The following is a 57,671-nucleotide window of genomic DNA, read 5'->3' on the forward strand; positions in this document are numbered from 1 at the left end:
ACTTGTCGAGTTTCAAGTTGATCCGGCAAGAGGTCGTACGGGAGATGATTCGCTATACAGGACCGTATCCTTACCTCGACGGACTTATTTTCCGCGTGACCCGTAACGTGGGCAAAGTAGCCGTTGAACACCACAAACGCGAGGGCGGCTCAAGCTACACCCTACGGAAACTCATTTCCCTGTTTCTCAATATTCTCTTCTGCTATTCACCCCGACCCATTCGGCTCGTTACAAACACGGGATTCGTCTTGATTCTTTTAAGCATTCTGGGTAGTTTAACCGAACTGGCGACTTCGTTCTTAAGCAAACATTTACCCGAAACGGACCACCTAATCTGGCTGACGGTCATTTTTCTGGGGGGCATTCAACTCGTCGGGCTGGGTTTAGTGGGCGAATACATCGGGAAAATATTCATGACGCAAAACGGACTGCCCCAGTTCGTCGTCAAAAAAACGATCCTTCCGAAAGAAATTTTTTCATGATTGGTAAACGTCAGGAATACGAACGGATGCACGCCACCGAGCAGTCGCTTTGGTGGTATCGAAGTCTACACCGACGGGTAGCTTATACCCTTACCCAACGCTTCGGGGAACGAAAAGACCTGGCTATTCTGGATGCGGGCTGTGGCACGGGCGGACTGCTCGAAAGTCTGCGTCAACAGGGCTACCAGCATCTGGAAGGCTTCGACGCTTCCGAAGATGCCGTTGCTTTTTCGCGGGATCGCGGCTTTGATGTTGCTTTCCATAACCTGCTGGCGGTTGAAAGTTATCACCCAACCCGAACGTACGATGTCATTATCTGCAACGACGTATTCTGCTATTTGAACGATACGCAGATCGTGCAGATTTTGAAGGAATTCCGGCGGCGACTGCGGCCCGGTGGTGTATTCATTACTAACAATAACGCCTTCTCCTGGCTGGGCGGCACGCACGCGGTAGCACTGAAAATATCCAAGCGATTTGTACTGTCGGAGTTAACTACATACGCTCAGCAGGCGGGTTTTCACGTCTGGAAAGGCGGCTATTGGAGTTTTCTGTTGTTTCCTCCTATTGCGGTCGTTCGGAGTTGGCAAAACTTCCAGCTGAAACGGGGCTGGGTCAATGCAGAAACGCTGTCTTCGGACGTACACTTGCCCGCTGCTCCCGTTAACCAGTTATTGAATGGGTGCATGAAACTGGAAGAAACGCTCTTACCCCTGGCTCCGCTGGGTAGTTCAGTATATACTGTAATGGAAGTGACCCATGGCTGAACCCGTGTGGATTCGAATGCTGCTGCTAGTCGGCTGGTTCCTGGTTTTGCTGTACGTCTGGGGCAATCAGAAACGGACGGAAAATGCTCCCTGGCTTTTTTATGTACTCATCGGTCTGGTACTGCTTAGTCGTAGCTCAAACATCGTAGAGTACGAACCTAATGTAGATACCAGTACTTGGCTAACGAGTACGCTCACCATCCGACGGGCTTCCGATCCAGTCTGGACCTGGTTAAATTACACGGACGGACGGCCCTTCACGGTTGCTCCCCTCTGGCTGGCAAGTCTCCTGGGCCTACCCCTCACCTACGGCGGAGCCGAATGGCTTAGCGTGATTTTATGGTGCATTACCCTAGTGGCTTTGGCGGGAATACTCAAAGCCCTCGGCTGGAAATCCGGACGGGCTTTTATTTTCGTGGCGGCACTGGCGGCCTTTGTCGGTACCACGGGCTACATCGACCACGTAGCCTACAACTCGGAAGTCGCCAGTATGTGGTTACTGGCTCTGGCTCTTTGGGGCTTTTTTTACTGGGCCGAACGCCCGGTAACCTGGGGTGCTCTGGTGGTGGGTTTGCTGCTGGGATTACTGCCTTACGCCAAATTCCAGAATGCTCCGATGGGACTGGTCATTGCCGCCTTCGCGGGCTTTACCTGGCTACGGTCCCGCCAGTGGATGGCCGTGGTTCTGTTGGGTCTTGGCGGTTTGTTACCTACGCTGGGCTTTGTGGCGTACTACGCAGGCTTAGGTCAGTTGGAAACGTTCTGGAATCACTACTTCCTGTATTATTTCTACTACAGCTATACGGACGAGTTTTCGAAACTGACCACCTGGGAACGCTTCACGCCCGTACGTTTCCTGTACCTGACCCTGGCCAGCCCGGATATGCGGTGGTACGCAGCCGGTCTCCTGCTCGCAACGGTCGGGTTATTCGTTCATTTCCTGCGAAAGACGAAGACTACGTACGACTGGCTGGCTCTGGTCCTGCTACTGACCACCTATTACGCGATGTTACAGTCAGGCAATAATTTTCACCATTATGCCTTGTACATCCCCTTTCTGGTACCTGTTGCTCTTGGCATCTGGGCCCGGGATTTACCCGTTCGCACGCAAAAAACGGTACTGAGCATCGTCTTACTGGCCGCTGGATTTCAGGCGGGTTATAATCTCAATCAACGCGGACCGGTACAGCCTACGGCGAATGAACCACTGACCCAACGTGTGGCTTCGGTCATTCGGGCGAATAGTAAACCCGAAGAACGGATGGTACTCTGGGGTTGGTTCGATCGCCTGTACGTGTACGCTCAACGGCCCATGGGTTATCGGTATCCGTATACCATTGGTATTTTCTGGCCCAGTCCGCTGCACGAGGTTCGGGTCAAAGATTTCATTCACGATTTGGAAGAAAACCAACCAGCGATTTTCGTGGACGTCTGTGGTACGGCTCTTACTTTTTACGGTACTACCGCCGAACGGCACGAAGCCACCCCCGAAGTGGCCCGGTACATTGCTTCGCATTACCGACTGATTCAGGACATCGAAGGGGTACGGCTGTACAAACGCCTGCATCCCTAGATTTCAACGGCTCTTTCATTCCGCTTCCCGAAGGTTCATTCGTTCGGGAAGTTTTGTTTTTAGACTGGTACGTTCTTTTGAAGGATCGTTTACCCTTCAACAACCCATACGTCATTCACTCTAAACACTTCTTCATGAAAGCTGCTGTGTTTCACAAAGTCGGCGATATCAGTGTCGATAACGTCGATGATCCCGTCATTGAGCATCCCCGCGATGCCATCATCAAAGTCACTTCAACGGCCATTTGTGGCTCGGATCTGCATATTTACGATGGATTTTTCCCGCAACTCAAAGATCAGATCATGGGTCACGAGTTTATGGGTATTATTGAGGAAGTAGGCTCGGGCGTTAGTAACCTGAAAAAAGGCGATCGCGTCGTAGTTCCCTTTCCCATTGCCTGCGGTCACTGCTATTTCTGTAATCACGGCCTGCAACCCCACTGCGAAAATTCCAATCCCGAACATTACGGTCCCGAAGGCGGCCTGATGGAAGGTCGCGGCGGTGCCTTATTTGGGTACACGGATTTGTATGGCGGTTATCCCGGGGGTCAGGCGGAGTACGTCCGCGTGCCTTTCGCCGATTACGGCCTGCGAAAAGTCCCCGATCTGCTGCGGGACGAGCAGGTTTTATTCCTTACGGATATTTTCCCTACGGGCTGGTCGGCCATTGACTGGGGAAATCTGAAGGGGGGCGAAACCGTAGCCATTTTCGGTTCGGGTCCGGTAGGGCTCATGGCTCAAAAAGCCGCCTGGATTCGGGGAGCGGGCCGGGTGATTGCGATCGATCCGGTGAATTACCGACTCGAACGGGCCAAGAAAGTAAACAAAGTCGAGACGCTTAATCCGCACGAAGTAGACGTTGTAGAAGCTATCCGCCAAATGACCAATGGCCGGGGAGCCGACGTTTGCGTAGATGCCGTGGGGGTTGAGGCCGAGCGTTCGTTCCTCGATAAAATGAAAGCGGTGATCAACTTCGAGAAGGGTTCCATTAAAGTTATCGAACTTTGCATCAAGGCCGTACGGCGGGGCGGCATTGTTTCGGTAGTCGGTGTATATGGTACGCCTTACGATAATTTCCCGATTCACAGTCTGGTTGATAAAGGGCTTTCCATGCGATTTGGTCAGGCTCCGGTACAAAATTACATCGATGAATTATTCCAGCTGGTGGAACAGGATCGCGTCGTACTGGACGACATTATCTCGCACGTCCTGCCGCTTTCGGAAGCCTCCCACGCGTATGACATCTTCAAAAACAAAGAAGATGATTGCGTGAAAGTGGTACTAAAGCCCTAAGCGTTTCCAGTGGCATACCTAACAAGGGCCGATAGCAGTACGCTACCGGCCCTTTCGATACATTGAAGGTTAACTTTTGGGTTACCAGCCTTCGTTCTGCACCAGATTCGGATTTCGCAGGGTTTCGTCGGTGGTAATTGGTAGCACGTACATGGCATTTCGCCAGAGACGATCTTCTACCTTAAATCGTTCGTACCGGAATCCACCCGGAGCATTAGCGTCCACGACGGGTTTCATGCCGTAAATAGTTTTCTCGGTGTTTTCCGCAATTTTCCAGCGGCGTACATCCCAGAAACGGTGATTCTCGAAAGCCAGCTCAATCCGTCGTTCATTGCGGATGCGTTGCCGCATCTGGGCCTGCGTGAGTCCGGTAGCCAATTCCTTCGCTCCCGCCCGTTTGCGGATCAGATTTACGTATTTCAAAATATCGGCGTTTCCTGGATCGTACTCATTTAGAGCCTCGGCGTAGTTCAGGTAAAATTCGGCCAGACGGAAAATAATACCGTGTACATCCCGGCCCTGCCCCTGCCCAACGGTGATGTTTTCATCAGCCAGTTTGCGGTTGCTATACCCCGTTCGGGTGCGATCGGTTGCGGTACTTTGCTCATCTTTTCCGCCCGCGTAGGTTTCAATTTTACGTCCTTTCCAGGTTGAGCCGTTGTACGTAATGTCGGAATAGAAACGAGGTTCGCGGTTCTCGTAAGGGCGAGCTGGGTCGTAGCCGGAGGTCGGATCACTGATGGGTAATCCATTCGCCATTTCGTAATCATCCACCAGGTTTTGCGTGGGCGATGCCCCCGACCAGCCATTGCTGCCGTATGGGAACAGATAGCGGTCGTAATCCTGATTGGATTCCCGCATCCGTACCCAAATTACTTCGTTACTCTGCAACGTACGGCTTTTGTACATCTCCTGCCGATCCTTTAGCGTAGGTTCCAGCGTATAATTGAGGTCAATGACGGCCTTGGCGGCATCGGCGGCTTTTTTCCACTTTTCCGGATCCGAAGCGGTTGCATTACTGCTGATATCGGGTCGGAAACCCGTCTTTCCGGCAATGGCCCACAATGGACTCGCCGAGTACAACAGCATCCGGGCTTTCAGGGCCAGACAGGTCCCTTTGGTTACCCGCCCGACCTGATTGGAAGGATACGTAGCCGCCACGCGTTTATAGGCTTCATCACAGTCGGCCAGCACCTGCTGCAAACAGGCATCGTACGAACTGCGGGGTTGGTTCAGACCTTCCATGTCCGTCTGTTCCAGTACCCGATTCACGATCAGTACGCCCCCAAACTGACGCATCAGATCCGCCAGATAGTAAGCCCGCAGGAAGTATACTTCACCGATCCGGTTTTGCAAAAAGCCGGGATTATTGGCATCATCCGGTGTTTTGTACTTTTCAATCCCCTCCAGCAATGTATTAGCCTGCCGAATGGCTACGTAGTTTTCCCGCCAGGTATTACCGATCGGGTTATTGTTACCAGACCAGGAGCCATTGTTGAAACTCATAGAGCCCATCCAGGTCGAAGCGTCCTTGGATTCGTCGGTGCCCGAAGACATCGAATACCCACCTAGGTACGTATACGGCCCGCGAATGCGACGGTAGAGGTTATTGACGACCTGATCGGTCATGACGAAGCTGGTGAAAATATCTTCGTCCTGTTGCTGGGTTACAGCGGCCCGGTCCAGAAAGTCGCTCTTACAACCCGTGGCCAGTTGCAGAGCCAGAAATAAAGCAAGAATACGCGTATGTTTCATAGAAGTAGGCTTAGAATCTTAAATCAATACCGAGGTTCCAGATTTTTTGAATGGGGTACATGGCTCCGTTACCATCACCAATTTCAGGATCCACCTGAAAATCCTTGAGTTTATCCCAGGTATACAGGTTCATCCCATTGACGTACACCCGGAAGTACGAAAGCCCAATAGGTGCCAGCCATTTTTTAGGCAGTCGGTAGCCCACTTCCAGGTTTTTGATGCGTAGATAATCCGCACTTCGGATCCAGAACGTGGAACCCCGGTGGTTGTTACCGTTGGTAGAAGCGTGTAAGCGGGGATACGTAGCCGTTGCTGCCGTTTCAGGGGTCCAGCGACCCAGGTGGAAGGGTTTTACTTTTCCACTCTGGAAGAATTCATACACGGCTTCATTGTTGAGCATAACGTCGGTGTGAGCTGCTCCCTGCAACAATACTGACACATCGAAGCCCTCGTAATCCACGCCAATGGAGCTACCGAAGATGATTTCGGGCGTGCGGGCGTAGCCAATGGCCGTTTCATCGAAGCTGGTCTGGACGCGGTCGTACTCGTCGCCCGTCAACTTACGGTACTTCAAATCACCGGGGCCATAGGTTGAAAAGTTTTGGAAGGGGCTGCTTTTCACATCTTCTTCATTCTGGAAGAAACCCTCGGCAATCAGACCGAATTTCGTACCCACGGGGCGTCCCGTGCGTCGCATCCAGGGATACGGCCGGGCCACTTCATCCTGATACACAATTTTGTTGCGGGCGAAGGTGACGTTGGGCTTAATGAAGTAATGCACCCGACCGATTTTATTGTCGTGGGTCAGCTCAAACTCAAAACCTTTGTTATCGACGATACCGATGTTCTGGGCTTTAATATCCTGACCAAACACGTCGGAAAGCGTACTCCGGCTGATGAGAATATTGCTACGCCGCTGACGGAACAAATCGAGTGTAAAACCCAGACGACCACCCCAAAAGCGGGTTTCAAGCCCTACGTCCAGTTGCCGACCGCGTTCCCAGGTTACGCCGGGGTTTCCGATGGCCTGCTGAAACCAGCCGTTGGCCCGGGCGGCATTCGTACCGAAGTAGTACGCATCGCCATCGCCACCACCACCCCAGGAGGTAAACCAGAGAAAACGCTGAGCTGCCGATGGGTATCGATCCCCGCTGGAACGATCATTCCCTACTTCGCCGTAAGAAGCCCGGATTTTCAGAAAATCATCCGCCCGCAGGTGTTCTTTGAGGAAACCTTCCTCGGAAATTACCCAGCCCCCCGAAATAGACGGGAATAAACCGTAGCGGCTCTCGCGGGGGAAGTTCTCCGAACCCTGATAGGAAGCACTCACTTCCAGCAGGTACTTCTGCTTGTAGTTGTACGTTCCCCGGAAGAGAAGCGATTGATAGGCGTACGGAATCTGCGATCGGTACTCCTGCAAGCGGCGATTCCAGAGTAACATGCCCGTCAGGTCATGATCTTTAAATTGACGGTTCCAGTTTAACGTAGCCTCGAAGTAGGTATTCCGTACGGCATCGCCGCCACCAAAGCTACCGTTTGGATCGATCCGCGTGTCCTGACCAAACTGCTTGTAGCTGGTGATCTGTCCCTGAGCATTGTAAATCGGCTCAAACAGAGCGTAACTACGCGTGAACGAAGAGTTGGGCGTATTGGTATTGTCATACGAGAACGAAGCCTTTGCACTGAGGTTTTTCGTAATAAAATCAAGTTTTCGGGTCAAAGCAAAGGTCCCTTGTACCGTGTTGTTATACCAGTGGCGGTAACCTTTCTGTGAGAGTTCTCCGTAGATATTCTGCGTAAACGTACCGTTGCCAAACATCGATCCGTCCGGATTGAAGATCGGGTAAATGGGCGGCATTCGGTTAGCCAGGTTCATGATATCTCCGGCCGAGTTGTTTCCGTCAGTACGGTCCGTGAGAATCCCCGCTAGATCCAGCCGGGCCGACAGCGTGGAGGTAATATCCACGTCTACATTGGCCCGTAGGTTGTAGCGTTTCATGATATTATTACCGTTATAGCCCTCCTGGTTTTCCTTGGTATGCCGGTAATTTCCTTCCTGAAAGTTATACCCCGCCGAGATAAAATACCGGGCTGTACTGCCTCCCCCGCTCACGTTCAGGTTAGCCTGGGCCACGCGGGAGGGCTGCATCAGAAACTTGTAGAAATCCGTGTTGGGCAAACTACCGTTGCGGTACCCTTCCAGTTGCTGGTCGGTAAAGGCGGGCTGCTGACCGTCATTTCGTAGGGCTTCGTTGTACAGCGTTGCGTAGTCGTACGAACCCAGGTACTTGGGCAAACGAGTCGCCTCCTGTACCCCGATGGACGAACGAAAACTCACCTGCGGAGCTCCGGAGCTGCCTCGCTTTGTAGTCACGAGGACAGCTCCGTTGGCACCCCGCATCCCGAGCACGGCGGTAGCTGCGGCATCCTTCAAAATAGTCAGACTTTCAATGTCGTTCGGGTCGAGGTAATCCATGCTCCGTTCGACCCCATCCACCATCACAATCGGCGTGGCGTTGTTAAGCGTATTTACGCCGCGGATGTATAGCGTACTACCATCCACGCCGGGTTCGCCGCTGCGTTGGGTCGTAATCAAGCCCGGCAAACGGCCCGCCAGAGCGTTAGTCAGGTTGGATACGGGGCTCTGTACCAGCTCTTTCGTACCGATCGAAGCGACGGCACCCGTAACGGTCGCTTTTTTCTGCTGACCGTAGGCTACGACGACCACTTCATTAAGACTGTTGCTATTCGGCTTGAGCTGTACGTTGAGTTTCGAACGACCCGTAACGGGCCATTCCTGCTTTTCGTATCCAATGTAACTAAAGACAAGCACTGCTTCGCGGTCGGGTACGTTGATGGCGTAGTTACCGCTGGCATCGGTAGTAATGCCCCGGTTCGTGTTTTTGATGGCCACGTTTACGCCCGGCATGCCGGTGTTGGTTTCGTCGGTTACGGTTCCGGTGATGGTCAGGTCCTGTACGCTATTGGCCGCCAGTAGTACACTGTTTTCTTCCGTAGTCAGGGCTTCCTCCTGGGCCATGTGCAGAATGATGGTGGACCCTTTCACCTTGTACCGAATCTGCGAAGCATTCCCGAAAAGCGTTTCCAGAATATGGAAAAGCCGCTCGTTCTGAGCCTGTAAGCTCACCTTTCGGGTGGCCTGAATAACCTGCGGACTGTACATAAATTGTACCGCCGCCTGCTTGCCGATCTGTCTAAGGGCCGTACTAACTTCTTCATTACTAATGTTCAGGGTGATTCGTTTATTTAGTAGTTCCTGTCCGTTGCCATCAAACGCGGCGGCCAATGTCGTACCCAGAATTACTAATAGAAACTGACATATAGATAAACGCATGATTCTGAGTAAAATCTTATTCGGTTTCCTATTGTTTTTCATAGATTTGTGGTTGTACTGGTTTGAAAAAAATTGGTATAGCAAGCCCCGTTTCCGGCCGGTAAGGTCGGAGTAGATCTGAGCAAAGATTTGGGACTTTTCGGGCGGAAGATGGTGGTACATCTTTCGCCCTTTTTTGTAGTTAGAGGGTAAGTTTTGTGGATGTATTACAGTGGCATAGAGTCATGGTTAAGTGAGTGAAAAAGGATGGTATACGACGGCAGCGGCCTGTACTCTTTTGGATCATTCAAATGTTACTGGCACTTCTTTCCCTGAATGAAAATCTGGCCGTCTCTAACTTCGTAATGGGCGTTTACGGTTCGGCAAATCATGTCCAGTTTTTCAAAGAGTGGTTCCTGGCCTAGCTCGGCGGTCAGCTGGCATTCGGAGAAAACGGTACGATTATACGTTATCGGTATTTGATAGGTTTTTTGTAGCTGATCAAAGACCTGAGGTAAGGGGGTACGATCAAATGAAAGCGTTTGGCCTAGGGCCTCTGGCGTCGGTTGCGGAGCCTCTACCAGGGTTCGCTTTAATTCGGGTTTCTTTTCCGTGAATACAACTTGCTGATTGGGCGTCAGAATGACCGGCTTGGCCTTTTCCTGAGTCGTTCGGGTGAATACGGCCACTTTCCCGGTTCGTACCACGACTTGTACGTTTTTTTCGAACGAACGAATGGTAAAGCTGGTACCCAATACTTTAGCCACCAGTTCGTGAGCGTACACCACGAATGGTTGCTCCGGATTACGGGTTACTTCAAAGAAGGCCTCTCCTTCCAGATAAACGTTACGTTGCTTTTCATCGAACGTTTTTGGGAACCGGACCTGACTGCCGGGTTCGAGTTTAACCCGGCTGCCATCCATCAGCGTCAGCAACTGAGGCGACGAAGTGCGATTGGTAATTGTACGCAACTCCGTCGTCTTCGTCGCTTCAACGTGGGTCGTACGAAACGAGGGCTGATAAACGTAATAAAACAGGCTTCCCATACCCACGACCAGTACGACGGCAGCGGCTACGCGAATTTTCTTCCAAAAATGAGGTTGAGTAGGTACGGTTTGGGCTTCACGGGATAGACGAGCATCAGTAATCCGGTTTATCTGTTGTTCGAAATCGCTATCGGAAAGGTTTTCCTGAGCTTCCTGTAGGGCTTCGACGAATTGCCGGGCCGCCCAGATCCGGTCAGCTCGCTGCGGATGCGATTGCAGCCAGTTCTCCCAGAAAATCGTATCCGCTACGGTCGGTTTTAGTACCCATCGACGAAAGGCCTCATCTCCGATAAAATCTTCAATTTGATAGTGTACATAATCAACCATAACGAGCAGCAGGCTAGGTAAAACCCCGTTTTATAAGGAAATAGTACAAGACTAGCCGACCTTACTCAAAATGGATTAACTTTTTTTAAGCAAACGAAGTAAAAAAAGGTAAGAGCATGATTCTCACCAACATAGGAATCTGATTTTTTAGCTGATACAAGGCCCGGTGTAGGGTATTGGCCGCCGATTGCCGCTCGATTCCCATGATCTGAGCGATCTCTTCATTATCGAGGCCTTCGTAAAATTTCAGGAAAATGACTTCCTGTAGACGCTTAGGTAATTGCTCGATGGCTTGTCGCAGGTTACGTTCATTTTCCAATGACAGCTCGTCACTGATCCATTCCCGCTCGATATTGAGTCCATCCGAGTAGTCAAGGTCTGTATCAGCCAAGTCCGTACGATCATCGAGTCGGTTTCGATTCCGCAGATCCCGCAGGAGGTTATTGCGTAAAGCTTTTAATAGATAAATTGTAACGCAGGGGGTTTCTACCAGGTACGCCCGCCGGTCCCACAACTCCAGAAATAAATCCTGAATGCAGTCCTGAATCAGCTCCCGCTCTTTCGTAAACCGGGTAGCGTAGTTGAAAAGAATCCGGTAACGTCTCTCAACCAGCAGATCAAAAGCTTCACCCTCGCCATCTTTGAAACGGACCCAAAGCTGAGCCAGTAAAGATTCATCCGGTGGTATAGCGGAAGACTTTTTCATAAAAAGAGAAACGTATGTTTTGGTTGCTACGGGCGACTCCTCGGGGCAATCAATCCTTTTTCGAAAGAAATACTCAGGCTTAGAGAATTAAAGTATTGTAAATTTCTGCGAAAAATTATTATCAAACCAATTAACCCCTTGCTTTTATTTAAAAAATTGGCAAAGCATTCGGTTAAAATACGCATACTATTTGTAAAGATAGAGAAAGTAGGTGCCCTTTAAAAACAGTTCAAACAGATCCAGAATTCGGAATTTAGGAATTTATACGAAGTTTATAGGTTTTTCAAGAGCCTTTTTTAGTGTTTGTATGGTTTTTACGGTGTATAAAAGTATAGATCAATAGCAATGCCAGCCTTTTGGGCTGGCATTGCTATTGATCAGTATTCGTAAGAAAATAACTAGAATCGATACGTAAGTATACCCGAGAAATTACGCGGCTGAATCCGGTCGATGAACGAGGTACGGTACGCATCGTAGCCAACCGTTCCGAAGAGGTTATTGGCCAGTACGCGTAAACCCCACTGCTGATTGATCTGGTAGCCCAGCTGAGCGTTTACCAGCGTATACGCTTTGTTGTACCAGGGTTCCTTGCTCGTATCGAGTCCGTGCGTGAGGTAGCCCACTTGCGTCCAGTCGTTGTAGGGACGTTCGCCGAGGTAGTATACGCCCAGACCTACGTTCAGGTTTTTCAATGAACCCCGGTTGACGGTGTAGTTTAGCCAACCGTTGAAGGTATGTTTCGGCGTGTTGTTGGGAGCTGAGCCTTCTACGTTTACGACGGTGTTGCGATACTGAGCGTCGATCATGGAGTACCCGACAATCGCTTCGAGGTTTTCCAGGATACGGCCCGTCAGCTCTACCTCTACCCCTTGACGGCGATCATCGCCACTGGCCCGGTAGACATTCCGGCCATTGACCTGAATGGGTGCATTGTTGACGTCGTAGAGCTGTTCGATCAGGTTTTTCTGCTCGATCCGATACAGCGTCAGGTTAAAGCGTAAGCGGTTATTCAGCCAGTCGGATTTGATCCCGGCTTCAATCTGGTTGACAAAGCTGTTGCCGAACGTATTGCCGTTTTCATCGACCTGGCTTACGTTTTCCGGCCGGGTACTGTTGGTGTACGAAGCAAACAGATTCAGTCCTTTTTTCACCGTTACCATGATTCCACCCAGCGGATTCCAGAAGTGCGTGCGGGTAAAGGCGGAATTCAGCGGAGATGTACTTTGATTGGTGCTATAACGAATGCCCACGAAGGCTTTCAGCCAGTCGGTTACCGAGATAACGTCCTGAGCCGTCAGACCCATGTTGGTGGTTTTACTGAGTGTTTCACCCGTTTTCGTAAAATTAGCCGTCCCGTAAGGCAGCGTATTGGAGATCGTTGCGGGATCGAAAACGTTGATGATACCGGGAATATTGATCGTATTATAGGCAGACTCGGTCAGATCGGTGAGTTTGTAATCGGCTCCGATCATGAAGGTATGACGAATCGCTCCCGTCTCGATTTGATCCCCCACCAGATCAAACTGAATCACCGTGTTTTTGTCCAGACGCGGCTGGTTGTGGCTGATCGAACGGCGATACAGGTTCACCTGTACATCGTTTGTATCTTTTTTCCTGGCCAGAGCAGTCAGTGAAGTACGGATGGCGTCGGCATCGAAAACCGAGCGGTACACGGCTCCACGAACGTATAACTTATTGTCCGTGTCCAGATACCGTTTGAAGCTGGCCGTGTAGGTGCTGTGTTTCACCGTCGAAATGTCGGAGTTGAAGCCCAGCATCCGGTTGTTGGGAATGTCGTAAATTTCGTTGGCGACGTTACCGACCGAGAGGTTCACCGTACCCGCATCGATGGTCTGATTCACGTTGTAGAAATCCATTTCCAGCGTGATCTGGGTTTTATCATCGGGACGAATCGCCAGCGAGGGATTGATATAGAAGGATTCGTACTCCATGCCCTTGCGGAATTTTCCGCCCGTCTGGTAGGCCCCATCAATCCGGAACGCTACTTTCTTTGAATCACCCAGTAAGCCCTGTACGTCGAACGTGGGGCGGAACAAGCCCCAGCTTCCGCCGCGAAGCGATATTGAACCTTCATTGACGAACTTCGGCGTTTTCGTCACCACGTTTACGATTCCACCGGGAGCCCCCAGATCCGTAGCCTGGCCAGAGGACTGACCCAGTCCCTGCGTCAGAGCCGCCGAACCTTTCATCACCTGAATGTTTTCGACGCCCTGCATATCGGTTGGATAGCCCATCCCGCGGAAATCCGTCATAACCCGAACGCCGTTTTTCAGCGTAGGAATGCCTCGGAAGCCCCGCGAAGAAATACTTTCCTTCACGCCCCCGTAGGTCGAATAGGTATAAACGCCGGGTACGTTGCGGACGCCTTCGATGACCGTCAAGGCTCCCTGCTGTTCAATGAGTTTATCGGAAATCACCGAAATACTCTGAATCTGATCGCTGGGTTTGAGCGGTAAACGTGTAATGGCTTCGAGTTTTTCGGGTTGCTTACCCCGAGCACCGAATACTTCCACTACTTCCAGCTCGCCCGTAGTGGATACCAGGGTCAGATTCAGTTTCTGGGTGTGGTTTTCGCGGATCGTGATTTTTCGGTATACCGTCTTGTAACCGATGCTGGAAACTTTTAACTGATAGGAACCCGTCGGAATTTGCAGGATTCGGAAATTCCCGGATTCGTCGCTGGACACCCCGTAGCGGGTACCTTCCAGCATGAGGTTGGCGGCGGGTAGTGGTTCACCGGTTTCGGAAGTTACTTTTCCTTCCAGACTTCCGATCTGAGCCCAAACAAGCTGAGCCATCAGCAGGAAAAAGACAAGCGAAATAAAACGTTTCATCATGGGAGATTAGGTAGGCTTGAAAGGACAAGGGAATGTTAACAACGGATAGACTACTGATCAAAAACTTGCAACAGTCCGTATTCTTATTATTTAGATTAATTAAAAATTAATGCAAATTTGTGGGCAGACTAGCGGCGGCAGTTATCGCAAACGGGATAAAAAATATCGCAAAACGGATTTTTTGATATGGAAGTGGATGTACGCATTCAGGGAACCGAACAGTGGCTTTGCCACCAGACTTTTGCAGCAGCAGACTCCGGTCAGCTTTCCGAAAAACACGTGAACGTCCATTCGCCCACCCTGGGTACGATTCAGGAAAAACAAACCCTTGCAGGAAGCTATTTCATTTGTGATATTGATTTCCAGGTTGCTACGCCGACGGTGCTGGATAAGCAGGTGCACGGCGAGGCTTTGCAGATGCATTTTTTGCTGGAAGCCAACAGTACCCTCACGATCAAAGGACTGGGAGAGTCGCGGGTATTTTCGGCCTATGAACACACACTAGGCTATTTACCCGAATCAGAGAGTCTCTATCGTCTTACGCCCGGAGCGGTACCGCTGGAGTATTTTACAGTGGTGATTCCAAGCGAAACGTATTTCCGGTTATTGCCGCCGGAGAGCCCCCTTCATCCCGATTTTTTTGGTCAGTGTCCGCATTACTACATGGCTCCCCGAAACGGTACCGTTAGCCCGGAAATGGCCCGGATCATTCGTTCCATGCAAAGCTGCCAGCGAACGGGCGACCTGAAACGGCTCTTTCTGGAAGCCCGCATTCTGGAATTGCTCATGCTACAGATCGAGCAACTGCATACACAACCCCTCGACTGGCAGCGGGCCGACGAACGCAAGCTGCTGGAAGCCCGGGAGATTCTTCAGGCCCGTTACCAGCATCCACCTACCATTCAGGAGCTTTCCCGACTGGTGGGACTGAATGAATTCAAACTCAAAAAGGGATTCAAAACCAGTTTCGACACGACGATTTATCACTACGTAAGTGAATTACGGATGCAACAGGCCCGGCAGTGGCTACTGGATCGGGAGAAAACCATTGGTGAAATTGCCCACAGCGTCGGCTACAAGAACCACGCCCATTTTACGGCCGCCTACAAGCGTCATTTCGGCGAACTGCCCAGTCAGTATTCCAGGGAAAAAGAATAGAGCTTCGTTACTTTAGAGAAAATTAAGTCCTGTTTCTGTACGCTCCTATCGCAACGCTCGCGTACCTTCGTTTCCAGTTCATACCATCATCCCCTGGTTACGCTTTTCGATACACAGGATTTAGCTTTTGGCGTACATGTCTTCGCTTTTTACGTTTAATCAGTTTCCTTTTCTCTTCTTTCTTATCGGCTACGGAATGGCCGCCGTACTGGGTCTGGTTTCATTCAAGCCCAAACCTTCGTACCCGCTGTTTTTAGGTCTGGCCCTGCTTTTACTGGCGTATATGCGGCTGCCGGTGATTTTCTATAATCGCGAACTCAACGTCGATGAAGGCCAGATGCTTACGCAAGCGATGACGCTGATGAAAGATCCGGTCTACTGGCGATCCGTGGATGGTACGACGGGTGGGCCATTAGGCAGTTACTTCCTGTTGATTCCGGCCCTGTTGACGGGTAATTTCAGCTATATGACGGGTCACCTTGGGGCGGTACTGTTACTGGGGATGACCTTTGTTTTTCTCTCCCTAGCCCTGAAAAACTGGTTCGGAACGCGGGTTTCACAACTGATTTCATACCCAGTTCTGCTATTCTACGCCTTTACGCAACTCGGCGATTTTGTGCATTATTCCAGTGAGCTGGTACCCGTCACGCTGCTTTCCAGTATTGTTTATCTGTTTTCAACGCCCGGCTTTTTAGCCCGGGGCACGTACCGCACTTCCATCCTGTTGGGCGTATTGTTTCTGGCGATGCCTTTCGGAAAAATCCAGAGTCTACCCCTACTGGCCGCGTGTCTGGGTTACTACCTCTACAGCGTTTACATCCGAAATGATTTCAGACCCTTTGTGGCCTGTGTCGTTTCGGGTTTATCGGCTCTGCTCGTGCTCGTCTTGGTGCTATGGATAAACGGCGTCCTTGACGATTTTCTTTTCTATTATATTCACGCCAACTTCAACTACGGCGAAGGCGGTAGCTGGGGTCAGAATTTACTGAATCTCCCGGCCCAGTTCAGCGTTGCTCTGGATTACACACTCATTCTTTTATCACTCATTCTCAGTGCAGTACTAGCGGTTTTCCGCTGGGGTACGCTCAAGAAAGACGTCTTCTTTTTTTCGCTGGCCTTACTGATCATGGGGATTCTGGCCGTGTCCAGAACGGGTACGGGATATACGCACTATCTGTTCTTTCTGGTCATTCCTTTTATTTTGCTGAGTGCCTCCCTGCTGGGAGCGGTTTCTTCCCTATCGTGGGTCTCCTCACTCACGCTGACGGGAGCTTCGCTGGCTTGCCTGGTAGGGCTGATGCTGGTGCATTACAAGAAAGATCATACCTTAAATTACTACGTTTCTACGCCCACGTACAATCGTACCTTTCCCATCTCACCCGTGGGTGCTGCCATTGATCAGTACAAACAGGCGGGGGATTATTTGGTGGTCTGGGGTTGGAATTGTCAGTACTATATCGAAACGCAGTTACCCCAGGGGGTGGCCGAAAACCATACCATTCGTTCCTCTTTTGAACATCCGCTACGCGAGACGTACCGGAAACGGTTTATGGAAAATATGCAGCGAAATCGTCCGGCGGTGGTGGTCGATGCCGTCGGTAAAAATAGCTACTGGATGCAGGACCCTGCCACGCAGAGTTACGAGAGCTTCCCCGAGCTGAAAGCCTATCTGGAACGCCAGTATGTATGGGTGGGAACCGTAGATGGCGTCCGCATTTTCGTACGGGCCGACCGCTCACCGAAGCGGTTGGGATAGTTTGAAGGGAGTGATCTGGGTTTTAGGTTTGAAAGGATTTGATGTTTAAACAAGTTTAAAGTTTGAGGCTAGTGGCCCGGTGAATTCATTCAAACCTTAGACATTCAAACTATTTCAAACGTTAGATCTTCCTTAAACCATCTCAAACGTTAACCCTCTTCAAACTCTATCAAACTTTAAATCCCCTCAAACCAACCTCAAACTTTCTTCAAACCTCCAACCCTGACCGAATTTCCCTATTTTTGCGGCACAAAATAGGATTGCTTTGATCCTGACTTGTTTATGCTACGTACACATACTTGCGGCGAAGGCCGCCTTACCCAGGTTGGCCAGGAAGTAACCCTGTGCGGCTGGGTGCAACGCATCCGCGATAAAGGAGGAATGATCTGGATCGACCTGCGGGATCGATACGGCATTACTCAGTTGATTTTTGAAGAAGGTTCTACCGATGCTTCCGTTACGGAAACGGCCCGTTCCCTGGGTCGTGAATACGTGGTGGCAGCTACGGGGACCATCGTCGAGCGGGTTGCTAAAAATCCAAATTTGCCTACGGGTGATATTGAAGTGAAGGTTACGAAGCTGGAAGTATTGAATCCGGCCAAATTACCTCCCTTCCTCATCGAAGACGAAACCGACGGTGGCGACGACATCCGGATGAAGTACCGCTACCTGGATCTTCGTCGGGGTATCGTACGCAAGAACCTGGAGCTTCGCCATCAGGTGGCTCGCCGGGCTCGTCAGTACCTGGATGATCTGAATTTCATTGAAGTAGAAACGCCCGTTTTGATTAAATCGACGCCCGAAGGAGCCCGCGATTTCGTCGTACCGAGCCGGATGAATCCGGGTGAATTTTACGCCCTCCCCCAATCGCCGCAAACGTTCAAGCAATTGCTGATGGTATCGGGTTTTGACCGGTACTACCAGATTGTGAAGTGTTTTCGGGATGAAGATTTGCGGGCGGACCGTCAGCCAGAATTTACGCAGATCGATTGTGAAATGTCGTTCGTTACGCAGGAAGACGTCCTGAACACCTTTGAAGGACTCGTTCGTCACCTGTTCCGTACCGTAAAAAATATTGAATTGCCTGAGACGCTCGTTCGGATGCCGTACTCCGAAGCCATGCGTCGCTTCGGTTCGGACAAACCCGATATTCGTTTCGGTATGGAGTTCGTGGAGCTGAAAGGCGAAGATGCGGACCTGACTTCGGGTAAGAACTTCGTGGTCTTTGATTCCGCTGAACTCGTGGTAGGTATCGCTGCTCCGGGTTGTGCTGAGTATACCCGCAAGCAAGTCGACGAATTAACGGAATGGGTAAAACGCCCACAGGTAGGTGCCAAAGGGCTGGTGTACGCCCGCGTGAATGCGGACGGTTCGGTCAAATCGTCGGTGGATAAGTTTTATACGGAAGAAGAACTCAAAGGCTGGGCCGAGAAATTCGGTGCCAAACCCGGTGATCTGATTCTGATTCTGGCGGGTGCCGCGGACAAAACCCGGAAGCAACTCAACGAACTGCGTCTGGAACTGGGTAACCGCCTGGGTCTGCGTAACCCCGATGTATATTCGGTTCACTGGGTGGTTGACTTTCCCCTGCTGGAATGGAGTGAAGAAGAAAACCGCTACTTCGCCATGCACCACCCCTTTACGAGTCCGAAACCCGAAGATATGGACCTCATCGCAACGGATCCCGGCAAGGTACGGGCCAATGCCTACGATATGGTCATCAACGGCGTGGAAGTGGGCGGTGGTTCCGTTCGTATTTTTCAGAAGGATATTCAATCCCGGATGTTCGACCTGTTAGGCTTTACGCCCGAAGAAGCCCAGCATCAGTTTGGCTTCCTGCTGAATGCCTTTGAATTTGGTGCCCCTCCGCACGCGGGGATTGCTTTTGGTTTCGACCGTTTGTGTTCGCTCTTCGGTGGAGCTGATACGATTCGTGATTTCATCGCGTTCCCGAAAAACAACGCGGGTCGTGACATCATGATTGATAGTCCTTCTACGATCGCTCAGAAGCAACTGGACGAACTGAAGATCAAAACGGCTCTTTAAACAAGTTTTTTATTTTTTAGTATTGATAGAAAGGGGTTTAAGTCGGGAAACTGACTTAAACCCCTTTCTATTTTTTTCACGCTCACCCAACTTTGCAGCAGCTACATCTGATCCGTCACGTACTAAATGCGGTTAACGAAACGGCCGGCAGTTGAAACGGCCAGATGGTGGGTATAGGTTTGGAAACCTGCACCAGTTGTTTAGGGATACCCGTCTGCTTTCTTCAATCAAGCTTTCAACACCAGAGGGGTTCCATATCATTAGCTCCGTATACCATGAGGACTACGGACAACCTGTGCCGCTACCTTTATTGAGCTTTACCCTAGCAAAACTGAAAACCGCAGCGGCAGCCACTGAAAACTAAAAACTCAAAACTCTTCTTAATTTCCTATTTTTGATCAGAGCAAAGCTAACGACCTCTTTATCCTATGATTTTCAAATACCTGGCCCTTGGATCAGTCCTATTTCTGACGGGACTTAACTTCTCGAATGTACCCGGCAATACGCCTCCCGAATCACCGGAAACTACGTTTAAGACCCTGTGTTCGAGTTGTCACGGTGATGTACAGGCGTTCGTTGACCGCAAGTGGAAACACGGCACGACCAAACCCGAACTCATGGCCAGCATCACGCACGGGTATCCTGATTTTGGCATGCCTGCCTGGGAAAATACGCTGAAACCTGAGCAAATTGAAGGCATTGCCCAGCTCATTCAGACGAGTATTGAAAAAGGTAATCGGTATAGTTTCGCCAGTAAGCCCAAATCTAATGTATTTAAAACCGAAGCTTTTACGGCTAAACTCGATACCGTAGCTGCGGGGCTGTCGAATCCCTGGGGACTGGCTTTTCTGCCCGAAGGAAAGCTGCTGGTTGCGGATCGAAACGGCAAGATTTACCTGGTTGAAAAAAATCAGCAAAAAACCGAAGTGACGGGTGGTCCGAGCGTACTGGCCGAAGGTCAGGGCGGCTTACTCGACGTCGTACTACACCCGGATTTTACCAAAAATCATTGGGTATACTTTTCCTATTCGGCTTTTAAGGACGCTCCGGAAGGAAAGCTATCGACCACTGCCGTCATGCGGGCTAGGCTAGACGGCACGCAGTTAAGCGATCAGAAAATCATTTTTGAAGCCCTGCCCTACTCCAAAACCCGTCATCACTACGGCTCGCGGATGGTCTTCGATAAAAACGGTCATTTGTTTGTGACGGTCGGTGAACGCGGTAGTGAAAAGACGAATCCGCAGAACCTGGATAGCGATTTGGGTAAGATTCACCGCATCAAAGACGATGGTACACCGGTCGCCGACAATCCGTTCAAGGATAAAACCAAAGGCACCATTTATTCCTGGGGACACCGGAATCCGCAGGGGCTGCTCATCGATCCGGCAACGGGCACGATCTGGGAAACCGAGCACGGGCCACGGGGCGGCGACGAGCTAAACATTATTCGCAAAGGAGCTAATTACGGATGGCCCGTCATTTCGTATGGAATCAATTACGACGGCAAAGTCATTACCGATCTGAAAGCCAAGGAAGGTATGGAACAGGCTCAGACCTACTGGGTTCCATCGATTGCTCCGAGTGGACTGGCTCTGGTGGAAGGTTCGCGGTATCCGGCCTGGAAAGGTAATCTGCTGGTAGGTTCCTTACGCTTCAAATACCTCAATCGCTGCGTGCTCAAGAATAATAAAGTGGTGAAAGAAGAAATTCTCTTCCCCAATATTGGTCGCGTCCGGAATGTCAAAATGGGTCCGGATGGATACGCCTACGTAGCGGTGGAAGATCCGGGGTACATTTATCGGGTACTTGTCGCGAATTAATCGGCGGCCTACGGAGTTACAAGACCTGAAACGGTTTAGTGAAGCCTAATCGGTTTCGTTAAAACTGTTTCAGGTCTTTTAGTAGGAATGTATTTTTTTGTACCTTCTGCTTTTTTACGTCAATTGTGGTTTAGACCCCGGTAGTGTGTATGCTTTCTTCCGCAGAAAAACAGAGATATCAAAAACATCTTCTCTTGCCCGAGGTCGGTGCAGAAGGACAGGAACGACTGAAAAATGCCCGCGTGCTGGTAGTGGGTGCAGGAGGATTGGGATGCCCGGTTCTATTGTATCTGGCGGCAGCGGGCGTAGGTACCTTGGGTATTGTGGACGGCGATACGGTGGATGAAACCAATCTGCAACGACAGGTACTCTATGATGCCGCCGACGTGGATCGGCCCAAGGCCACCACGGCCGCGGCTCAATTACGTCGGTTAAATGATCTGATTGATTACGAAGTTTTTACGACGCATCTGGTGGCTGAAAATGCCGCCAGTATCATCGAACGATTCGATTTGGTTGTGGACTGTACCGATAATTTCTCCGTTCGCTATCTGATCAATGACGTTTGTGTACTCTCAGCAAAACCCTTTGTATATGGAGCTATTCATCGTTTTGAAGGTCAGGTTTCCGTATTCAACTACCCATCTAACGGCATTTTAGGACCCACGTATCGTTGTTTATTCCCCAGTCCGCCGAGTGGACTTGAGATACCTAATTGTTCGGAAGTAGGTGTACTGGGCATTTTACCCGGCATGATCGGGATGTACCAGGCCAATGAAGTGATTAAGATCATTACCGGGGTGGGTAAAGTGCTGTCGGGCGAACTGATGCTGATGGATTTGCTCGAAAATACCCAGCGAAAAATGAAGTTCAAACGCCGGACTGATGCCGAAATGCTGGCTCAACAAGGCATGGAAACGCACCGAAAATTGGCGGCCAATGTTTTGTTACCCAATGAAATCTCGGCCATTGAACTCATGCGGCAACTCAAACGGGAGCCGGATACCTTTTTACTCGACGTTCGTAATAGTGATGAGTACGAAGTGTGTCACTTGCCCGGAGCCGTGCTGATTCCCATGCCCACGATTCCGACCAGCGTTAAACATATCCCACGCGATCGTCCCGTGATTGTCTATTGTCACCACGGGATGCGTTCGGCGAGTGTCATTCAGTACCTCGAACAGGAACATGGCTACGATAACCTTACCAATTTAGACGGGGGCATTCATGCCTGGGCAGATGAAGTCGATCTTCGGATGGCGAAGTATTGATTGGGTTGGAGTTCGTTTGATGTAGTTTAAGGTTTGAAGGACGTTTGAAAATAGTTTGAAGTTGAAGTAAGCTCTAGCAAAAGATTGAGCTTAGTTCGGTGGTTGCTTAGGTTATAAAGCTTTCATAGGGGAAAGCTATCCACTGCCCCTTGACTCACCCCTGAACTACTGTCACCTTTCAAGTTTTAAACGCTATTCAAACCTTCAACTTTAAAACCTATTTCAAACCTCAAACCCATTCAAACCCCTTACCAGCCGAAATAGCCTTCCGGCGTAATACCTTTTAGCCGCAGATATACGATTCCCTGCCCCCGGTGGTGGATGATGTGATTTTCGAGGGCGTAGAATAATTGCGGCCCCGTTAGTTCTTCACCGACAAACTCCTGCATTTTGCTGAGCTGAGCGGGCGTTTGCGTGGCTACGGTCTGTTGTACCCAATCGTAAAATCGTCCCAGTTCGGCGGCCACATCCGCCTTGCTACGCTGATTCCAGCCTTGAGCCGTTTCGTAGGGATCTTTTACGTTGAGTCGGCTGGCGAGCTGAGCCGTTGTATAAATCATAGAATGCACAAATTGCATTCGAAACGAAAACATCTCGGGCGTTGGCTTGAAGTTCAGGTGTTCTTCCGGCATCTGATTGAAAATCGTCAGCGTATAGTCCCGCGAGCGTTTCCAGGCCTTTTGAAATTCCTGCTGAAAATCAGTAGCCGGAGCGGCTGCCCGTACCGGACTGACGACCAAACCCGCCAGCAATGTCTTTAGCACCTGTTTCCGTTTCATGGTGTGCATGTGTTATGAAGATTACTTTTCCCGCTCAATCAGATTCTGGAAAAAGTCCTGAAGCACTTCTTTTTTCTCATCCGCAATTCGCAGGGCTTTCAAATACTCGAAGCCCTCCTCAAAGTAGCGATTCATTTCTGCTTCCGTCGTCTGCCGTACCCCTAAGCGATCATACAATGCCGTAACTGCCTGTACTTTTTCGATATTGTGGTGATCCTGCGGGGATAGCCAAAATTGCAGTTCTTCCTGATCGCTACCCGTGGCTTTTTCCAGGGCGTCGATGAGTAGGAATGTTTTCTTGTTAGCCAGAATATCGCCACCTACGAGTTTACCAAACTTACCGGGATCGCCGTACACATCCAGCAAATCGTCCTTGAGCTGAAAACCCGTACCCACCGCATCGCCCAGTTTTTTCAAGATGCGAGCGTTTTCCTCGTCCGTCCCCCCAATGATTCCACCCAATTCTAAAGCAAAGCCCAGCAATACGGCGGTCTTCAAACGAATCATTTCCAGGTACTGAGCTTTGGTGACATCCATTCGCTTCTCAAAATTCATATCCCACTGCTGCCCTTCGCACACTTCGGCAGCGGCCCGGTTGAATTTCTTGATGACGGCTTTCAGGTAGGCCGGCTCTACCTCCGTCAGAAACTCATAGGCTGAAACCAACATCACATCTCCTGAAAGAATAGCCACGTTGTCGTTCCATTTTTCGTGGACGGTGGGCTGGCCCCGACGAATGGGAGCTTTGTCCATGATATCATCGTGCATGAGCGTGAAGTTGTGAAAAACCTCCACGCCTACCGCGGGTCGAACCGCTTGTTGCCAGTTTTCGGTGAAGAGAGCGGTAGCCATCACCGTCAGTAAAGGCCGGATTCGTTTACCACCCAGACCCATGATGTAAGTAATGGGTTCGTATAATTCAATGGGAGATTGGCCGTACTGAGTGGTTGCGATGGTTTGTTCAATCGCGGTGGTATAGTCGTTGAGTAGCATACAAGTCGGTCATGTTCCGAGTCTGCCTGCGGGGCATAATTCCGGAACATTCAAAATTAATCTGCCTGAATAACTTTTCAGTACAGGAAAACGTTTTGAAATTAACTTTCCGTAAAAATCAATTTCTTTTTTCAACTTCGTAGGAAATTCCTAGTTCTATGCAACGAATCGTTACCCTTTGCTGCACGATGGCACTGATTCTGGTGTCGCTGGCTTTTATCCCCCGTCCCGCACCGGCACCCCAAGCTGCGAAGGTAGAGTGGTTGACGATTGAAGAAGCCTACGCTCGGAATCAGAAAGAACCCCGTAAGTTTCTCATCGATGTGTATACCGATTGGTGTGGCTGGTGTAAAGTGATGGACCGTGAAACCTTCAATGATCCGAAAGTAGCTGACTATATCAATCAGAAATATTATGCGGTGAAACTGGATGCCGAAGGGAAAAATCCGATTAAGCTAGGCACGCATACCTTCAAATTCGTGGCTCAGGGCAACCGGGGCTATCAGGAATTGGCGGCTATCCTCATGAACGGCCAGATGAGCTTTCCGACCGTTGTGTTTATGGACGAAAAGTTTCTCGATAAGCAGCAGTTTCAGGTCATTCAGGCCGTACCCGGTTTTCACAAAGCCGGTGAATTTCATCAGATCATTACGTTTTTCGGCGATAACTATCATAAAAAACAAACGCCTTGGGAGAAATATCAGAAGGAAATTTATCCAAAGTCTTTTACTAAATAGTTTGATTTGCCTCTAAGAGATTAGAAGCAATGCAATAGGCCCCTGCTTAAGAAGGATCTTACCTTAAGCAGGGGCCTATTGCATTTTCAGGCAAATCATTCTTCGGCCTTTTTCTTCCGTACAAGTCGTCAGAACAGCGGTTCATCTAGTAATAATCCTATGGATACGTTTTAATAATTATATAGTGCTGAGTTTCACGCAGATAAAATAAAATTTTAAAAAATTATGACTCATTACTTAAAATTTTAAATAATCTGAAATAGATTTGTCTAAAATAAAAGTAGGAGCAAATCTATATATACAAAATAATCTACACATTTATTAAACAAAATCAGAATTTTAGTTTGAAATCATTAAAAACAACAGTTCATTTAAACTATTTATAGATAAAACATGAGAATAACTATACTGCGGGTATCGCCTATAAGATTCCTGTAGTATTATCCAGATAAAGTACTACGAGTGCCTCTACTACCTCTATCCTATACCGGAGACTTTTTTAAAGTAATTCCGTCAGCTCTATATCCCTTGAACTAAACTTAAACTTCATTTCCAGCGAGCTTATGAAAAGAAGCTTATCTAAGACCACTTTGCTGGTGCTTACCTGCCTGGGGCTATGGATTTCCAGTGCCGAGATCCCCACGTACGGAAGGGCCACTGCTTTTACGTTACCCATTGACCGTCAGATTACGGGTACGGTTACCGACGAAAAAGGAGCTCCTCTCACCGGGGCTACTATTGCCATTAAAGGCACTACCCAAGGTTCGATTACGGATGCTGAGGGTAAATTCACCCTTTCCGTTCCTAATGATCAGGCGGTTTTGATTGTTTCTTACGTAGGTTACAACAAGAAAGAAATCACCGTTGGGTCTCAAACGGTAGTCAACGTTAGCCTGGCTCCCAACGACGGCAATTTACAAGAGGTTGTCGTTACGGCTCTCGGCGTATCCCGCGAATCCCGTACCCTGGGTTACGCGGTTTCAACGATTAATGCCGAAGTAATGACCAAAGCCCGCGAAACCAACATTGGTAACTCGCTGGCGGGCCGGGTGGCTGGTTTGAGCGTTCGTGGCACGAGCGGTGGACCGGGTAGTAGCTCGAAGCTGCTCTTACGCGGGATGCCCAGTATGAACTCCGGTGGTGCTCCACTTATTGTCATCAACGGCGTACCGATGGATAACACCCAACGCGGCAGTGCCGGTGAATGGGGCGGTGCCGATGGAGGCGATGGTTTGGGTAACCTCAACCCGGATGACATCGAAAACATGACCGTTTTGAAAGGTCAGTCGGCTTCGGCTTTGTACGGTACCCGTGCTTCTAATGGGGTCATCCTGATTACGACTAAAAAAGGTAGAAAAGGAGACTTCTCCATTGACTACAACCTCAATTACACCATGGATCAGCCCATGAACCTGACGGACTTCCAGTACCAGTACGGTCAGGGACAAAATGGTCTGAAACCAGGTTCTGTCGCCGATGCTCAGCAAACGGCCCGTTTAAGCTGGGGTGCGAAGCTCGATGGATCCATGATTACGCAATTTGACGGCAACCAGTACGCGTATTCGGCTCAGCGAAATAACATCCGGAATTTTTACCGTATGGGTTCGAACTTTACCAATACGGTAGCCGTAACCAAAGGCGGTGACAATGGTTCGTTCCGGCTTTCACTCTCGAACCTGGACAACCAGGCGGTTATATCCAATAGTGGTATGAATCGGAAGACGATCAACCTAACGGCTGATCAGAACATCACCAGCAAGCTGAGCGTAAGTGTACTGGCCAACTACATTAACGAAAAGATACACGGCAAGCCTCAGTTAAGTGACGGTCCGCTGAATGCCAACAACGGCATGTTCCTGGCTACCAACATTGACCAACGTATTCTGGCACCGGGCTACAATCCAACAACCGGCGAAGAAATCGTATTCAGTGATGATTCCTACGTGACGAACCCCTACTTTGTTACTAGTAAGTACATCAACAATGTAGATCGTCAGCGATTGATCTCCATGGTGTCGACGAAGTATCAGTTTGCCGACTGGATCTATGCTCAGGCACGCTTGGGTTACGATAATGCCAATGATCAGATTTTCAGAGTAACTCCCTGGGGAACTGCCTTTTCTATCAAATCAGATCCGGCAGGTCAAGGACTCCTGGATGAACAGTCTGTAGCTCGTACCACGGAAATTAACGTGGACGGATTGATTGGTGTAAACAAAAACATTACACCTGATCTTAGCCTGAATGCCCTGCTTGGAGCAAACATTCGTAAGAACCAGTACAGCAAGCAAACCATTAATGGTAGCCCTTTCGTACTGCGTGACCTATATAGCTGGAGAAACGTAGTGAACTACAACCGGGACTATCAGTATACCGCTTCTGAAGTTCAGTCTGCTTACTACAGCTTTGACCTGGGCTTTAAGAATTTCCTGAACTTAACTACGACGGGTCGTTACGATACCTACTCTTCGTTACCGTCGAACAACCGGTCCATCTTTACGCCTTCGGTTTCGGGAGCTTTCGTCTTTACCGATCTGCTCAAGATGAATAAGTTAAGCTTTGGTAAACTGCGGGCTTCCTACGCGTTGACGAGTGGAGAACCCAAACCTTATCAGACTAATGTTTATTACAGTGTAGGTAACTCGCTTAATGGCGTAGCAACGGGTAACTTCTCTACCGCTTTACCTAACTTATTCCTGAAACCCTTTACGAAGAGTGAAGTAGAGTTAGGTTTGGAACTGAAATTCTTCTCGGGTCGTCTGGGTATCGATGCAGCTTATTTCACGCAGGAGACGCAAAACGAAATCATGAACGCGAACTATAGCTTTGCCTCGGGTTATACCTCAGGTGTGGTTGGGACGGGTTCTACGCAAAACCGTGGTTTAGAACTGCAGTTAACGGGTACGCCTATTAAAGCAGCCAATTTTACCTGGAATACTTCGGTTAACCTGACCTCTGTTAAGAACAAGATTCTGAAGACAGATCCTAGCAATAGCCCCGTTATCATTGGTAAAAACCGAGCTACGCTGGATAATGCTACCACAGCCTTCGTAGTCGGTCAAGCGGGTCCGCAGATTCGTGCGTATGACTACAAGTATGCCGCTGATGGTCAGATCATTGTAGACGCAGCAGGTGTACCTGTAAAAGGCGACCTGAAAAACTGGGGTACGGTATTACCTACGCTGTTCGGTGGTTGGAATAACGACTTCTCTTACAATAACTTCAATTTGTCGTTCCTGATCGATTATAACTACGGTAACAAGATTCTCTCGGCTACCGAGTACTATACGTACTACCGCGGCTTAAACAAAGCGACACTCGTAGGCCGCGAAGCGAATTACATCACGACGGGCGTTACAGCAGAAGGGGTAGCCAGTACAGCTAAAACAAGCCTGCAGAATTACTACCAAGGTGTAGCCAACAACATTACTAAAACCAGCGTAATCGACGGTGACTTCATCAAGCTTCGTCAAATTACACTTGGCTACAACTTACCGGCTAAACTCCTGACGGGTGTACCTCTGATCAAAGCGGTTAACGTTTCACTCGTAGCCCGGAACCTGTTCTACATCATGAAAAAGGCGAAGAACATCGATCCGGAATCCTCTTTCGGTGCGAACCTGAATTACTACGGTATTGAAGGTACCGGCCTTCCCTCGGCTCGTACGTATGGCGTTAACTTAAACATTAAGTTTAAATAAGATTTCGAATGAAAAAGAGACTCATTCTCCTTTCTATACTAGCAGGGTCTTTGCAATTCTCCTGTACAAAGCATTTTGATGAGCTTAACGTCGACCCTAACCAGGCTTCTGAAGCTATTTTCAACGCAAACTTGCTGCTGCCGAGTGCTCAGTGGAAATACGTAGAGTCTATCTCGGGTTATAACTCGGTTTTGTTCCAAAGCATGTGGATTCAGGCCTATGCTTCTACTTCCACGGGCGGAGCCAACTACTATTCGAACGGCGACAAGTACGTCCTTTCCAACAATACCCTCTCCTACCTGGACCGGGTCTGGAATAATGCGTACAATGCGGCCAGCTTCGCCTACGAAATGGAGCAACTGGCCAAGAAAAAAGGAGGCATGTCCAATCTGGAGAACATTGGCACCATTATGCAAATCCAAAGTCTGGCGACGGCTTCCGATGTATTCGGTGACATTCCGTACTCGCAGGCTCTGCAGGCAAAAACGGGTAACATTACGCAACCAACTTACGATACGCAGGAAAGCATTTACAAATCGCTCCTGACTCGTTTGGAAACGGCCGTTACTGCTCTAAATGCTAACCAAGCTGCTCCGACCAACGATGCCTTCGCCTACAAGGGTAACATCGGCCAATGGAAACGCTATGGTTACTCGCTGATGCTGAAACTAGCGATGCGTTTAACAAAGGCAGACCCAACAACGGCTAAGACTTACGCTGAAAAGGCGGCTGCTGGTGGCGTATTTACCAGCGTGGCTGACGATGCATACGTAATGGCCGACCTGACCAACAGTTATACCAATGCCAACGCTTCAGCTTTGGCAACGGCGGCGGATTTGTACCAGCTTCGCTGGAGCAAAACGATGATTGATTATCTGAAAAGCAATGAGGATCCTCGTTTAGGCAAAATTGCGGAAGTTCCAGCGGCCGGACTCGCGGCAAACCAGACCGCTACGGGTGGCGACAATACACCAGCCAATCAGTTAGGCTTACCCAATGGCTACGATTTGAGCGGTGGTGCTACGGATATTACTAAAGCTCCCAATTACCCCGGTGCTACGGGTACGGGCAACGACGTTACGCCCTTGGGTAAGTATTCGCGCCCTACGAATGTTTTCCGTAATCAGAGCGGACCGTTATTCGTGCTGACCTACGCCGAAACGGAACTGTTGCTGGCCGAAGCGGCTACGCGGGGTTACACCGTAACTGGTTCGGCAGCTACGCACTACAAAAATGCCGTATCTGCGGGTCTGCAATCGTTAGCGAAATTTGGTACGACAGTGGCGATTGATGCTGCTACGGCTGATGCCTACGCTACGGCTCACCCCTTAGTAGCAGCCAATGCCCTCAAGCAGATTAATGAGCAGTACTGGGCTACGACCAGCATTTTGCAAAACTTCATTGAAGCCTGGAGTAACTGGAGACGTTCGGGATATCCCCAACTTACGCCAGTAAACTATACGGGTAACTTCTCTAGTGGTAGTATTCCACGGCGGGAGCTTTACCCAACCGGCGAAGGTTCACTAAACCCGACCAACTACAAAGAAGCCGCTTCCCGTTTACCCAACGGTGACGTTTGGACTTCCCGGATTTGGTGGGATAAACAATAGTAACGTAAAAACGATAAGGGGCTAGTCCCCTTATCGTTTCTTTTGAATACTAGTAACTTCAACCCAGCGTTGAAGTTTTTTCGTTTCTATACACCCCGACTTTCTCAAACGTACTGCTATCCATGATCCAAAAAGGTATCTTGTATCTTTTGGTCGCCACGCTGACTGCTTCGGTTACGTGGGCACAGAAACCTGTATTTCAGTTACTTCCCCCCGAAAAAACGGGTATTACCTTCAAAAATGAAATCATCGAAACGGAAAACCACAACATTATGGAGTATGAATACTTCTATAGTGGCGGTGGCGTGGCCGTGGGCGACATTAATAATGATGGCCTGGATGATTTATTCTTTACCTCGAATCTGAAAGAAAACAAGCTGTACCTAAATCTGGGTGGCTTGAAATTTAAAGATATTACGCTGGAGGCCGGCCTACAGGGCCGGACCGATGCCTGGAAAAGTGGCGTGAGTATGGCCGATGTCAACAACGATGGCCTGCTCGACATTTTCGTTTGTTACATGGGCAAAGGCGACCTCGACAAACGGCGTAAACAGTTATTCATCAATCAGGGCAATCTGACGTTTAAAGAACAGGCCAAAGAATATGGCCTGGATGATCCCTCCTATAGTTTTCAATCGGCTTTTTTTGATTACGACAACGATGGAGACCTGGACCTGCTGTTGCTCAATCACAGCGTAGGAAAGTACGACAACTTGGAATTGTACAAGTACCGCAATGATGTGGACGAATTGTCTGGTAACAAACTTTTCGAAAACCGGGGTAATCACTTTGTCGAAGTCACGAAAAAAGCGGGCATTCGCCAGCATACCCTGACGTATGGTCTGGGCGTCGTTGTCACAGACCTCAACAAAGATGGCTGGCAGGACATTTACGTAACGAACGACTACAACGAACCAGATTACCTGTATCTGAACAATAAAGACGGCACCTTTAGGGAAGTAAGCAAACAGGCCTTCCGCCATCTATCCCAGTTTTCGATGGGACTCGACATTGCCGATTACAACAATGACGGCTGGGCCGATATTGTCTCACTGGATATGCTTCCGGAGGATAACCGTCGCCAGAAAACCCTGCAACTTCAGGAAAACTACGAGTCGTATGACCTCATGCTCAAGCAGGATCTGCACAAGCAGTTCATGCGAAACATGCTGCAACTCAATAATGGCGATGGTACCTTTAGTGAGATTGCTCAACTGGCGGGTGTTGCCAGTACGGACTGGAGCTGGAGCCCCCTCCTGGCCGATTACGATAATGATGGATACAAGGATCTGTTCGTATCCAATGGCTATTTGCGGGATTTTACCAACAAAGATTTCCTGAAATACTGGGGCGACTACAAGATTCGAAAAGCCATGGACCGGGAGCCCATGCAAATGATGGACCTCATCAAAGCCATTCCGGCGAGTCGGCTTCCCAACTATGTGTTCCGAAACAACCATGATCTGACGTTCACCAACAAACAGATGGAATGGGGGTTGACAAATCCCTGCGTTTCCAATGGAGCCGCGTACGCGGATCTGGACAACGACGGTGATCTGGAACTGATCGTCAATAATATTAACGATCCGGTTTCAGTGTATCAAAACCTGAGTCGTGAATCGGGTACCAGTAATTACATCCAATTTGCCTTACGCTCACCGAAAGGAAATCGAAATGCTCTGGGAGCCAAGGTTACCGTGTACACGCAGGGAGCCCTTCAGTACCAGGAATTGATGCCGGTTCGGGGATATTTGTCTTCGCAACCCCTCACCTTGCACTTCGGTCTGGGTACGCATACCGTAGTTGATTCCGTACGTATCATCTGGCCGGATTTAACGCAGGAATTACACAAGGCGGTAAAAGCGAACCAACGCCTCGTAGTCGAACAGAAAAGTACTCTACCCTGGTCTGCCACGACGGTTCAAAAGCCAACCGTATTCGAGTCGGTAAAGCCCCTTTTTGCCCATACCCACCAGGGTTACGCTGAAAATGACTTCAAGCGACAGCCGCTGATGTTATCCATGTACTCCCAAACGGGTCCGGTACTGGCGAAGGGAGATGTGAATAAGGACGGGCTGGAAGATGTCTTCATTGGTGGCGACCAGACCAATACGGGCAAAATCCTGATTCAGCAGAAAAATGGTTCGTTCCAGGCCCTTGAAAAGCTAGTCATCGGAGATGAGTTGATGTCGGCGGCGGCAGCAGCGGTCTTTTTCGATGCCAATGGCGATGGCTACGATGACCTGTACGTAGCTATGGGTGGCTATTCACTTTTCGAACCCAATTCGGCTTCCCTGCAGGATCTTCTGTACCTCAACGACGGAAAGGGGAATCTAACGCTTGCTCCATTACCCACTGTAAACGCCAGCAGTAAATCCTGCGTGCGGGTCGCGGATTATGATATGGATGGGGACTTGGATGTATTTGTAGGCGGGAGAGTCATTCCGGGCAAATACCCGCTAAGCCCCACTTCGTATCTACTGGAAAACGACGGAAAAGGAACCTTCACGGCCCATCGATTCCCGGTCAACGGCATGGTTACCGATGCTCAATGGGAAGATCTGGATCAGGATGGACGCAAAGACCTCATTCTCTGTGGCGAGTTTATGCCCATCAAAGTTTTCAAAAATACGCCTGAAGGTTTTTCGGATCAGTCTAACGAATACTTTCCTCAACAGGAAAACGGATTCTGGTCCAGTCTTCTGGTGTATGATCTGGATAACGACGGTCAAAAAGACATCATTGCTGGGAACCTGGGTATGAATACGCAAATCAAGGTTTCGCCGCAACAACCGGGCGAGCTGTACTACGCCGATTTTGATAATAATGGCTCCATCGATCCGCTGTTCTGTTTTTACATGCAGAACAAGTCGTATCCCTTCGTGAGTCGGGATGAATTGAACGATCAGATTTTTCCGATGCGTCGGAAATTCATTTCATACAAGGATTACTCCGAAGCAACGATTGACAAGATTCTCTCCCCCGAACAATTGAGTTCCGCTTTAAAGTGGACTGTAACCGAAGCCCATACCGTCTGCTTCCGCCGGGATCAGGGAACGTTTAAAAAGATGCCGTTGCCGATTCAGGCTCAGTTTGCTCCCGTTACGCAGATTCTCGCGGGCGACTTTACCCATCACCACCAGACGGATGTACTCTTGCTGGGCAACAAATCCTATAACCGCCTCAAAATCGGCACGATGGATGCCAACTATGGTTGCCTGCTCCGGGCCAGAGGTCTGGAGTTTGACTACGTCAATCAGATGGAATCCGGCTTATCAGTGAGCGGAGATGTGAAATCGGTTTTGAGCCTGCGGGTGAACAATCAGGATTACTTAGTCATTGGGGCTTTTGATCAGCCCCTGCAATTCTACCAAGTGAAATGAAACGTTTTTTGCTGATTTTTTTTAGTACCATATCCATGGTATGGGCGGAAAAACCGAATCCCGCCCAGCATCTGCAACCTTCGGTTTTTGCCGTAACCATGGTGATGATTCACGATGTCGTCAATCCTCCGGCTGCTGCTCGTTTTTATTCCTACTGCCTCCTGGGAGCCCAGGAATTTGTCTCCCGAAATGATTCAAAAATCCCCTCGCCTACCCGGTTAGCCCGTGATTTCAAAAAACCCGATTTGTCTTCGGTTCAGTCGTACGATTACGCCCTGGCTGCTACCTACTGCATTTTGGAAACGGGTCGACTGATTCTCCCTTCCGGCTACATGCTCGAGGAAGATCAGAAAAAACTGGTTGAAAAATGGCTCGCCGAAGGACAGCCGCAACCAACCATTGATGCCGCCATTGACGCTGCTCAGGTCATGGCTAAACACGTCCTTGCGTATGCACTTACTGACCGTTATAACCAACTCAGTACCCGACTTCGTTACCGTCCGGTGAAAGGAGAAGGTTACTGGTATCCCACGCCTCCGGGATACATTGAAGCGATCGAGCCGCACTGGAAGACCATTCGTCCGTTTATGATGGATTCCTGTAGTCAGTTTGCACCCAAACGTCCCGTTACGTTCAGCAGGGATTCCAGCAGTAATTTCTATAAGCTGGCGTACGAAGTTTACCAGAAAGGCAAAACGCTGAATACGGACCACCGTTTCATTGCCTCCTACTGGGATTGTAATCCTTTTGCGATCAATACGTCGGGTCACATGATGATCGGTTTCAAGAAAATCAGTCCCGGAGGCCACTGGATGAACATTACCAGTATTGCGACCACGCAGGCCAAACTGAGCTTTAACCGATCCGTATTCGTACTGGCCTTAACCGCCATGACCCTGCACGACGCGTTCATTAGCTGCTGGGATGAAAAATACCGGAGTAATCGGATTCGCCCAGAAACGTACATTCAGCAACAAATCGATAAGACCTGGCAACCGTTGTTACAAACCCCGCCCTTTCCCGAATATACCAGCGGGCACAGCGTCATTTCCACGGCGGTTTCCGAAGTGTTGACGTACTTGCTGGGCGATCGTTTTGCCTTTACGGATACGACAGAGGTCATCTTTGATCTTCCTACGCGATCGTTTCAATCGTTTCGGCAGGCAGCCGAAGAAGCAGCCATTTCCCGGCTTTACGGCGGAATCCATTACCGGGATGCCATTGAACAAGGGCAGGAACAGGGAAAAGCCATTGGACTATTTGTGATTGCGAAAGTAAAAAAAGCGGGTGTCAAATCGTTTTGAGGTTGTTACTCATCCGCAACCATGGGCTGGTACTGCGTTGCTTCTTCCTAGTGAATTAGGGAAAGTCTAGTTAATCCGTGTATTTTCAGGAGCAATCTTTTACTTTGCCCCGCAGTTAGTATTCGGACGATAACATTCGCTTCTATGGCTTCTCTTCTCGATTTTATAGGCAATACCCCGCTGGTAGAAATTACGCGATTACATAACAATCCCAAGGTTAAAATTTTTGGTAAGCTCGAGGGGCACAACCCCGGCGGCAGCGTGAAGGATCGTCCGGCCCTGAATATGATTCGTAGTGCGTTGGAACGGGGTGATATTCAGTCCAATACTTCATTGATTGAAGCGACCAGTGGGAATACAGGCATTGCTCTGGCTATGATTGCCCGCCTGTATGATTTGACTATCGAGCTGGTGATGCCGCAGAATTCGACCCGCGAACGCGTATTAACGATGGAGGCCTTCGGAGCGAAAGTAACGCTGCTGGAAAGTATTGAAGCCTGCCGCGACTACGCCCAAAACAAGGCCGACGCGGGCACCCACTACCAACTCAATCAGTTTGCGAATCCGGATAATTACCTGGCTCATTACAAAGGCACCGGTCCGGAAATCTGGCGGGATACCAACGGCACGATTACGCACTTCGTCAGTTCGATGGGTACGACGGGTACGATCATGGGCAATTCTCTGTACCTGAAAGAGCAAAATCCGAACATCCAGATCGTCGGCTGTCAGCCTACTGAAGGATCGTCCATTCCCGGTATTCGCCGCTGGCCTACGGAGTACCTGCCGAAAATTTTTGATCCCAGTCGAGTCGACCGTACCATGGATGTAGCCGAGGCCGACGCTGTAGCGATGACGCGTCAGCTGGCCCGGGTCGAGGGAATTTTTGGGGGCATGAGTTCCGGTGGCTGCGTATCAGCGGCTTTGAAGCTAGCTTCCGAACTGGAAAGCGGCGTCATCGTCTGCATCATCTGCGACCGGGGTGATCGGTACCTTTCGAGTGAATTATTTGGCTAATCAGTGCGAAGCAAAAAGGCCGCGAAGAACGATTTCTTCGCGGCCTTTTTGCTTGTGCTAGGAAATAGCTTAAGCAGCTTTTTCTTCTTCCGTATTTTCTTCCTTCACCTCGAATACTTCGGGCAGATAGGAAGATAGCAGGTTATACCAGGAAATCATTTTACGAATGTCCGAAGGATACACTTTCTCCCGGTCGAATTCCGGAAATACCTCACCCAGGAACTCACGCAGTTCAGTTTCGCTGGCGTTTTTAGCGTCGATTTCTACTTTTTCGCCGTGTTTCTCACGAATGGCCGCAAAAATATCGGGCAGGGGTTTTGAGCCTTCTTCGCTATCGGAATATACGGAAATTTCTTTCAGTACCGAAACCCGGGCGTTTGCTCCTACAACGGTACGGCCTTTTTTCTCGTCGATGGTTTCAACAATAACTCCCGTACGAGTAGGCTTCAAAATGCGGTATAAACCGGGCTTTCCGGAGATATGGGCGATTTCTTTCAACAATTCCATGTAATCGAATTTATTTGACAAAAACTGTTTTTTCCGTATTCACATGATAGCCTCATAACCGTTTGATTATGAGCGAGATCATGACTCCTTACCAAGGCTCAACGTATAAGGCAATGACCTTTTTCGGTAAATGGAACCGCAAAAGTAGCCAATCCTTGCCCGATTACCGCCGAACACCCCGAAAATCCGCGTTCAATTCTCCAATCGCTTCCGCAATTTCGTCGCGGCCTACTCCGTCAACGGAAGAGGTGACGAAGTATTTCGGCATTTCCGAAAAAAATTGTAAAAAGCCATCGCGGTACTTTTTCACTTTCGGTTCTACTTGGGATTTGCTCAGTTTATCGGCTTTGGTAAACACCAGATAAAAGGGTACCCCCGCTTCTGTCAATTGCGTCATAAACTCCAGATCAATGGACATCGGATCGTGCCGAATATCCACCAGCACAAACGTACAGATCAGATTAGGCCGATTTTCGAGGTACCCGAAAATCATGGGTTCGAACTTTTCCCGCTCACTTTTGCTGAGCTTGGCGTAGCCATAACCGGGTAAATCGACCAGGTACCAGGAATTGTCAACCGAAAAATGATTGATCAATTGGGTCTTACCAGGGGTTTGGGAAGTCTTTGCCAGATCCTTCCGCCGTACCAGCGAATTGATCAGCGAGGATTTACCAACGTTCGACCGTCCGATAAAGGCATATTCGGGGCGGTCGGGGGCGGGGCATTTTTGCCAATCGGTATTACTAACCAGAAAAACGGCTTCTTTAATCTTCATCGATTCCAAATTTCCTACAAAGGTACGAGTGAGTTTGGAGTTTTCGGTTTAGAGTTTTCAGTTTGGAGGCCCTGTCGCTTAGCGTTTGAAGTACTTACCGCAGCCGTTTAGCGTTGTTGAATGACCGCCAGTCAACTCAGCTATCGTAAATCCGAAAGAGCGTTAAATGGTCTCGCTGTTCCAGATTTGTAACCCGCAACCCGCCTGCTGTGCATTGGTAAGGCACGGACTTAACAATCCCTTACAGATCGCTTTTGGATTTGCAATCCGAAAGCGCATTGGCCAATCGATTCAAACCATAGCGGTTCTCAATTGAAAACTCTAAACTGAAAACTGCAAACTCTCATCTCCCTCGTACCTTTGTGGTATGGAAATCCTTCAGAATGATTTGTTTTTACGGGCCGCTCGGGGCGAACAGGTCGAACGAGTACCCGTGTGGATGATGCGACAGGCCGGCCGGATTTTGCCCGAATACCGGGCCGTACGAGCTCAGGCGGGTAGCTTCATCCATTTATGTACGACGCCCGAACTGGCGGCCGAGGTCACCATTCAGCCCGTTGATTTGCTTGGCGTAGATGCGGCCATTATTTTCTCCGATATTCTGGTGGTACCGGAAGCCATGGGCCTTCCCTACGAAATGATCGAAGCTCGAGGACCGGTATTCCCTACTACGGTCAAGACCCTGGCAGACGTAGATAAACTGAAAGTAGCCGATCCAGAAGTGGAATTGAAATACGTGCTGGATGCCATTCGAATCACCAAAAAAGAACTCAATGGACGCGTACCGCTCATCGGTTTTGCCGGAGCACCGTTCACGATTCTTTGTTATATGCTGGAAGGCAAAGGCTCCAAGACGTTCTCGGTAGCGAAGAAATACCTCTACGCGGAACCGGAACTCTCCCACCGCCTCCTCCAGAAAATTACCGATACGACCATTGCCTATCTAAAAGCTCAGGTAGCTGCCGGAGCGAACCTGGTGCAGATTTTCGATTCCTGGGCGGGCATTTTGTCGCCGCAGCAGTACCGGGAATTTTCGCTACCCTACATTGCTCAGATCAGCGAGGCCCTTCAGGCGTTGGTGCCCGTGACTGTATTTGCTAAAGGTGCGTTTTTTGCCCGGCGGGAAATGAATGCTCTCAACTGTTCAGTCGTAGGACTCGACTGGAATATGGACATTGCCGAAAGCCGGGAAATGATTCCGGATAAGGTGTTACAGGGAAATCTGGACCCTTGCGTACTCTACAGCGATTTCGACGAGATCAAACAGCAAACGCAGGACATGCTACGTCAATTTGGTGGACAGAAACACATCGCCAACCTCGGCCACGGCGTGTATCCCGATACGGATCCCGATAAGGTTCGTTGCTTCATCCAAACCGTAAAGGAATTTCGTTTTTAACGAATTTTTATACCAGCCAAAAGCCCGTTCGTTCAAGTACTTGAACGAACGGGCTTTTGGGTATACCCTATTTACTTGAATTTACTTGAGGGCTTTATTCTTTTCAATGCGTAGCACGCGAGAAGAAGCCGAAGGGCTAAGCAAGGTAAAGGTAGCATCGCCAATAGTGGTTTCCACCGATTTCTTCGTATCGAAATTCGTTTCCAGCCAGCGAATCACACCCGAGGGGTCCGCACCGTCGTAGGGTAAGGTTCCGATCAATACAAAAAAGGGAAGTGTATTGCGAATGTTTTTGCTGGGCGTAATCGTTGCAGTCGCCTTCACGGATTCAACAGTATTCACGTCCGAACTCATCGTCACGATCATGTACTCCGTAGAATCCGTACTTTTCCGGTTCGTCCAGCTATTGCCTGATTTTCCGCCAATGTTCTTAAGCGTCGTATACCCTTCTTTTTCCATCCGGGTGTAGATATCCACGGGTTTTATCCCACCAATGGCTTCAACCGGCTTGGTCTTGGCACAGGCGACACTTAGCAGTACCAGCAAGAGCAACAGGTAATTTTTCATACGTAAAAGCTTCAATGCCTACTTCTCCTATACTTCAGCCAATAAGGCTTCTGATAACAGAAGAGATTTATTGATGGGTACTACACCTACCTCTTCGCAGACGAGGCCACCCCCTAGGTTGGAAAGGCCCGCGATCTGTTTGGGTGAGAGTCCCAGGGCTACACAACAGGCTGCAATACTAATCACCGTATCGCCTGCCCCTGATACGTCCGCAATCTGACGAATATGGGCGGGCAAATGGCATTTTTGTTCCTGAAAATCAATATAGACGCCGCGTTCAGAAAGGGTAATCAGTGTACCACCCAACGACAAGGCCTCTTTAAGTTGCTGAGCGGCAGATTCAAGTTCGACGGGTTTGCGTACATCGAAGCTGATGTTAAGCCCTTCGCGTAATTCTTTCAAATTGGGTTTGAAAAGCGTGGTTCCTTTATAATGGAGAAAGTTTCGCTTTTTCGGATCTACTACCGTCGGAATATTCCGCTCGCGGGCCATTGCCACGACTTCTTCAATGAGTTCTTTGGAGATAACTCCTTTGTCGTAATCTTCAAAGATGATGACCTGGCAACTGCTGGCAAGCTCGCTGATTTTAACCAGCAAGGCTTCCCGTTCTTCCCCGGAAATCGGAGCGTCCGTTTCAGTATCTACTCGCACCACCTGTTGACTACCCGCAATGATCCGTTCTTTCACCGTGGTAATGCGTTCCTTACTCCGCACAATTCCCGACGTGGCGAGCCCTTTACTTTCCAGCAAATGACACAGCTCATCGCCGTAGGAGTCCTTCCCAATCACCGAGCAGGCAATGGCCTTTGCTCCGAGAGCCTGTACATTCAAAAGTACGTTTCCGGCTCCTCCCAGACGAAATTCCCGATTTTGGGCGACCACGACGGGAACGGGAGCTTCGGGCGAAATACGATCGACGCGACCGAATACGTAGCTGTCGATCATCACGTCGCCGATAACTAATACATTTAACTCATTAAACGCCTCAAAGACTGCTGGTAATAACATATTTTCAATGATCAGTGATCCATCATCCGGGATCGGTACCCTACGTTCGGTAAGCAAGCCGAATGGGGTTACTAAAAAATGTTGTCAAATAAATAACTGAAGCTGATACCGAACGTCTGGTTTTTGGCATTGGTCGCCATGTCCGAGACATTCGTCAGTCCCTGCTGATAAAAGGCCGTTAGCTGAAAGTAATCAAATTGTACGCCTACGCCGCCCTGTACGCCGTAATCGAACCGCTGCAGATCATAATTATACCGAATGCTGTACTCACTCTGTACACTTCCGTTTTCGCGTTCACGGGTTTTGCCGCCAATGCCGCAGGCTACGTATCCCCCGCCAAAGAGTAAGAATTTCGTATTCTTTTCTTCATTACCGATTTTCCACATCAGATTGACAGGTAAGTCCAGATAATTCAGGGTCGTTGTCGCTCTTCGCGTGCCTACCTTGAAATCAGCGATGTAGCCTCGTTGCACAAACAGTAACGTGGGCTGAATACTGAGTGTATTTTTCGCATCCAGTGGAATATCGGAGCCAAGACCGGCATGAAAACCCGCCTTTGAAATGGGGGCATCCAGCTCTGAACTCAACGCCTGACTCATACTGGACACGTTACCACCCGCTTTGAATATTAATTTACTCTGTCCCCAGACAGCCGCTGGAAACAGCAGAACAAAAACCCAAATCAAATATCTCATACAAAACCGTGGATTAGATGACAAAAAAGAGGTGTGTCTTTAACAAATAACCTCCATAAGAATTCGAACATACAAGTCTGACAAACGTATTTTTGTTTAGAATGCGTCGTCAAAATAGTATTTGATAAACAGTCCAAACGAACGATTGGAAATGGACCCGTTCCGGGCCAGATTCGAGACATCAGCTAGTCCCTGGCTGTAGGTAAGGCCCAATACCGTATAATTCCGACGAATCCCAACCGATACATTGAAGCCATAATCCAGACGTTTCAGGCTTTCTTTAAAAGGATCTACGTTTACCCGGTGATAGGCTTCAACGGGTTCAAAGCTCCCGTTGGTGGAGTCAGCTGCAAAGCCAACCTTATTAAAACGCACCTTATTTTTTCCGTAAAAGCCGTAGCCTACGTAACCTCCGGCCGAAGCATAAAACTTCGTGCGTTCACCGCCTACCTGCAGCACCACATCCACAGGAATATCCAGGTAATGCAGGGCATTCCAGCTACGGGTACGTTCGGCAAACCGGAAGGTATTGTTATCACCAGACGTGTATTCTTTTTCCGGATAGCGTTGTTCAGACCAGTACCCCCGCGGACTGTACCGCAGTCCTACGTTGATTCCTAGCATTTTAGGCACCAGTTCAATATTACGGGCAAAGCCGAAGGTAAAGGCGGGTTTAATCATGGGTTCGCCGGTATTCGGCACGAGGCTACGGCTCATGTCCGTACCGTTCAATCCCATCATAAAGACCCATCGGGGGTCAGCTTCACGCTGAGCAAATACGGAAAGGGAAGACAGAAACAAAGAAATACTCAGCAAACAGACTTTTTTCATGCGAAGGAAGTACTACGTGTTGGAACCGCAAAGAAACAAAAGGAATCGGGAATGGCGAGAAAATGCGGCCTACTTCTTCCACCGTAATTTATGTTTACGATTCGTAGCCCATAAAAAAACCGGGAATTGGCATTCCCGGTTTTCCTACTCATAAACGTTTATTTTTTCTTCAGAGACATCAAGTACTCTACCAAATCCGCTAAATCCTGATTACTAAGGTTTTCGTGCAGTCCGGAAGGCATCATGGAGTCGGCTTGTTGCTTCATGCTCTTGACCTGGGTCATTTTCAGGCGTTGGCTCGTACCACCGGGATATTTTAAATCCAGATCTGATTCGGTCTTGCTCGCTACGATACCCGCCAGCGAAGAACCATCTTTCAGTTGAACTTCCCAGCCTTCAAAGCCAAAACTGATACCTGCTGAAGGGTACAGAATGGCCATGTACTGACCTTCCTTAGGCAGTTTAGAGCCAATTTCCGAGAGCTTCGGTCCAAAATCCGCTCCCTGACCGTTGACCTGGTGACAAATCGCACAGTTCTGAGCGAATACTTTAACCCCCCGCTGAACGTCTCCCTGCAGAGCCAGTAATTCATCGATTTTGGGCAGTGGTTTTCCGGTGGTCGTTTCGCCGCTTAAGTAGCTGGCGGCTTCCTTACTTACGGCTTTTCGCCAGGCATTAGCCACCCCCTGTACGGCATAGGTAATGTATTCTTTTTCGATTTTACCATCCTTGAGTAAAACCAGAATTTCGTCTTCACCCATCATCGAGCCGCCCAGATTACGGGTAGCCAACTGCCGTACCCACTTCGGCTGACGTTTATCCAGAGCCAGAGCAGACAGGTAACTGATGGATTCCTTCGTACCCACCTTGCGTAGGGCCGTCAATGCTTTTCGGATTTTAGCTTCGTCTTTACCGTACAAAATCGCCTTTACCTGCGAGCCCCCTCCCTGAACGAGTAGCTGATTCATCGCGATGCGGCCCAGGTTTTCATCCAGCGGATCGAGGGCCGTTCGTAATAATTTAGGGTTCTCTTCGGGTAAACTGTAGCGGGTAGCGTACACCAGGTATTCACCGTTGTTGAGGGTAGCCATTAGCTTCCGTAACGTGGCTTTGGCAGTAGGGTTATTCCGAACGAAATCCGCATCCATGTGCATCAAGGCCAGCTTGGTCAACTCCGCCTGACGCGTCGAATTGCCCTGCAACAGTTTCACCAGTGTTTCTGATTTCACGTTTCCCTGGTGAAAATCAAAGGCCCGGAAATACCGCAGCCGTTCGTTCGATAACGACAACTGATCATCCGTAATGAGTTGGTATAGGTAAGGAATGGCCAGATCCGTACGAGCCCGCCAAACGATGTCTTTTTCAGCGGCCGTTGCCGTCGGCTTCGGATGCAATTTCGTATACGCCGCAAAGTAACTATCCCACTGCCGGTCAGCTCCAACGCCTAAGGCCTCCAGATACCAGCGATCTTTTCCATCGTACTGATCGGCCAACGAAGCCCAAAGTTCAGCAGCTTCGGGGGCCTTCTGATGCCGCAGGGCAATGGCACACTCGCGGCGTACGGCTGGGTTCGAGTCTTTCGCTAGTTGACGGACGTACCCCAGCACGTTCAGGTTCAGCTGACGAGCCGCCCGCAAACCCGCCATTCGCAAGTCGGCGTTGGCATCTTTCAAGGCTTCTTCTACGTACGGCTGTCCCTTCATTTTGGCCAGTACCCAGAACGCCCGAGCCCGCATGCGGGGATTCGCGTCCGAGTGCCAGAGATTTTCAAGTACTGGGACGGCCTGATCTCCTAGCTTCATCAATGCATTCCAGGCCTTGTACCGCACTGACATATTCGGACTTTGCAGGGCCATCAAAGCACCGTTAGGATCATTGTACTGATAGCTGGGAGCCGTATACGATTGGTTGGTCGGAGCCACGCGGTACACCCGGCCCCGCGTCTGATCGCCCGCCTGGTGACCACCCACACCCGGATCGTACCAGTCGGCAATGAGTAAAGAACCGTCGGGAGCCACCGAAACATCCGAAGGCCGGAACCAGCGGTCGCCGTCATTTTTGAGTAAATTTTCAATAGTTGCGGTATACCCCGCTCCGCTCGGTGTTACGGGATAACTCCGGACTACATTGTGGCCCGGTTCACAGTGAATCATTTGATTTCGGTACACGGCGGGTAACAAATCGCCTTCATAGATGACGATCCCCGTAGGCGAACCACTGCCGGTTTGCAACAGGTTAGGTACTACGCCGGGGTCATTCAGGTGCCAGTGTTTGAGGGGCGTTTCCTTTTCTTCGTTGGTACGGCTGGCGGGCCAGTTGGCTCCGGTCATTTCATCGGTGTAGCCATAGTTGCCCCCTTCCAGGACGTAATTGATGCGTACGCCTTTGTTACCATCGTCGTCGTTGTCGGACTGCCAGACGGTCCCGTAACTATCTACGGCCAGCTCGAACGGATTTCGGAAATTGTGAGCCAGTACCTCTATGTTCGTAAAATCCAGGTCACAGCGGAACGCCATGCCTTGTTTGTACTTGTTTTTATTTCCCGTTTGAATGGGGTCGCCATCCTGATCTTTGATGAGATTTCCCTTCGCATCCCGCAACTGTTTCCCTTCGTTTCCGAAGTTGAAATATAGTTTTCCATCCGGACCAAAGACGAAGGTATGCATGCCATGGTCGTGCTGTTCACCTTCAATTCCCTGGAAAATAACCGTTTTTTTATCGGCCTTATCATCGCCGTCCGTATCTTCAAACAACCAGACATAGGGGCTTTGCGACACAATCGCTTTGTTGCCCAGTACCAATATTCCCAACGGAGCATTCAGTTCTGGCCCCTGATACCAGACTTTCTGGACGTCCGCTTTGCCGTCCCCATTGGTATCCTCCAGAATGACGATGCGGTCTCCTTTGTCAGTTGTGGGGTTACCATTAATCGCCGGACGATAGTTATACGCCTCGGTGATCCAGACCCGTCCCCGCTCATCCACGTCCATATTGGTGGGATTCTGCAGCATGGGCTCGGTTGCGTAGGTTCGCACTTGCAGCCCATCCACGGTTTTTAGCGTTCGCAGGGCATTCTCGGGTAGCCGTTTTTGAGCATCCGTCAGTACTGAATCCATTAGAGCATTGATGGTTCGGGATACGGGATTTTGCTGTACGGCAAGCAGCGAAAATAACCCGCCAGCCAGCGAAAAAGCCAGCCCCCAGCGAGCCGGTCTACTCCAGAAAGGATGCGTATTCATTCGTTTAGAAGTATTGATTAATGTTTTGTATTTTCTACAAGGCAGAAAAGATATAACCAAAAAATGATTAAATCCAGTGTTTCCGTCGGAACCATCCCAGTACCGACAGCGAGGAGAGCATCATCAAGGCCAGTGACAGCCAGAAGCCAATCGGCGAACCCGTGGAAGGCAGGTGATCGAAGTTCATCCCGTAGATCCCCGCAATAAGCGTAGGCGGCATGAAGACAATCGTTACCACCGTAAAGATTTTGATAATCTGGTTTTGTTCCAGATTGACCAGACCCATAAACGTGTTCTGGAGATACTCCAGGCGTTCAAAGTTAAAGGTGGAATATTCGAGCAGTGAACTAATATCTTTCAGTACCAGCCGAAGGCGTTCCCGGTGCGAATCAGGAAACAGGGAGCTTCGCAGTACGTTGGAAAGTACCCGCTGTTTATCAATGATGGTTTCCCGCAGCAACATGGTATTTTCCTGGAGCGTATTGATGCGAATCAGTACTTCCTGACGCGGTTTCTGGTCGGCCGTCAGCGATTTTGAGAGTAAGGAAACGTCCCTTGAAATAGATTCAAGCAAATCGGCATCGGTTTCAATGCGGGTTTCCAGCAATAAAATGAAAATGTCGGCTCCAATCTGAAAGGTCTCGTCACCGGTGACTTTCATTCGCTTCACCGTATCGGCGAAGGTTTTCGAGTCGCCCCGTCGGTACGTAAACAAGGTGCCATTCCGCAGAATCATTGAAACCGGATACGTACGGAATCCTTCGGTATCAATACTCAGGAAGTTAGAGTTGGCATTCAATGCATCGTTCTGCTCGAAGAATCGGGCAGAACTTTCAATTTCTACGATTTCCTGGGGTGTCTGAAAACTAACCGTGTATTTATTTTCTACCCATTCCTCTTCCTCCTGACTAGCCGACTGCAAATCGATCCAGATTACATTTTTTAAATGGCCCAGTTCCTTTACATCGTTTTCACGCCGGATTTGCTTTCCTTCCTTGTAGTAAATTCTAACCACGTCTGCTTGCTATTATACTGGTTCGTTTCTCAAAACAAATAACAAGTGTTCAGAGAAACAACTATCCGAACCGTGCTGGGGTAGCAGAAGGCGAAAATTCATGAACGACACCTTCGGATGGGGAATCTTGTTTTGATTCAACAAAAAGGAAAACCCGGCTCTTGCAAGCCGGGCTTTCCTTTTTGGAACTGGTTTTCTTAGTGAATCTTGAAAAATGTTCGACGACACCCTTCACATAGATACCACCGCAGGGGAAGAAAAAACAATAAGTACTTTACAACAAGGGGTCTTCGCCGTCTTTGCGTTGCGATAGATTTACAATAGGGACAAGCGGTGTTTACAGGGTTCATAACTAGCAAGGACAATAGGTGAAAAGTTTGGGGAGAATTTGGAATTACACATCAAGTTAACGCTTACTTAAATTCTTTTAATAACTTATCTTTTGATAAATTTCAGACTTAAATTAATCTTTATTACCGGCCTTATCTTCATAATAAATTATTGTTAAATTTTATATTCAAAGCCATACAAGGTTTGTTTTAACGTATAGATATTATATTATTTTTCTCTCATTTCATACCGCAAAAGTGGGCTTTCTGAGCTTAGGAAGTTATTTTTACACATAGACTCTCAATAGACAAATTGTAAAATAGTGTTTTTAAATACATTTTTGTCCTGCATTAATTCCGCCTAAATGTCCTGGTCTATTACTCGTCTTTTTACACGCGTTCCCTATGAATACATAGAAGCTTTTAGTCAGCATCGTATTCAATTAATTCGTAGTCGAATCTATTTATTAGCTTGGGCTACAGTAGCCTATTTTCTGGAACTAATTATTTTGGATTGGGTCGCGTACCGAAGAGGTCAATCCTTTGATGATGGGATTGGTGGCTACTTAATGTATACGCAAGTCCTTTTGGGACTTTGTTTGCTTACAGCAGTGTATACATTAACTCTCTGGCCCCGGGGAACACTACAGCTTTCTCCCAAAGCCCGAATCGCCTACTACGCCAACATCACGCTGACCTGTTTGTACCTATTTATTCGTTCGCTCTTGGTGTACAAGGCCCGGCAGTCCATCGTATTTTATTTCGTTTCCTTGATTGCGGCACAGATTATCTTTTTGACCGACTGGCGCCCCCGGCTAACCATTTCGCTGGTGGGCCTCCTTTCCATGCTGCTTTTGATTTATATCACCCCAGTAGCCAATACCGATGAAAAGACCATTCGGCTCTTTGAGTGCACGGGAGTGACCGTCATGCTTTTCATTGCTTCCACTTACTTCTATAACACGGAAGTACAGATGTTTCTGAACCTGAATGTGATTCAGCAGCAGAACCAACAGCTGGGTACGTACGCCCAGCTACTGGAACAGGAAAAGCAGCAACGGGAGGAGGAATTGGAGCAACGGAGTCGCGAGCTGACCAGTTATACGCTCCAGGAAGTGAAGTACAGCCGTTTTTTGGAAGAAATCAGGCAACAGATTCAGCAGGAAAGTTTACCGGATATACGCCGGATTCCCGCCCAGATTACCACGTATCTACACGGCGAGGACAAGTGGAGCTACTTCAAGGATGTGTTTGAAAATGTACACCCTCAGTTTTTTGAGCGGATTACCGGGGAATTTCCCTCACTTAGTTCCAACGACTTGCGGCTGATGGCTTTGCTGAAAATGAATCTCAGTACGAAGGAAATTGCGGATATTCTGGGTATTTCGCCTCAAAGTGTCAATACCGCCCGGTATCGCCTCCGTAAACGACTCAATCTGAAACCGGAAGATGATCTGGAAAGCAGAATCCGAAATCTCTAAAGAAATCTCCTTTTCGAAAGCTTTCGCCCGTATTGGGAATGGCACGTGCGATGGAATACTAGCGAGTCAGTTCCCACCGCCAAAGCAAGCCCTCTTCGGGGTGGAGTACCTGGGTTTTCTTCTGGAAACCTACTTTGCTTAAGACTTTGGTCGACGGGTTTTCTTCATCAACCGTATGAGCGACAATGGTACGTACTTCCGGAAAGGTAAAGGCGTAATCGACCAGGGCATTGGCGGCTTCGGTAGCTAATCCACGGTCCCGATGACTAATTTTAATTTCATACCCGATTTCTACTTCGCCCTGATCGCTGGGTTGCCCCTTGTACCCGCAACTGCCAATCAGCAGGTTCTCCGGACGATAAATGATCAAATGTGCTCCCCATTTTTCAAGCGAAGGATCTTTCTTGACCTGCTGATAGAATTCCGGAAAAGCATCCATATTCTCAGTCCAGCGACGCGGTACATTGGCTCCAATCACTTGGCTAAGTACATTATTACCAGCCAATACGGCTTCCCAAAGCGTTAGATCACAAGCTAGTAGACGAAGACGGGACGTTTCGATCATGAATCGGAGATAAATTCAGTTAGGAATTGAATATAGCCTAAAAAAGCGGAAAAGGTATCTTTTCCGCTTTTTTAGGCCTCTTGGAATGATTACTCTTCAAAGGGTACGAAATCCCGGAAGGTTCGTTGCAGACTCTTGTCCTGCTGTTCCTGGCTTTTGGGCTTATTGCGATCCTGCCAACCGGCATCCAGTTCCAGGGCTAACAGGTCGTTTACTTTCATGGAAGCTTCGAAGTCATCGAGATCTTTGGCGAAAGTCTGTCCACTCTGCCCTCTACGAGCAGATTTGAGGTTGTACTTCCGGGCAAAAATGTCTCCCTTGGTCTGTAATTCATTTTTCTTGACGATGATCTTATTGAGCTGATCCACCAGCGGACTAATGGAGCGACCAATCACTTCCGTCGCTTCCAGCGTACCTACCGTTGCGGTCGCCGTACCACCTACGGTTGGAATGATTCGCCGAGCATTAACGGCTCCACCACCATCTCCATTAATGGTCAATGGTACTACTGCCGTTCCTGCCCCAATACCAGCATTCATCACCGAGCGATTTTTCTTACCGGTCTTTGCTCTTCTATATAGCTTACTGAGTTCATCCTGCTTTTCGCTCAATTGAGCAATCAACTCCCAGGCCCGAATCAATGAAGTTCGGTACTGGATGTAGAGTTGTAGGTCCTTTTCACGCTCGTTGACGGCGTTTTCCACCGTTACGTGAATCCGCTTTTCGTCCCGCTTCTGGCTTTTGTCCATTACGAAGAAGGTCAGATTAAAGCCTAGTGTATCCAGCGGGTCCTTGACGAAATCATAATCCGGCTTCCAGATAAACTCGTACTGCGTGTTAGTATTTTTCTTGAGAGCCTCCTTCGGAATCGAACGGTTATCGGATAGGAACGAGAATTCCTGAATATCCTGATCGCCGTTAGGGTCCGTCAGGTACAAGGCCAGGTTCAAGGTCGTATTCTCCCGCAGTTTGATTGTATTTACGTTGGGAACGACGGAAACCACCGGGGGCAAATCCAATTGCGTAACGTCGATCTTTAGACGTCCTTTCGTACGTGCTTTTGTGGGTTGGTCCTCCACAAAAAACTCAACGTATAGCGGTGAAGTCTTGAGTTTGTTAAACTGCGTCTGCGAAGGCTTCCAGGTAAATTCTCCTTGAGCCGATAACTTTGCTCCTTCGGGCAATTGATCCGTAATGGGAATGAACACGATTGGGTCCTGATCCGGATCGCGTACTTCATTTGGATCAATCTGATAGATATTCTGTACGTTAAACTGTACGTAAAAAGGTTTCAGGTCACCAATGATGGGCGGCCGGTTCACGTGTAGTACCCGAAACTCAGCACTCCGACGTACCTGATCGCCCTTATCCGTACTGGCGGCAAAAAGTACGGTAAATGTTTTGCTCCCCTGAATCCGGTCTACGAGATCGTAGCTGGGCGTCCACTGGAAATTCCCGATTGAATCCAGTTGCATACCGTCCTGCCGACCTTCGACAATACTAAATCGAATGGCCGTACTATCCTGATGGCTGGGACGCGTCTGAAGTTTAAAGGAAAAAGGCTTTCCTTCTTCCAGTACATTCCAGTTGGATTGGTCGGGAAAGATGATTCGCAGATTTGACTGGGCGGGTAAAGCTGATTGAGCGACTACCGTCAAACTGAATCCGATCAGAGCAATAAATTGTACGAAAAAAAGTCGCTTTATGAAATATCTCATCATAGTAGCTGTATCATGGCTAAGGCTGTGTACTTCTTTTCACGAAAAAATAGGGTAAAATATTGCACTCAGAGCCTATTTAGCGGTAGAAAGAAAGTACGATCGCGGCAAAAATAGAAAATAAAAACGTAGGAAGCTTGATTGAGAAAATTGGATTTTTAAAAAGTACGAACCTCCCGTTAAAATGGTTTACCTACGACAAAAAAGAATGAGTGATCATCGCACGGTGGGAGAATCACTCATTCCAAGAGATATTTCAAATCGTACGTACGAAAGCTTGTGCTGCTTCCGAGCGGCCGATTAGATCGCTTTCACGATGTTTACGAAGTCCCGTGACTTCAGCGAAGCTCCGCCTACCAGACCACCATCTACGTCCGGGCTGGAAAAAAGCTCGGCTGCATTGGCCGCACTAACGCTTCCGCCGTACTGAATGGTAGTGTTGTCAGCTACTTCTGCTCCGTATTTGCTGGCAATGTGACTCCGCAAAGCAGCGTGCATATCCTGAGCCTGTTGAGCCGAAGCCGTCAGACCCGTACCGATGGCCCAGATGGGTTCGTACGCGATCACGAGCTGGCCGAATTGTTCAGCGGAAAGATGGAACAGGGCATTCGTCAACTGAGCCTGTACCAGAGCGATGTAATCTTCATTCTGACGTTGTTCGAGCGATTCGCCGCAGCAGAAAATGGGTTTCAGTCCGTTTTCCAGGGCGATGTTTACTTTTTCAGCCAGAATTTCGTCGGTTTCGCCAAAGTACTGACGCCGCTCACTGTGTCCGAGAATAACGTAAGGAATGTTCAGCGATTTCACCATTGGAGCCGAGATTTCGCCCGTGTACGCTCCAGAAGCTTTTTGGTGAATGTTTTGAGCACCTATCGAAACCCGACCGGTTGCGTACTGCTGCAGTGTAGACAGATACAGCGAAGGAACGCAGAGTACAACTTCTACGTCGCTGGTTACTTCGTCAGCAATCATGTGTACAATTTCCGAAGTCAGCGCTACTGCTTCTTCGGCGGTTTTATTCATTTTCCAGTTACCTGCAACAATTTTTTTTCTCATGTGCGAAAAAAATATAAAAATCAGAAGATTACTTTTAATTAATCAAATAATGCCTTTGCTGCCTAAGAAAGGGCATTTTGGTTTTTTATTCCGGCGACGAAAGTAGCGAAAATCCCCGAAAGTGCCGAAGTGAAGCTAAAATCGTCGCGTAGCGTATTGATTATGAGTCAGAAAGCTTGTACATTAAAGTCAGTTTTTCCAAAACACGACAGTCATGAAACACGCTTTACCACTCGTACTCCTGTTCGGGCTGGTTTTCGGCCTGACTCCCACTACCTGGGCTCAGGAACGTTTTGGCCTGTATCTTCAAGGTCGTCATAAGACCACCCGTATTCCGTTCGAATTACAAGCGAATCTGATCATTGTACCCGTCAGAATTAACAATTCGGATACGCTTCGTTTTATTCTTGATTCAGGGGTATCGACTATACTCATTACGGACCCTAAAGTTCCCATTGTTCGAGGCATGAAACCCGTTCGGAAAGTACAGATTGCCGGGGCGGGTGAAGGCGGCCATCTGTCGGCAACGGTTATGGTCGGCAACGCCATTCAGATGGGCCACATGCGAGGTGGTAATCAGAATATTGTGGTGCTTGATCAGGATATTCTGCAAATATCGGAGTACGTGGGCATGCCCATTCACGGGATTTTCGGTTATGAGTTGTTCAATCACTTTGTCGTAACCATTGATTTTTCCCACAAAGAACTTCTTTTGGAGGAACCCAGTCACTATCGCTATAAACGCCGAAAAGGCGATCAATTCGCGATTACCATCGAAGATGCTAAGCCTTACCTGAACGCAGTAGCTCTGGTAGATAAAGCTCGTACGGTACCGCTTAAGGTGGTTATTGATACCGGAGCGGGTCACGCACTTTCGCTGGATGTAAACTCGCGTAATCAGATTCCCCTGCCCAATAAAGTCATCCGCACGCAGCTAGGCCGTGGATTGAGCGGGGTAATCAATGGTAGTCTGGGCCGCGTGGAAAAAATCCGGATTGGCAACAAACTCGAACTCACCAATCTGATTGCCTCCTTTCCCGATAGTCTGGCCTACGGCATGAAACTGGGACGGCATCTCGAACGACAGGGTAATATCGGTTGCGAATTATTACGGCGATTCCGAGTAACCTTCAATTACCAGCAGCGATATGTCGTACTGAAGCCCATCCGCCGCCGCCTGCGGGAAGCGTTTGAACACAACATGAGCGGCATGGACATTGTAGCCAAGGGCGTTGATTACGACGAATACCTGATTGAACGTATTGAACGAAACTCACCCGCTGAGCTTGCCGGACTCGAAGCTGGCGATGAGTTGATCAGCGTCAACGGAGAAATTTGCCGCGATCTTTCCATCTCTGATTTATACAAGATTCTACAACGTGGGGAAGGCAAGGAAATTCTCATGGCCATCCGTAGAAAAGGACAATTAATGGTGACTAGTTTGGTACTCAAACGGGTCATCTGAACGCTGGAACGCGTTTTTGTGGGGTTAAAAATCAATACTAGCCGGAAATTTTTCGGCTAGTATTGACCAACGTTACTACTTTCGTACACCCGTTGAACCCTTAAACGCCGCCACGTTTATGAACACCCGCCTTTTAGTACTCTTGCTGGGTACACTTGGTACATCAGCTTTTGCTCAACCCGGTATCGATCCGCCTTCCCGAAAATTTTCCGTGGGTATACTCGGCGGAACGCTCGGTTATGGAGCTGAGCTGGGTTACAGCCCTCGTGAACAGTCCTCCTGGCAGTTCCGGCTGGGATTTACGCACATCGGATACAAAAAGCCTTTCGATGTGGATGTGAACGATGACTCTAAGATTCATCTTTCACCGCTCGTTCGCATGAATCTATTGCAAGCTCATGCGGACTGGTTTCCCTTTTCAAGAAGTTCTTTTCGTCTGACCGGTGGATTGGGTTATCAGGTTAGCCCAAGCTACGCCGTACTGGGAAGCTCCGATACGGGTTTGAAGATTGATGACTTTGAGATTAAGCCGGAAGACTTTGGTGAAGTACAACTCAAACTTCGCTGGTGGCAGGTAACGCCGCATTTGGGGTTGGGCGTGGGCCGAGCCGTTCCTAAAAATCGGTTTGGTGCTGGGTTCGAACTAGGGTGTTATTACCTGGGAAGTCCCAAAATTGATTTTAGTACCACTGGCCTGCTCGACGCCACTACCCTGCCCGATCAGATTCCCCAAATTGAACATAACATGCGGAACTACAGCTTTTTGCCGTACTTACTGGTTTCGCTCAAATACCGGCTGACGCCCTAAATCCGGCTGATCCCGTAAAAATCCATAGTTTTGTCCGGCTAAAGCTCATCTATTGCATGAAGATTCCTTTTCGCGTCGGACACGGCTACGACGTTCACCAATTAGAAGAAAACCGCCCTTTCTGGCTCGGCGGCATTCAGATTCCGCATACACACGGGGCCAAAGGGCACTCTGACGCGGATATTATTTGCCACGTCATCTGTGATGCCCTACTCGGGGCGGCCAATCTGCGAAACATTGGCTACCATTTCTCGGATAAAGACCCGCAATGGAAAGGCGTCGATTCCAAGCTTCTACTGGCTCGCGTTTTGGAAATGATTCGGGAAAAAGGGTATGAAGTAGGGAATGTAGATGTAACCGTAGTTTTACAGGAACCTAAACTCAATCCCCACATTCCAGCCATGAAAGCGGTACTGGCTGAAGTAATGCAGGTCGATGAAGAGGAACTCTCCATCAAAGCCACTACTTCTGAACATCTGGGTTTTGTGGGAAAAAAAGAAGGAATTGCGGCTCACGCCGTGGCCCTGATTGTGCGGGCAGATTCGTAAGGCCTGCGTCACACAGGCACCACCAGTAACGCCCCGATCATTCCAGAAGGTTATGAATCGGGGCGAGCTATTTAGTACTTTCCGGTATAGGTCCTACTTGTTTCGCAACAGATAAAACGTGCCCACCTTACGGTTCGGTTCGTCTTCCCGATTGCCGTACGAATAGATTAATTCGTACTGATAGAGGTCAGCAGGCATAGGGTTGCCCCGCGAATCTTTTCCATTCCAGCCCAGCTCTCGATCGTTGGGCGTGAAGTCCTTGTTTTCAAAAACCGTATTTCCCCAACGATTCAGTATACGGAACAGCTTTACCTTTTCTAGCTTATTCCCAAATACGGTTATCCGTTCACCGGTACTCGGACCGACGCCATCGGGTGTAAATGCTTCGGGTAGACCTACCCAGCATGAATCCATTGGTACGGCGGTAGCCTCAGTAGTTGAGTCCGAACAAACACTAAGATACGAGGCTTTCAGCGTCAACTGATGAACGCCCGAAGGAATGGACACTTCCGGGTGTTGGCCCGTTGATACCGGACTTCCATCCAGATACCACTCATAAGCAGTAGCTCCCACCGATGCATTGGTCAGCTTTACGGGTACGGCCGAACAGAATGTTTCACCTACGCTAAATGCTGCGGTGGGAGCCTCACGTACCTGAATTGTTCGTTGTAACGTCCGTGAAGCACAGCTACGAGGCGTACCAAACACCGTGAGTTTGATAGTTTTGGGACCACTATTCTGGTAGCTAAGCTGGGGAGAAACATGGGCTGAATCGAGCGTGCCATTTCCCAAATCCCAAAGAAAACCCGTGAGTTGGGTTTGGGTCAGATCGCTTGTATTCAACAATCGTACGGGTTTCCCGATACAAGCCAGCGAATCGACGCTAAAACTCGCCTGCGGCCGAATGGAGGTCTGGATACGCTTCTGCGTTGAATCTGTCCCACAAGGCGTAACGGCTACTAAGGTAATGGTATAGGTAGTTTCTGGTTGCTGAAAAATAAACGTAGGATTCTGTTCGGTAGAGGTTCCTTCCCTACCAAACCGCCAGAGCCAGCGAGTAGCGACGGGAACCGTGGCATCGGTAAACTGTACGGGTACGCCCGGGCACACGACTGATTCACTCATGGAAAACAGCGGTTTAGCCGTACTGGGCGACACTTTTACCTGAGCCGTAGCCTGATTTTCGCCGCACTCGTTTTTAGCCGTCAGCGTTATGGTATAGGTCTGTAGCTGATCACGGGAGGCATATACGTGGGCTACGGTATCTTCGCTAGACGCATGTTTGGGCGTACCATCCCCAAAATTCCAGACGGATACGCCTGCATTTCCAACGGTCAGATTGGAAAACACAAACCGGGCTGGAGCACAGCGAATAACAGTAGAGTCGACACCAATACCCGCTTTAGGCAGCGGCTTTACAAGGATCGTCAGGGTATCCCGCTTGGTACCACAGGTATTTTTCAGCGAATGGGTAATCAGAAACCTTTGTCGGTCAGTCGTTGTATTTTCCAACCTGGTCGAAGCAGCATACGCTTCACTAGTAGTAGCGTTGCCGAAAGACCACTCCGAAGTAAAACCTGTTTGCTGAGCCGCCCGGGGCTGAAACGTTACATTCAGGGGCGTACATCCCTCCCGCACGCTGGCTGTAAACATTGCCGACTCCGGAGCTGCGATAACGGTAAGCGTTACGGAAACCTCCGTTCGGCATTCGCCCTCGCCTAAAACGTAGCGATACGGATAGGTACCAGCCATTTTGGGATTAAAATACGTTTTCCCCGATTGCTGCGAAACTAAACCCGGCTCTCCTTGCCAGTTTCCCCAGGTTTCACTCGTCGTCAGAGGCAATAGAGCCGTACCGAGACAAAGGCTGGTATCACGCGAAGGAGACAGAATTTTTAATGACCGTACTTCTCTTACGTAAAATGTATCGGGTTTTGGTGTGTAGGTACCACAGGCGTAAGGCAACTCGGCGGTTACGATATAAGGCTGTGAGGAAAATTCCAGTGCCCGCTCCTGACCGATAGCCAGAGGCTGTCCGTTCACAAAGTACCGGGCATTCGGATTCGGGTTTGGAATGCGGTACCGAATGGGTGTACATACACTGGGCTGGTGCTGAATAGTCAGTTCGGGCTTGGCTACTGTGCGAACACGGATGGTACGTGGGCTGGATGTTTCACAATCATTTAGAGCAACAAGCGTGAACTGATACGAGGTTACGTCTTTTAATTGCACCCGTAACACCGCTGACGTAAGCAATGTATTGGATACGAGGGTATACGCTCCCCCGCTGATTTGCCACTGGTACCGTGAACTTCCCAGCGAAACCGTCCCATCTAGTGCCAGTATACCGCCATTTTCCAGACATACTAGTGTGTCGCTACCCATGACTTTTACGCCCTCCAGTCGCAATTGGGCTAAAGGGGTTTTTCGGGTGGATATGGTATGAGTAGTGGTCGTAGTACCGCAACTGTTTGTCGCACGAAGCGTAACTTCATAAGCGTCCTGGGAGCTAGAGAAAATATGCGTAGGGTAAATATCCGTAGAGGTACCCCCGTCGCCAAAATCCCATTGGTACGTCATTTCATTCCGCGAAGGGCACGAAGTATTGCCGATGCGTACGGCATTTTCCTGACAGATATCCGGTACGCTGAATTGAGCCCTTGGACTACTTTTAAACGTAATCGGAAAAATATCCATATCTACCGGGGGCTGGCAGGTATTATCCGTGCGTAATTCCAGGTTGTAATCAACGCCGGAACCACAGCTTCGGGTAAACTCACTCAGATTATAAGTATGCATGCGGGTGATTTCGTTATCCTTCGAATAATCGAGCGTTTGCGTGAACTCATCTTTCTTGCCATCCCCCCAGCTGATCGTATAATTTGTAACGGGACAATGCCCCGCCGGAATAATTACTTTTACGCATAACGAATACAGCGAATCCTTTTCCGTAACGCAAATTAAAGGTTGGTCACAGGTACGAATCGTGGCTTTTTGTGCCCATGCGGTGTAAGTAAACACTAAGTATAAAAACGAAAGATAAGCTAATTTCATGAATAGTGGGGATAGATCAAACCGCATAAAAATAGCTATTCATTCCTTATCATACATTTATTTATACTCAATAATAAATAGTCTTTTTTATCTTTCCGAACCATTTATTCAACGCACCTTCACCTATGCCCCGTTTTTACCTCACTTTTTGGGTAGTACTCCTTTGTTTTCTGACCGACGCCTACGGTCAAGATCCACAGTTCTCTCAATTCTACGCCAATCCATTAGCTCAAAATCCCGCCTTTACGGGAAATGCCCGTATGGGTCGCGTCATCGTCAATTATCGGAAGCAGGCGTATGGTCTTAATCGCGATTTTGAAACCATGGCCGCTTCTTACGATACCTACCTAGAAAACACGGACTCCCGTACCGGCCAGCCTTCACTGGGATTGGGACTACAACTCATGCGGGACAAACAGGGTGGGGGTACCTTTCTGGGTAGCACCGAAGGACTCTATACGACCAGTGCTTATCTATCGGCGTCGAAACGGCTGGCTCGTTTTGGTACGGATGGGAAGTACAAGTGTTGGAGTGGTATGCAAATCGGCGGGGTGAGTCGGCTTATTCGAGGACAGAGCCTTCTATTCGCCGACCAGTTTTCGGGATCCGGTGTTTCGCCGAGCTCCATGGATCCGGTTGCTCTGGCGAATGGTATCACTCGAAATTTCTTTGACGTTAACGCGGGATTACTCTTTGAAGTAGATCCACAAGAAAACGTGGCTCTTTACGATCGGACCGAAACGATGTACTGGGTAGGCGGAGCCATCCATCACCTCAACAAGTCCCTGCCAAAGGACCCCTGGTTACCCCTTAGCCAGCGAGTGAGTCTACAGGCGGGCCTCACGATTCCCTTTGCCCGGGTACTGAGTCTGGAACGGGGCCATACGCCTACCCCT

The 57,671-nt window shown here is 49.1% G+C and carries 40 protein-coding genes (2 of these 40 only partly in view); 21 read left to right on the top strand and 19 right to left on the bottom strand.

Features of this window, described 5'->3' with window-relative positions:
• The 4 genes from C5O19_RS14365 to C5O19_RS14380 form a co-directional block, all read left to right on the top strand.
• Positions 1–482 carry the 3' portion of a glycosyltransferase family 2 protein gene (locus C5O19_RS14365; RefSeq protein WP_104713343.1) on the top strand. 448 nt of this gene lie to the left of the window's left edge, so 482 of the gene's 930 nt are visible here — the last part of the coding sequence; the start codon falls outside the window, past its left edge; its stop codon occupies positions 480–482.
• The gene (locus C5O19_RS14370; protein WP_104713346.1) at positions 479–1,249 is read left to right on the top strand and encodes a class I SAM-dependent DNA methyltransferase; all 771 of its coding nucleotides are present in this window, start codon (positions 479–481) and stop codon (positions 1,247–1,249) included. Before C5O19_RS14365 ends, C5O19_RS14370 begins: the two co-directional genes overlap by 4 nt.
• Complete coding sequence (locus C5O19_RS14375) at positions 1,242–2,822, top strand: hypothetical protein (protein WP_133163369.1); 1,581 nt, start codon at positions 1,242–1,244, stop codon at positions 2,820–2,822. The genes C5O19_RS14370 and C5O19_RS14375 overlap by 8 nt, the downstream gene beginning before the upstream one ends.
• Before the next feature lie 134 nt (positions 2,823–2,956).
• Positions 2,957–4,114 (top strand): zinc-dependent alcohol dehydrogenase, encoded by a 1,158-nt coding sequence (locus C5O19_RS14380; protein WP_104713350.1) that lies wholly within the window; start codon positions 2,957–2,959, stop codon positions 4,112–4,114.
• Positions 4,115–4,195: 81 nt separating this feature from the next.
• On the opposite strand, the gene C5O19_RS14385 is transcribed toward C5O19_RS14380, so the two are convergent.
• From C5O19_RS14385 to C5O19_RS14405, 5 genes are all read right to left on the bottom strand, one after another.
• Positions 4,196–5,869, bottom strand: a complete 1,674-nt coding sequence (locus C5O19_RS14385; RefSeq protein WP_104713353.1) for a RagB/SusD family nutrient uptake outer membrane protein — start codon at positions 5,867–5,869, stop codon at positions 4,196–4,198.
• A 10-nt stretch (positions 5,870–5,879) separates the two neighbouring features.
• Positions 5,880–9,224 (bottom strand): SusC/RagA family TonB-linked outer membrane protein, encoded by a 3,345-nt coding sequence (locus tag C5O19_RS14390; protein WP_165796023.1) that lies wholly within the window; start codon positions 9,222–9,224, stop codon positions 5,880–5,882.
• A 293-nt stretch (positions 9,225–9,517) separates the two neighbouring features.
• Positions 9,518–10,576 (bottom strand): FecR family protein, encoded by a 1,059-nt coding sequence (locus C5O19_RS14395; protein ID WP_104713358.1) that lies wholly within the window; start codon positions 10,574–10,576, stop codon positions 9,518–9,520.
• A gap of 85 nt (positions 10,577–10,661) precedes the next feature.
• Positions 10,662–11,282, bottom strand: a complete 621-nt coding sequence (locus C5O19_RS14400) for an RNA polymerase sigma factor (RefSeq protein WP_104713360.1) — start codon at positions 11,280–11,282, stop codon at positions 10,662–10,664.
• Between the two features lie 398 nt (positions 11,283–11,680).
• Positions 11,681–14,140, bottom strand: coding sequence for a TonB-dependent siderophore receptor (locus C5O19_RS14405; protein ID WP_104713363.1), 2,460 nt, complete (start codon positions 14,138–14,140; stop codon positions 11,681–11,683).
• A gap of 186 nt (positions 14,141–14,326) precedes the next feature.
• On the opposite strand from C5O19_RS14405, the gene C5O19_RS14410 reads away from it, so the two are divergent.
• From C5O19_RS14410 to moeB, 5 genes are all read left to right on the top strand, one after another.
• Positions 14,327–15,298 carry a helix-turn-helix transcriptional regulator gene (locus C5O19_RS14410; protein ID WP_104713365.1) on the top strand — a complete coding sequence of 324 codons (972 nt, stop codon included), beginning with the start codon at positions 14,327–14,329 and terminating at the stop codon, positions 15,296–15,298.
• 136 nt (positions 15,299–15,434) lie between these two features.
• On the top strand, positions 15,435–17,054 hold the full coding sequence (locus C5O19_RS14415) for a hypothetical protein (RefSeq protein ID WP_104713367.1): 1,620 nt from the start codon (positions 15,435–15,437) through the stop codon (positions 17,052–17,054).
• 282 nt (positions 17,055–17,336) lie between these two features.
• Entirely contained in the window at positions 17,337–19,100 is a 1,764-nt protein-coding gene (aspS, locus tag C5O19_RS14420) for an aspartate--tRNA ligase (protein WP_104713369.1), read from the top strand.
• A gap of 428 nt (positions 19,101–19,528) precedes the next feature.
• Positions 19,529–20,920: a PQQ-dependent sugar dehydrogenase gene (locus C5O19_RS14425; protein WP_104713371.1), complete on the top strand. Its 1,392-nt coding sequence runs from the start codon at positions 19,529–19,531 to the stop codon at positions 20,918–20,920.
• A 149-nt stretch (positions 20,921–21,069) separates the two neighbouring features.
• Positions 21,070–22,191, top strand: a complete 1,122-nt coding sequence (gene moeB, locus C5O19_RS14430; RefSeq protein ID WP_104713373.1) for a molybdopterin-synthase adenylyltransferase MoeB — start codon at positions 21,070–21,072, stop codon at positions 22,189–22,191.
• 248 nt (positions 22,192–22,439) lie between these two features.
• Here the strand turns inward: moeB and C5O19_RS14435 are convergent, their stop codons facing one another.
• The gene (locus C5O19_RS14435; RefSeq protein WP_104713375.1) at positions 22,440–22,979 is read right to left on the bottom strand and encodes a DinB family protein; all 540 of its coding nucleotides are present in this window, start codon (positions 22,977–22,979) and stop codon (positions 22,440–22,442) included.
• A 12-nt stretch (positions 22,980–22,991) separates the two neighbouring features.
• Positions 22,992–23,963: a polyprenyl synthetase family protein gene (locus C5O19_RS14440; RefSeq protein WP_104713377.1), complete on the bottom strand. Its 972-nt coding sequence runs from the start codon at positions 23,961–23,963 to the stop codon at positions 22,992–22,994.
• A 158-nt stretch (positions 23,964–24,121) separates the two neighbouring features.
• Between C5O19_RS14440 and C5O19_RS14445 the strand changes: the two genes are divergently transcribed.
• The 6 genes from C5O19_RS14445 to cysM all read left to right on the top strand — a co-directional run bounded on the left by C5O19_RS14445 (position 24,122) and on the right by cysM (position 35,715).
• Positions 24,122–24,700 carry a thioredoxin family protein gene (locus C5O19_RS14445; protein WP_243406385.1) on the top strand — a complete coding sequence of 193 codons (579 nt, stop codon included), beginning with the start codon at positions 24,122–24,124 and terminating at the stop codon, positions 24,698–24,700.
• Between the two features lie 563 nt (positions 24,701–25,263).
• Entirely contained in the window at positions 25,264–28,401 is a 3,138-nt protein-coding gene (locus C5O19_RS14450) for a SusC/RagA family TonB-linked outer membrane protein (RefSeq protein ID WP_104713382.1), read from the top strand.
• A gap of 8 nt (positions 28,402–28,409) precedes the next feature.
• Positions 28,410–30,011: a SusD/RagB family nutrient-binding outer membrane lipoprotein gene (locus tag C5O19_RS14455; RefSeq protein WP_207766409.1), complete on the top strand. Its 1,602-nt coding sequence runs from the start codon at positions 28,410–28,412 to the stop codon at positions 30,009–30,011.
• Positions 30,012–30,133: 122 nt separating this feature from the next.
• Positions 30,134–33,394 carry a VCBS repeat-containing protein gene (locus C5O19_RS14460; RefSeq protein WP_104713386.1) on the top strand — a complete coding sequence of 1,087 codons (3,261 nt, stop codon included), beginning with the start codon at positions 30,134–30,136 and terminating at the stop codon, positions 33,392–33,394.
• Positions 33,391–34,698 (top strand): vanadium-dependent haloperoxidase, encoded by a 1,308-nt coding sequence (locus C5O19_RS14465; RefSeq protein WP_104713389.1) that lies wholly within the window; start codon positions 33,391–33,393, stop codon positions 34,696–34,698. The genes C5O19_RS14460 and C5O19_RS14465 overlap by 4 nt, the downstream gene beginning before the upstream one ends.
• A gap of 144 nt (positions 34,699–34,842) precedes the next feature.
• On the top strand, positions 34,843–35,715 hold the full coding sequence (gene cysM / locus C5O19_RS14470; protein WP_104713392.1) for a cysteine synthase CysM: 873 nt from the start codon (positions 34,843–34,845) through the stop codon (positions 35,713–35,715).
• Between the two features lie 69 nt (positions 35,716–35,784).
• Here the strand turns inward: cysM and C5O19_RS14475 are convergent, their stop codons facing one another.
• The gene (locus tag C5O19_RS14475) at positions 35,785–36,222 is read right to left on the bottom strand and encodes a DUF5606 family protein (RefSeq protein WP_102199583.1); all 438 of its coding nucleotides are present in this window, start codon (positions 36,220–36,222) and stop codon (positions 35,785–35,787) included.
• Positions 36,223–36,385: 163 nt separating this feature from the next.
• Entirely contained in the window at positions 36,386–36,997 is a 612-nt protein-coding gene (yihA, locus tag C5O19_RS14480; protein ID WP_102199719.1) for a ribosome biogenesis GTP-binding protein YihA/YsxC, read from the bottom strand.
• Positions 36,998–37,364: 367 nt separating this feature from the next.
• On the opposite strand from yihA, the gene hemE reads away from it, so the two are divergent.
• Positions 37,365–38,396, top strand: a complete 1,032-nt coding sequence (gene hemE, locus C5O19_RS14485) for a uroporphyrinogen decarboxylase (protein WP_104713395.1) — start codon at positions 37,365–37,367, stop codon at positions 38,394–38,396.
• Between the two features lie 81 nt (positions 38,397–38,477).
• On the opposite strand, the gene C5O19_RS14490 is transcribed toward hemE, so the two are convergent.
• From C5O19_RS14490 to corA, 6 genes are all read right to left on the bottom strand, one after another.
• Positions 38,478–38,963 (bottom strand): hypothetical protein, encoded by a 486-nt coding sequence (locus C5O19_RS14490; protein ID WP_104713396.1) that lies wholly within the window; start codon positions 38,961–38,963, stop codon positions 38,478–38,480.
• Between the two features lie 27 nt (positions 38,964–38,990).
• Positions 38,991–39,971 (bottom strand): bifunctional heptose 7-phosphate kinase/heptose 1-phosphate adenyltransferase, encoded by a 981-nt coding sequence (locus C5O19_RS14495; RefSeq protein ID WP_207766410.1) that lies wholly within the window; start codon positions 39,969–39,971, stop codon positions 38,991–38,993.
• A gap of 71 nt (positions 39,972–40,042) precedes the next feature.
• Positions 40,043–40,666 carry a porin family protein gene (locus C5O19_RS14500; protein ID WP_104713398.1) on the bottom strand — a complete coding sequence of 208 codons (624 nt, stop codon included), beginning with the start codon at positions 40,664–40,666 and terminating at the stop codon, positions 40,043–40,045.
• Between the two features lie 96 nt (positions 40,667–40,762).
• Positions 40,763–41,497: an outer membrane beta-barrel protein gene (locus tag C5O19_RS14505; RefSeq protein ID WP_104713400.1), complete on the bottom strand. Its 735-nt coding sequence runs from the start codon at positions 41,495–41,497 to the stop codon at positions 40,763–40,765.
• Positions 41,498–41,655: 158 nt separating this feature from the next.
• Positions 41,656–44,736 (bottom strand): PVC-type heme-binding CxxCH protein, encoded by a 3,081-nt coding sequence (locus tag C5O19_RS14510; RefSeq protein ID WP_104713402.1) that lies wholly within the window; start codon positions 44,734–44,736, stop codon positions 41,656–41,658.
• 67 nt (positions 44,737–44,803) lie between these two features.
• Positions 44,804–45,751 carry a magnesium/cobalt transporter CorA gene (gene corA / locus C5O19_RS14515; protein ID WP_104713404.1) on the bottom strand — a complete coding sequence of 316 codons (948 nt, stop codon included), beginning with the start codon at positions 45,749–45,751 and terminating at the stop codon, positions 44,804–44,806.
• Positions 45,752–46,691: 940 nt separating this feature from the next.
• Here corA and C5O19_RS14520 point away from each other — a divergent pair.
• Positions 46,692–47,561, top strand: coding sequence for a helix-turn-helix transcriptional regulator (locus C5O19_RS14520; protein ID WP_165796024.1), 870 nt, complete (start codon positions 46,692–46,694; stop codon positions 47,559–47,561).
• Positions 47,562–47,619: 58 nt separating this feature from the next.
• Here C5O19_RS14520 and C5O19_RS14525 read toward each other — a convergent pair whose 3' ends face one another.
• The 3 genes from C5O19_RS14525 to tpiA form a co-directional block, all read right to left on the bottom strand.
• A complete protein-coding gene (locus tag C5O19_RS14525; protein ID WP_104713408.1) occupies positions 47,620–48,126 on the bottom strand; it encodes a GNAT family N-acetyltransferase in 507 nt (168 codons plus the stop codon).
• Positions 48,127–48,215: 89 nt separating this feature from the next.
• Positions 48,216–49,847: a hypothetical protein gene (locus C5O19_RS14530; protein WP_243406386.1), complete on the bottom strand. Its 1,632-nt coding sequence runs from the start codon at positions 49,845–49,847 to the stop codon at positions 48,216–48,218.
• Positions 49,848–50,144: 297 nt separating this feature from the next.
• Complete coding sequence (tpiA, locus tag C5O19_RS14535) at positions 50,145–50,900, bottom strand: triose-phosphate isomerase (protein ID WP_104713410.1); 756 nt, start codon at positions 50,898–50,900, stop codon at positions 50,145–50,147.
• A gap of 214 nt (positions 50,901–51,114) precedes the next feature.
• On the opposite strand from tpiA, the gene C5O19_RS14540 reads away from it, so the two are divergent.
• From C5O19_RS14540 to ispF, 3 genes are all read left to right on the top strand, one after another.
• Positions 51,115–52,365: an aspartyl protease family protein gene (locus C5O19_RS14540; RefSeq protein WP_104713412.1), complete on the top strand. Its 1,251-nt coding sequence runs from the start codon at positions 51,115–51,117 to the stop codon at positions 52,363–52,365.
• Between the two features lie 118 nt (positions 52,366–52,483).
• On the top strand, positions 52,484–53,173 hold the full coding sequence (locus C5O19_RS14545; protein WP_104713414.1) for a hypothetical protein: 690 nt from the start codon (positions 52,484–52,486) through the stop codon (positions 53,171–53,173).
• 62 nt (positions 53,174–53,235) lie between these two features.
• A complete protein-coding gene (gene ispF, locus C5O19_RS14550) occupies positions 53,236–53,721 on the top strand; it encodes a 2-C-methyl-D-erythritol 2,4-cyclodiphosphate synthase (protein ID WP_394341786.1) in 486 nt (161 codons plus the stop codon).
• Positions 53,722–53,814: 93 nt separating this feature from the next.
• Here the strand turns inward: ispF and C5O19_RS14555 are convergent, their stop codons facing one another.
• Positions 53,815–56,775 (bottom strand): PKD domain-containing protein, encoded by a 2,961-nt coding sequence (locus C5O19_RS14555; protein ID WP_165796025.1) that lies wholly within the window; start codon positions 56,773–56,775, stop codon positions 53,815–53,817.
• 125 nt (positions 56,776–56,900) lie between these two features.
• Here C5O19_RS14555 and C5O19_RS14560 point away from each other — a divergent pair, with 125 nt between their 5' ends.
• Positions 56,901–57,671: the 5' portion of a PorP/SprF family type IX secretion system membrane protein gene (locus tag C5O19_RS14560; protein ID WP_104713423.1), read on the top strand. The gene runs 348 nt beyond the window's last position; 771 of the gene's 1,119 nt are visible here — the first part of the coding sequence; its start codon is at positions 56,901–56,903; its stop codon lies off the right edge, out of view.

The sequence above is a fragment of the Siphonobacter curvatus genome, assembly GCF_002943425.1.
In the GTDB taxonomy this organism is placed as follows: Bacteria; Bacteroidota; Bacteroidia; order Cytophagales; family Spirosomataceae; genus Siphonobacter; species Siphonobacter curvatus.

Coding starts and splice junctions, on each gene's coding strand:
- C5O19_RS14440 (WP_104713377.1), bottom strand. CDS start 23,963: ATGCTACTCAACGACTATACCACCGCGATTGAACAAACCATCGCAACC.
- C5O19_RS14425 (WP_104713371.1), top strand. CDS start 19,529: ATGATTTTCAAATACCTGGCCCTTGGATCAGTCCTATTTCTGACGGGA.
- C5O19_RS14540 (WP_104713412.1), top strand. CDS start 51,115: ATGAAACACGCTTTACCACTCGTACTCCTGTTCGGGCTGGTTTTCGGC.
- C5O19_RS14460 (WP_104713386.1), top strand. CDS start 30,134: ATGATCCAAAAAGGTATCTTGTATCTTTTGGTCGCCACGCTGACTGCT.
- C5O19_RS14525 (WP_104713408.1), bottom strand. CDS start 48,126: ATGATCGAAACGTCCCGTCTTCGTCTACTAGCTTGTGATCTAACGCTT.
- C5O19_RS14495 (WP_207766410.1), bottom strand. CDS start 39,971: ATGTTATTACCAGCAGTCTTTGAGGCGTTTAATGAGTTAAATGTATTA.
- C5O19_RS14500 (WP_104713398.1), bottom strand. CDS start 40,666: ATGAGATATTTGATTTGGGTTTTTGTTCTGCTGTTTCCAGCGGCTGTC.
- C5O19_RS14390 (WP_165796023.1), bottom strand. CDS start 9,224: ATGCGTTTATCTATATGTCAGTTTCTATTAGTAATTCTGGGTACGACA.
- C5O19_RS14375 (WP_133163369.1), top strand. CDS start 1,242: ATGGCTGAACCCGTGTGGATTCGAATGCTGCTGCTAGTCGGCTGGTTC.
- aspS (WP_104713369.1), top strand. CDS start 17,337: ATGCTACGTACACATACTTGCGGCGAAGGCCGCCTTACCCAGGTTGGC.
- cysM (WP_104713392.1), top strand. CDS start 34,843: ATGGCTTCTCTTCTCGATTTTATAGGCAATACCCCGCTGGTAGAAATT.
- C5O19_RS14395 (WP_104713358.1), bottom strand. CDS start 10,576: ATGGTTGATTATGTACACTATCAAATTGAAGATTTTATCGGAGATGAG.
- tpiA (WP_104713410.1), bottom strand. CDS start 50,900: ATGAGAAAAAAAATTGTTGCAGGTAACTGGAAAATGAATAAAACCGCC.
- C5O19_RS14545 (WP_104713414.1), top strand. CDS start 52,484: ATGAACACCCGCCTTTTAGTACTCTTGCTGGGTACACTTGGTACATCA.
- C5O19_RS14435 (WP_104713375.1), bottom strand. CDS start 22,979: ATGCACACCATGAAACGGAAACAGGTGCTAAAGACATTGCTGGCGGGT.
- moeB (WP_104713373.1), top strand. CDS start 21,070: ATGCTTTCTTCCGCAGAAAAACAGAGATATCAAAAACATCTTCTCTTG.
- C5O19_RS14415 (WP_104713367.1), top strand. CDS start 15,435: ATGTCTTCGCTTTTTACGTTTAATCAGTTTCCTTTTCTCTTCTTTCTT.
- hemE (WP_104713395.1), top strand. CDS start 37,365: ATGGAAATCCTTCAGAATGATTTGTTTTTACGGGCCGCTCGGGGCGAA.
- C5O19_RS14450 (WP_104713382.1), top strand. CDS start 25,264: ATGAAAAGAAGCTTATCTAAGACCACTTTGCTGGTGCTTACCTGCCTG.
- C5O19_RS14510 (WP_104713402.1), bottom strand. CDS start 44,736: ATGAATACGCATCCTTTCTGGAGTAGACCGGCTCGCTGGGGGCTGGCT.
- C5O19_RS14410 (WP_104713365.1), top strand. CDS start 14,327: ATGGAAGTGGATGTACGCATTCAGGGAACCGAACAGTGGCTTTGCCAC.
- C5O19_RS14490 (WP_104713396.1), bottom strand. CDS start 38,963: ATGAAAAATTACCTGTTGCTCTTGCTGGTACTGCTAAGTGTCGCCTGT.
- C5O19_RS14400 (WP_104713360.1), bottom strand. CDS start 11,282: ATGAAAAAGTCTTCCGCTATACCACCGGATGAATCTTTACTGGCTCAG.
- C5O19_RS14555 (WP_165796025.1), bottom strand. CDS start 56,775: ATGAAATTAGCTTATCTTTCGTTTTTATACTTAGTGTTTACTTACACC.
- C5O19_RS14445 (WP_243406385.1), top strand. CDS start 24,122: ATGCAACGAATCGTTACCCTTTGCTGCACGATGGCACTGATTCTGGTG.
- C5O19_RS14465 (WP_104713389.1), top strand. CDS start 33,391: ATGAAACGTTTTTTGCTGATTTTTTTTAGTACCATATCCATGGTATGG.
- C5O19_RS14455 (WP_207766409.1), top strand. CDS start 28,410: ATGAAAAAGAGACTCATTCTCCTTTCTATACTAGCAGGGTCTTTGCAA.
- C5O19_RS14380 (WP_104713350.1), top strand. CDS start 2,957: ATGAAAGCTGCTGTGTTTCACAAAGTCGGCGATATCAGTGTCGATAAC.
- C5O19_RS14530 (WP_243406386.1), bottom strand. CDS start 49,847: ATGATGAGATATTTCATAAAGCGACTTTTTTTCGTACAATTTATTGCT.
- C5O19_RS14385 (WP_104713353.1), bottom strand. CDS start 5,869: ATGAAACATACGCGTATTCTTGCTTTATTTCTGGCTCTGCAACTGGCC.
- yihA (WP_102199719.1), bottom strand. CDS start 36,997: ATGAAGATTAAAGAAGCCGTTTTTCTGGTTAGTAATACCGATTGGCAA.
- C5O19_RS14370 (WP_104713346.1), top strand. CDS start 479: ATGATTGGTAAACGTCAGGAATACGAACGGATGCACGCCACCGAGCAG.
- C5O19_RS14505 (WP_104713400.1), bottom strand. CDS start 41,497: ATGAAAAAAGTCTGTTTGCTGAGTATTTCTTTGTTTCTGTCTTCCCTT.
- C5O19_RS14405 (WP_104713363.1), bottom strand. CDS start 14,140: ATGATGAAACGTTTTATTTCGCTTGTCTTTTTCCTGCTGATGGCTCAG.
- C5O19_RS14475 (WP_102199583.1), bottom strand. CDS start 36,222: ATGGAATTGTTGAAAGAAATCGCCCATATCTCCGGAAAGCCCGGTTTA.